General features: G+C 39.6%; 51 protein-coding genes, 2 tRNA genes and 1 pseudogene (2 of these 54 only partly in view). 28 read left to right on the top strand and 26 right to left on the bottom strand.

Annotated elements, in window-relative coordinates:
* The 3 genes in view from msrA to C7S20_RS14885 are tightly spaced (at most 42 nt apart) and all read left to right on the top strand, a layout consistent with a single transcriptional unit that may run on beyond the window.
* On the top strand, nt 1-523 hold the 3' portion of the coding sequence (gene msrA, locus C7S20_RS14895; RefSeq protein WP_107013220.1) for a peptide-methionine (S)-S-oxide reductase MsrA. It extends 38 nt beyond the left edge of the window; 523 of the gene's 561 nt are visible here — the last part of the coding sequence; its start codon lies beyond the left edge, outside the window; it ends in the stop codon at nt 521-523.
* Entirely contained in the window at nt 524-1,120 is a 597-nt protein-coding gene (gene folE, locus C7S20_RS14890; protein ID WP_107013219.1) for a GTP cyclohydrolase I FolE, read from the top strand.
* A gap of 42 nt (nt 1,121-1,162) precedes the next feature.
* Nucleotides 1,163-1,468, top strand: coding sequence for a hypothetical protein (locus C7S20_RS14885; protein ID WP_107013218.1), 306 nt, complete (start codon nt 1,163-1,165; stop codon nt 1,466-1,468).
* A gap of 138 nt (nt 1,469-1,606) precedes the next feature.
* Here the strand turns inward: C7S20_RS14885 and C7S20_RS14880 are convergent.
* The 8 genes and pseudogenes from C7S20_RS14880 to C7S20_RS14845 all read right to left on the bottom strand — a co-directional run bounded on the left by C7S20_RS14880 (nt 1,607) and on the right by C7S20_RS14845 (nt 8,838).
* A pseudogene (locus C7S20_RS14880) lies at nt 1,607-3,800 on the bottom strand (TonB-dependent receptor).
* Nucleotides 3,801-3,836: 36 nt separating this feature from the next.
* A complete protein-coding gene (locus C7S20_RS14875) occupies nt 3,837-4,160 on the bottom strand; it encodes a hypothetical protein (RefSeq protein ID WP_107013217.1) in 324 nt (107 codons plus the stop codon).
* Nucleotides 4,157-4,462: a DUF6787 family protein gene (locus C7S20_RS14870; protein ID WP_107013216.1), complete on the bottom strand. Its 306-nt coding sequence runs from the start codon at nt 4,460-4,462 to the stop codon at nt 4,157-4,159. Before C7S20_RS14870 ends, C7S20_RS14875 begins: the two co-directional genes overlap by 4 nt.
* Before the next feature lie 28 nt (nt 4,463-4,490).
* A complete protein-coding gene (locus tag C7S20_RS14865; protein ID WP_107013215.1) occupies nt 4,491-4,919 on the bottom strand; it encodes a DUF6146 family protein in 429 nt (142 codons plus the stop codon).
* A 37-nt stretch (nt 4,920-4,956) separates the two neighbouring features.
* Entirely contained in the window at nt 4,957-5,553 is a 597-nt protein-coding gene (locus C7S20_RS14860) for a DUF937 domain-containing protein (RefSeq protein ID WP_107013214.1), read from the bottom strand.
* Nucleotides 5,554-5,661: 108 nt separating this feature from the next.
* Nucleotides 5,662-6,624 carry a D-2-hydroxyacid dehydrogenase gene (locus C7S20_RS14855; RefSeq protein WP_107013213.1) on the bottom strand — a complete coding sequence of 321 codons (963 nt, stop codon included), beginning with the start codon at nt 6,622-6,624 and terminating at the stop codon, nt 5,662-5,664.
* Between the two features lie 12 nt (nt 6,625-6,636).
* Entirely contained in the window at nt 6,637-7,701 is a 1,065-nt protein-coding gene (serC, locus tag C7S20_RS14850; RefSeq protein WP_107013212.1) for a 3-phosphoserine/phosphohydroxythreonine transaminase, read from the bottom strand.
* Between the two features lie 78 nt (nt 7,702-7,779).
* A complete protein-coding gene (locus tag C7S20_RS14845) occupies nt 7,780-8,838 on the bottom strand; it encodes an acyl-CoA reductase (RefSeq protein WP_107013211.1) in 1,059 nt (352 codons plus the stop codon).
* Between the two features lie 138 nt (nt 8,839-8,976).
* Here C7S20_RS14845 and C7S20_RS14840 point away from each other — a divergent pair, with 138 nt between their 5' ends.
* Nucleotides 8,977-9,330, top strand: coding sequence for a 4Fe-4S dicluster domain-containing protein (locus C7S20_RS14840; RefSeq protein WP_107013210.1), 354 nt, complete (start codon nt 8,977-8,979; stop codon nt 9,328-9,330).
* A gap of 132 nt (nt 9,331-9,462) precedes the next feature.
* Here C7S20_RS14840 and C7S20_RS14835 read toward each other — a convergent pair whose 3' ends face one another.
* Entirely contained in the window at nt 9,463-10,737 is a 1,275-nt protein-coding gene (locus C7S20_RS14835) for a carboxypeptidase-like regulatory domain-containing protein (protein ID WP_107013209.1), read from the bottom strand.
* A gap of 158 nt (nt 10,738-10,895) precedes the next feature.
* Here C7S20_RS14835 and C7S20_RS14830 point away from each other — a divergent pair, with 158 nt between their 5' ends.
* A complete protein-coding gene (locus C7S20_RS14830; protein ID WP_107013208.1) occupies nt 10,896-12,176 on the top strand; it encodes a serine hydrolase domain-containing protein in 1,281 nt (426 codons plus the stop codon).
* Nucleotides 12,177-12,234: 58 nt separating this feature from the next.
* Here the strand turns inward: C7S20_RS14830 and C7S20_RS14825 are convergent, their stop codons facing one another.
* The 3 genes from C7S20_RS14825 to C7S20_RS14815 form a co-directional block, all read right to left on the bottom strand.
* Nucleotides 12,235-13,425, bottom strand: coding sequence for an MFS transporter (locus C7S20_RS14825; RefSeq protein WP_107013207.1), 1,191 nt, complete (start codon nt 13,423-13,425; stop codon nt 12,235-12,237).
* Nucleotides 13,426-13,708: 283 nt separating this feature from the next.
* The gene (locus tag C7S20_RS14820) at nt 13,709-14,173 is read right to left on the bottom strand and encodes a doxx family protein (protein ID WP_193510771.1); all 465 of its coding nucleotides are present in this window, start codon (nt 14,171-14,173) and stop codon (nt 13,709-13,711) included.
* Nucleotides 14,174-14,191: 18 nt separating this feature from the next.
* Nucleotides 14,192-15,709 (bottom strand): vanadium-dependent haloperoxidase, encoded by a 1,518-nt coding sequence (locus C7S20_RS14815; protein ID WP_107013206.1) that lies wholly within the window; start codon nt 15,707-15,709, stop codon nt 14,192-14,194.
* A 108-nt stretch (nt 15,710-15,817) separates the two neighbouring features.
* On the opposite strand from C7S20_RS14815, the gene C7S20_RS14810 reads away from it, so the two are divergent.
* Nucleotides 15,818-16,498: a LytR/AlgR family response regulator transcription factor gene (locus C7S20_RS14810; protein ID WP_107013205.1), complete on the top strand. Its 681-nt coding sequence runs from the start codon at nt 15,818-15,820 to the stop codon at nt 16,496-16,498.
* Here the strand turns inward: C7S20_RS14810 and C7S20_RS14805 are convergent.
* From C7S20_RS14805 to ric, 3 genes are all read right to left on the bottom strand, one after another.
* Nucleotides 16,473-19,106, bottom strand: coding sequence for an ATP-binding protein (locus C7S20_RS14805; RefSeq protein WP_159039946.1), 2,634 nt, complete (start codon nt 19,104-19,106; stop codon nt 16,473-16,475). The genes C7S20_RS14810 and C7S20_RS14805 overlap by 26 nt on opposite strands.
* A gap of 159 nt (nt 19,107-19,265) precedes the next feature.
* Nucleotides 19,266-21,518 (bottom strand): nitric-oxide reductase large subunit, encoded by a 2,253-nt coding sequence (locus tag C7S20_RS14800; RefSeq protein ID WP_107013203.1) that lies wholly within the window; start codon nt 21,516-21,518, stop codon nt 19,266-19,268.
* A 75-nt stretch (nt 21,519-21,593) separates the two neighbouring features.
* Nucleotides 21,594-22,313 carry an iron-sulfur cluster repair di-iron protein gene (gene ric / locus C7S20_RS14795; RefSeq protein ID WP_107013202.1) on the bottom strand — a complete coding sequence of 240 codons (720 nt, stop codon included), beginning with the start codon at nt 22,311-22,313 and terminating at the stop codon, nt 21,594-21,596.
* A 428-nt stretch (nt 22,314-22,741) separates the two neighbouring features.
* On the opposite strand from ric, the gene pnuC reads away from it, so the two are divergent.
* Nucleotides 22,742-23,347, top strand: a complete 606-nt coding sequence (gene pnuC / locus C7S20_RS14790; protein ID WP_107013201.1) for a nicotinamide riboside transporter PnuC — start codon at nt 22,742-22,744, stop codon at nt 23,345-23,347.
* Nucleotides 23,328-24,332 carry an acyl-CoA dehydrogenase family protein gene (locus tag C7S20_RS14785; protein ID WP_107013200.1) on the top strand — a complete coding sequence of 335 codons (1,005 nt, stop codon included), beginning with the start codon at nt 23,328-23,330 and terminating at the stop codon, nt 24,330-24,332. Before pnuC ends, C7S20_RS14785 begins: the two co-directional genes overlap by 20 nt.
* Before the next feature lie 154 nt (nt 24,333-24,486).
* Here C7S20_RS14785 and C7S20_RS14780 read toward each other — a convergent pair.
* From C7S20_RS14780 to C7S20_RS14770, 3 genes are all read right to left on the bottom strand, one after another.
* Nucleotides 24,487-24,561, bottom strand: a tRNA-Pro gene (locus C7S20_RS14780).
* 393 nt (nt 24,562-24,954) lie between these two features.
* Nucleotides 24,955-25,038: transfer RNA gene (locus tag C7S20_RS14775), tRNA-Ser, on the bottom strand.
* 143 nt (nt 25,039-25,181) lie between these two features.
* Nucleotides 25,182-26,438, bottom strand: a complete 1,257-nt coding sequence (locus tag C7S20_RS14770; protein WP_107013199.1) for an NAD(P)/FAD-dependent oxidoreductase — start codon at nt 26,436-26,438, stop codon at nt 25,182-25,184.
* Between the two features lie 319 nt (nt 26,439-26,757).
* Here C7S20_RS14770 and flxA point away from each other — a divergent pair, with 319 nt between their 5' ends.
* The 17 genes from flxA (at nt 26,758) to flxY (ending at nt 43,951) form a co-directional block, all read left to right on the top strand.
* Nucleotides 26,758-28,290, top strand: coding sequence for a flexirubin biosynthesis tyrosine ammonia-lyase FlxA (gene flxA / locus C7S20_RS14765; protein WP_107013198.1), 1,533 nt, complete (start codon nt 26,758-26,760; stop codon nt 28,288-28,290).
* A gap of 1 nt (nt 28,291) precedes the next feature.
* A complete protein-coding gene (flxB, locus tag C7S20_RS14760; protein ID WP_107013197.1) occupies nt 28,292-29,020 on the top strand; it encodes a flexirubin biosynthesis SDR family reductase FlxB in 729 nt (242 codons plus the stop codon).
* 4 nt (nt 29,021-29,024) lie between these two features.
* Complete coding sequence (locus C7S20_RS14755; protein ID WP_107013196.1) at nt 29,025-29,903, top strand: LpxL/LpxP family acyltransferase; 879 nt, start codon at nt 29,025-29,027, stop codon at nt 29,901-29,903.
* A 1-nt stretch (nt 29,904) separates the two neighbouring features.
* Nucleotides 29,905-30,354, top strand: coding sequence for a hotdog family protein (locus C7S20_RS14750; RefSeq protein ID WP_107013195.1), 450 nt, complete (start codon nt 29,905-29,907; stop codon nt 30,352-30,354).
* Entirely contained in the window at nt 30,351-30,758 is a 408-nt protein-coding gene (locus C7S20_RS14745) for an acyl-CoA thioesterase (RefSeq protein WP_107013194.1), read from the top strand. Before C7S20_RS14750 ends, C7S20_RS14745 begins: the two co-directional genes overlap by 4 nt.
* The gene (locus tag C7S20_RS14740; protein WP_107013193.1) at nt 30,759-31,901 is read left to right on the top strand and encodes a beta-ketoacyl synthase N-terminal-like domain-containing protein; all 1,143 of its coding nucleotides are present in this window, start codon (nt 30,759-30,761) and stop codon (nt 31,899-31,901) included.
* The gene (locus C7S20_RS14735; RefSeq protein WP_193510770.1) at nt 31,898-32,500 is read left to right on the top strand and encodes a 3-oxoacyl-ACP synthase; all 603 of its coding nucleotides are present in this window, start codon (nt 31,898-31,900) and stop codon (nt 32,498-32,500) included. The genes C7S20_RS14740 and C7S20_RS14735 overlap by 4 nt, the downstream gene beginning before the upstream one ends.
* On the top strand, nt 32,493-32,750 hold the full coding sequence (locus tag C7S20_RS14730; RefSeq protein ID WP_107013192.1) for a phosphopantetheine-binding protein: 258 nt from the start codon (nt 32,493-32,495) through the stop codon (nt 32,748-32,750). Before C7S20_RS14735 ends, C7S20_RS14730 begins: the two co-directional genes overlap by 8 nt.
* A gap of 3 nt (nt 32,751-32,753) precedes the next feature.
* On the top strand, nt 32,754-33,938 hold the full coding sequence (locus C7S20_RS14725) for a beta-ketoacyl-[acyl-carrier-protein] synthase family protein (protein ID WP_107013191.1): 1,185 nt from the start codon (nt 32,754-32,756) through the stop codon (nt 33,936-33,938).
* The gene (locus C7S20_RS14720; protein ID WP_107013190.1) at nt 33,931-34,992 is read left to right on the top strand and encodes a beta-ketoacyl synthase chain length factor; all 1,062 of its coding nucleotides are present in this window, start codon (nt 33,931-33,933) and stop codon (nt 34,990-34,992) included. The genes C7S20_RS14725 and C7S20_RS14720 overlap by 8 nt, the downstream gene beginning before the upstream one ends.
* Nucleotides 34,982-35,752 (top strand): polysaccharide deacetylase family protein, encoded by a 771-nt coding sequence (locus C7S20_RS14715; protein WP_227009019.1) that lies wholly within the window; start codon nt 34,982-34,984, stop codon nt 35,750-35,752. Before C7S20_RS14720 ends, C7S20_RS14715 begins: the two co-directional genes overlap by 11 nt.
* Complete coding sequence (gene lolA2, locus C7S20_RS14710) at nt 35,739-36,359, top strand: flexirubin biosynthesis/transport protein LolA2 (RefSeq protein WP_107013189.1); 621 nt, start codon at nt 35,739-35,741, stop codon at nt 36,357-36,359. The genes C7S20_RS14715 and lolA2 overlap by 14 nt, the downstream gene beginning before the upstream one ends.
* Nucleotides 36,360-36,386: 27 nt before the next feature.
* Nucleotides 36,387-36,752, top strand: a complete 366-nt coding sequence (locus C7S20_RS14705; protein WP_107013188.1) for an ApeI family dehydratase — start codon at nt 36,387-36,389, stop codon at nt 36,750-36,752.
* A gap of 72 nt (nt 36,753-36,824) precedes the next feature.
* Nucleotides 36,825-38,021: a DUF2062 domain-containing protein gene (locus C7S20_RS14700; RefSeq protein ID WP_107013187.1), complete on the top strand. Its 1,197-nt coding sequence runs from the start codon at nt 36,825-36,827 to the stop codon at nt 38,019-38,021.
* Nucleotides 38,021-41,005, top strand: coding sequence for an MMPL family transporter (locus tag C7S20_RS14695; protein WP_107013186.1), 2,985 nt, complete (start codon nt 38,021-38,023; stop codon nt 41,003-41,005). Before C7S20_RS14700 ends, C7S20_RS14695 begins: the two co-directional genes overlap by 1 nt.
* Nucleotide 41,006: 1 nt before the next feature.
* The gene (locus C7S20_RS14690) at nt 41,007-42,671 is read left to right on the top strand and encodes a C45 family peptidase (RefSeq protein ID WP_107013185.1); all 1,665 of its coding nucleotides are present in this window, start codon (nt 41,007-41,009) and stop codon (nt 42,669-42,671) included.
* A complete protein-coding gene (gene flxY / locus C7S20_RS14685) occupies nt 42,668-43,951 on the top strand; it encodes a flexirubin biosynthesis putative acyl-CoA ligase FlxY (protein WP_107013184.1) in 1,284 nt (427 codons plus the stop codon). Before C7S20_RS14690 ends, flxY begins: the two co-directional genes overlap by 4 nt.
* Here flxY and C7S20_RS14680 read toward each other — a convergent pair.
* The 6 genes from C7S20_RS14680 to tsaD are packed head-to-tail and all read right to left on the bottom strand — an operon-like array spanning nt 43,948 to nt 49,140.
* Nucleotides 43,948-45,132, bottom strand: a complete 1,185-nt coding sequence (locus C7S20_RS14680; RefSeq protein WP_107013183.1) for a class I SAM-dependent methyltransferase — start codon at nt 45,130-45,132, stop codon at nt 43,948-43,950. The genes flxY and C7S20_RS14680 overlap by 4 nt on opposite strands.
* 2 nt (nt 45,133-45,134) lie before the next feature.
* On the bottom strand, nt 45,135-46,175 hold the full coding sequence (locus tag C7S20_RS14675) for an AI-2E family transporter (RefSeq protein WP_193510819.1): 1,041 nt from the start codon (nt 46,173-46,175) through the stop codon (nt 45,135-45,137).
* Nucleotides 46,176-46,235: 60 nt separating this feature from the next.
* Nucleotides 46,236-46,760, bottom strand: coding sequence for a TrmH family RNA methyltransferase (locus C7S20_RS14670; RefSeq protein WP_107013181.1), 525 nt, complete (start codon nt 46,758-46,760; stop codon nt 46,236-46,238).
* Nucleotides 46,757-47,401, bottom strand: coding sequence for a DUF4159 domain-containing protein (locus C7S20_RS14665; RefSeq protein WP_107013180.1), 645 nt, complete (start codon nt 47,399-47,401; stop codon nt 46,757-46,759). Before C7S20_RS14665 ends, C7S20_RS14670 begins: the two co-directional genes overlap by 4 nt.
* A 4-nt stretch (nt 47,402-47,405) precedes the next feature.
* Nucleotides 47,406-48,116: a 16S rRNA (uracil(1498)-N(3))-methyltransferase gene (locus C7S20_RS14660; RefSeq protein WP_107013179.1), complete on the bottom strand. Its 711-nt coding sequence runs from the start codon at nt 48,114-48,116 to the stop codon at nt 47,406-47,408.
* Between the two features lies 1 nt (nt 48,117).
* Nucleotides 48,118-49,140 carry a tRNA (adenosine(37)-N6)-threonylcarbamoyltransferase complex transferase subunit TsaD gene (gene tsaD, locus C7S20_RS14655; protein ID WP_107013178.1) on the bottom strand — a complete coding sequence of 341 codons (1,023 nt, stop codon included), beginning with the start codon at nt 49,138-49,140 and terminating at the stop codon, nt 48,118-48,120.
* Nucleotides 49,141-49,245: 105 nt separating this feature from the next.
* Here tsaD and C7S20_RS14650 point away from each other — a divergent pair, with 105 nt between their 5' ends.
* The 3 genes from C7S20_RS14650 (at nt 49,246) to C7S20_RS14640 (ending at nt 55,082) form a co-directional block, all read left to right on the top strand.
* The gene (locus C7S20_RS14650) at nt 49,246-53,640 is read left to right on the top strand and encodes a translocation/assembly module TamB domain-containing protein (RefSeq protein WP_107013177.1); all 4,395 of its coding nucleotides are present in this window, start codon (nt 49,246-49,248) and stop codon (nt 53,638-53,640) included.
* Nucleotides 53,641-53,727: 87 nt separating this feature from the next.
* On the top strand, nt 53,728-54,714 hold the full coding sequence (gene pfkA, locus C7S20_RS14645; RefSeq protein WP_107013176.1) for a 6-phosphofructokinase: 987 nt from the start codon (nt 53,728-53,730) through the stop codon (nt 54,712-54,714).
* Nucleotides 54,714-55,082 carry a methylglyoxal synthase gene (locus tag C7S20_RS14640; RefSeq protein WP_107013175.1) on the top strand — a complete coding sequence of 123 codons (369 nt, stop codon included), beginning with the start codon at nt 54,714-54,716 and terminating at the stop codon, nt 55,080-55,082. Before pfkA ends, C7S20_RS14640 begins: the two co-directional genes overlap by 1 nt.
* On the opposite strand, the gene C7S20_RS14635 is transcribed toward C7S20_RS14640, so the two are convergent.
* Together C7S20_RS14635 and C7S20_RS14630 are read right to left on the bottom strand one after the other, a co-directional pair.
* Nucleotides 55,083-55,466: a RidA family protein gene (locus tag C7S20_RS14635; RefSeq protein ID WP_107013174.1), complete on the bottom strand. Its 384-nt coding sequence runs from the start codon at nt 55,464-55,466 to the stop codon at nt 55,083-55,085. It lies immediately after the preceding gene.
* 33 nt (nt 55,467-55,499) lie between these two features.
* On the bottom strand, nt 55,500-57,671 hold the 3' portion of the coding sequence (locus tag C7S20_RS14630) for a putative LPS assembly protein LptD (protein ID WP_107013173.1). The gene runs 513 nt beyond the window's last position; 2,172 of the gene's 2,685 nt are visible here — the last part of the coding sequence; its start codon lies off the right edge, out of view; the stop codon is at nt 55,500-55,502.

The raw sequence follows: 57,671 nt of genomic DNA, 5'->3' as shown, positions 1-57,671 counted from the left end.
GCTGGCGGGGGGATGTTTCTGGTGTACCGAGGCTGTTTTCCAGAGGTTGGATGGGGTTGAAAAGGTCACCTCCGGATTTACCGGCGGTACGATAAAAAATCCGGCTTATCGCGAGATCATTACCGGGAGAACGGGACATGCCGAGGCTATAGAAATTATATATAATCCTTCAATCATAAATTACCGGGATTTATTGTTGATTTTCTTTTCAACCCACGATCCCACAAGCCTTAACCGGCAGCAGAATGATGTTGGTACTCAGTACCGGAGTGCCATATTTTATCATTCAGAAGAACAAAAAACAATAGCAGAAGAAGTCATTCAGCAGCTTGCAAAAGAAAAGGTTTATGATAAGCCCATTGTAACAGAGGTTACTCCGGCCAAAGAATTCTATAAAGCTGAAGAAGAGCACCAGGATTTTTATAATCAGCATCGCCAGCAACCTTATTGTCAGTATATCATCGATCCGAAAATCGAGAAGCTGAACAAATTTTTTTCAGATAAACTAAAACAGAAACTATAAATGGCTTACAAATATTTTGAACAGTATCACGACGAAACCACCGAAACGCTCAAAAAAGGCTATCAGGATATTATTGGTGCTATTGGTGAAAACCCGGATAGAGAGGGAATAGTTAAAACTCCCGATCGCGCCGCTAAAGCCATGCAGTTTCTAACACAGGGTTATGAAATGGATGCCGAAAAGATCCTGAAGAAAGCTGTTTTTAATGAAACCTATGACGAAATGGTTGTGGTTAAGGATATCGAACTTTATTCGTTATGTGAACACCATATGCTTCCTTTCTTCGGAAAAGCTCATATTGCCTATATCCCTAACGGAAAAATTATTGGTCTTAGCAAACTGCCAAGAATTGTTGATGTTTTTGCAAGAAGACTACAGGTGCAGGAGCGACTAACTCATAATATCCTGGAGTGCCTTAATAAAACCCTTCAGCCAAAAGGGGTTGCCGTGGTGATCGAAGCCGTGCATTTATGCATGATGATGCGCGGGGTACAAAAGCAAAATAGCGCCACGACAACTTCAGGTTTTCGCGGACAGTTTCAGAAAATTGAAACCAGAAATGAATTCCTGAAACTTATCAGTTCAGACCTCAAATAGTATTATGGCACTTTCTTTGCTCTATTCAGAGAAAACCAATAGATGAGAAAATTGTTTAGAAATAAAATTTTAGTAAAAAGCCTGGTTTTTGACCTCATAGGTATGTCAACCGTCGCGATTCCTGTAATCGGACCTTTTCTGGATCTTTTCTGGGCTCCCTACGCAGCCAGCAAAATGAGGGAAATGTATCCTGGCAGAAATGGTAAAATAGCTTCTGTGCTTGTATTTATTGAAGAAATTTTACCCTGGACAGATGTTATACCTTCTTTTACCCTGATGTTTTTATACACTTACGTCTGGAAAAAACAGCCACTAAAACCTCAGGTGATCGAAGTGGAATCATATTAGTGAAAAAGGAAAAGAAGGAAAGCTGCCTAAGATCAACTTTTCGTCAGGCTTAATTTATTTTAAAAGGAATTAAGCTTCTAAAAAGATCCTGAAAAAGACTCAGGTTGACGAAAAACAGATCTTAGGCAGCTTTTTTATTTATAGGTTCCAGGTTGCTGAAAATTTGATGTTTCTTCCTATGTTCGGAATTCCATCTGTCTTTAATCGTGATAAATGAGAAATATAGCTGCGGTCGAGTAAGTTATTTCCACTAATGCCCAGGCTCAGATCGCTTTTCCCAAGACTTATATCAGCGCCAAGGCCTGCACCGAGTAATGTATATCCTCCAGTTGGAGTTTCAAAATCACTGGTTTCTTCCTTATCAAATACATTTTTTAAGCTGATAAAAGCGAATTTGTTCCTCAGGAAATTTCCTTTTTCCTGTTCTATCCTGAAACTGGTGTTTATTGCATCTGCCGGGATTAGAGGCAGATAATTCCCATTGTCCTGTTTTCCGGTAACGGTTTCAAAGCTGCTTTCCAGGTGAAGCCAGTCGAGAGGATGGGGATGGAGGTGAAAACCAAATTCTCCGCCATACAAGCGCGCATCGCTTTGAACATATTCAAAAACAACATTTCCTTGCCGGGTTTCGCCGGTAGGAGAAATATAAATATAATCTTTAACCGAATTATTGAAAGCATTAGCGAACAGCTCAAAATGCTGTGAACGCCACTCTAAAGCCAGGTCACTTTGAAAATTCTGTTCATTATTAAGGTCAGGATTTCCAATTTCGAAACGGTTGGCGCCCTCATGTACTCCGTTTGAGGTTAATTCAGCAAGATTTGGAGCCCGGAAGCCGGTTGCAAAATTTAGTCTTGCGGTAAAAGAATCCCCAATATCATATTTTGCTCCCAGAGCAGCATTGATGCTTCGGAAAGAACGGTCAACCTCAAAAAGATCGGCATCGGCAGATCGGGAAGTTTTGATATTGCGATTGTCGAACCGGATGCCGCCCTGAAAATCCCAGTTTTCAAGTTCATAATGAGAGGTTGTAAAAACTCCAATATCCATGGTTCTCGCATCGGGAATGAGGATTTCTTCTCCAAAATTCGAATTTTCCTGGATCATCCCCTGGACTCCGGCAATAGTTTGAAAACTGCCAATTTCTGGTAGGTTATATTTTAAGTTATAATTGAACGTATTCAACTGCATTTCAAGGGCAGGAGTAGTGCTGTCTTCAAATTCCCGCCTATTGTTCCTCTGGTAACCTATTTTCGCGTCCAGGCTGGAATTCTTAAAATATAACTTATTATCCAGGCTCAGAATATGATTTTGAACATTCTGATATGGAAGGATCATACCTTTATCGGTATTTTGGATCCCGATCTCTTCTGGAATTCCAATTTCAGAATTGTTAAAATTATATCGAAAATCTCCTTTATACTTACCCGACTGGTAACCTATCCCTGTTTTCAGATCCTTTTCATTAAAGCGGGTATTGGTAACTCTGTAGCCGTCGCCGGTTTGATAATCGCTGTGGGCGGCATAACTACCGCGGGCAAGAAATTTAAACTGATCGCCAGAGGTTTTAGCCATGGCGCTGGCCTGATAGCCAATCGTGTTGCTGAAATAATCGGCTGAAGCTTCGGCATGTGTGGTATTTGCTGCTGCATATGATTCCGGATTTAAATACAGCACGCCTCCAATAGCATCGCTTCCGTAAAGTAGGGAAGCTGGGCCTTTGATCACCTCCACGCTTCCTATTCCTTTAGAACTAATGCCGAGCCCGTGTTCATCACCAAATTGTTGATTTTCGAGTCGTACTCCCTGGGTGTAGACCAGAACACGGTTGGCACTAAGGCCGCGAATTACCGGCTTTCCTATTCCAACTCCTGTGGTGATGCTTTCGACTCCCGGCATTTGCGTAATTCCTTCTGAAAGAGTTACTGCTCCTTTTTTTTTCAAGTTCTGAAACACTTTCTCTTTCCACTTTCATAACATTTTCGCTTTGAAGCTGGTGAAAAGGCGTTGAAACGATCACTTCTTCCATTTCTACGGCCGAATTCTGTAGCTTAATTTCTAAAGGTTGAGAAACCGGAAGGTCTATATTTTTTGTGATACTGGTATAGCCAATGGAAGAAATTACAAGGTTATAAGTGCCTGTTGGCAGATTTTTAATGATAAAATTTCCATCAAAATCGGTTACCGCTCCTTTTTCAAGCGCTGGAAAATAGACATTCGCATTAAATACCGGTTCTCCGGTGGCGGCGTCTTTTATGACCCCTGAAAGTTGATTTTGGGAATATATAAAAGGGCCTACTGCCAAAAGCAGTAAGAATAATTTAAATTTCATCTTATTATTTTAAATGATTAATGATGTGGATACTTCTCAGGAAAATAAGAAGGCCGGTGGTGCACGCAGAGAAGCCTGCTGCAGTTTTAGATCATTTAAAAAAAAGTAAAAGGTGGAATAGACTTTTTCCTGAGCTGTGGCAAGAAATGGCTCGAAATTTATGAAATCCAGTTCCAGTGCCGGATTACTATGAAATTTATATAATTCGCAATTGATATTTTTTTTGTGGTAATGACTGTCGGCATAATGAATGCAAGGCTTGTGGTCATGACCTTCAAAAATATGGATAAAGTTTACTACCGGTGGAAATAGCAGAATCAGGGCAGTAAAAACAAAAAATATGTGCTTCAGGATTTTCAAATATCCAGCAGTTTAAAAATACCCATTCTAGCCAGCATCTTTTTTTCGAAATTCCAGAAAAAACTGAATTGCCCGAAAATCCATCCGAAGAACAATAACAAAACCTGATAAATCGGCAGGATAATCAGGATCCTAATGGGCCAGTAAATCAGCCAGTGATGATCCTGTGGATTAATACCAATAAGATTTGTTAATGGGCTCGCGAGTTTAGCCGCAGAAGAACCGGTGATGGCAAAAACCAGAAAAATGACAAATAATTGCCAGTTGGATTTGACACCCCAACGTTTCTTTAGTTTTTTCATGTCACAAAGATAACTATTCGGTTAAAAATCAGAGCCTCGTCGGGACACTAAAATGCTGGTTATATTGCAAGGCCAGATATACAAAATAGTTGTACAACAAATAATTTACTTCATATCCATAATCAATATTGGGATCATAGTTGATCTCGTTTACATAAAGATTGGGATTATAAAGATTGGGCTGATGCACGCGCTGGTTATAATCGTTAACAAGAAAAGCATTTTTATTTTCCAGGTAACTCTGGGAATAATAACCTCGTGGATGCGCATAAGAATTGATAAAAAGATCAAAACCGGGTTCAATGATAATGATCTCATATTCCAGGCTGTCATTGGCAATTCTTACCGTATCATTCTCTGCACCGGAAATTCTTTTTGAAGGAAAATTTTTCCCGCCAACCGAGCCGCAACTATAGACAAGCAATGCCAGCAGAAGGATATATAATATATTTTTCATTTGATTTTTTTTAATTAAGATCAAATATTATTCCTAACTACCGGCCGCCGGTATATCCTCCCAAAATACTTTGTTCATCCTCATCATCTTCACGATCCAGGGCAATCTTTTCTGCACTATCGATCAAATGTGGCGAATCTTCGTTTTTTATAAGTGTCATAATGAATTCCCTATCGAATTTTGTACTGATGCCAGCCAGGGAATGGACCAGTTCGCAATGATCTTCACGTTTCAGCGATTTATTTTCAGTAATTTCGGTAAGGATGCTGAAAATTGCGCCACAGGAAATTTTCAGCACCTTTTCGTAAGCAGATTGAGAAATACCGATCACCTTCGAAAAGCTGCTTATTTTGTCCTGCTGATTGGCCGTTAAAAGCAAATTCATCACCTTTTCACCCTGATGGCAGAGATCTTCAGTTTCAATAAAATCTATAAAACCCTGAAATTCTTTTCTGGCCTCCTGAAAATGGCTTTTTCCGCTGGCACATTGTTCTAAATGAATACCAAGCAAGGTGGGTAGAGCCAGTAAAAAGGCACGGTTTACTTCATTTTCTGAAATTCCTGTTTGTTCAGCGGTCCTTTCCAGTAGGCGGTGACCACTATGAGTTCTAAAAATATCAAGAATATTTGCCATAATCCTCAGCTTTTAATACTGGAAAGTTACCAAGAATACTATTTAAAACCATTACGGATTGCATAAAAAAGCCGGAAATTTTTCCGGCTTAAATTTTTAACAATTGTTTCAGGCTTTTTCCTTTTTCAGAATGGAAATGATCTGCTCGGCCAGTTCAACCCCAATACGTTCCTGGGCTTCTTTGGTTGCCGCTCCTATATGCGGACTTAATGACACATTCTCATTCATCAGAAGTTTTATAGCCGGGGAAGGCTCATTTTCATAAGTGTCCAGCGCAGCAAAAGAAACTTTTCCGGTTTCAATGGCTTCCAGCAAAGCTTCTTCATCTAAAACACCACCGCGCGCAGCGTTGATGATAGCCACCCCGTCTTTCATTTTTTCGATTTCCTTTTTGCCGATGATTGGTTTTTCCTGAGCCGGTACATGCAGGGTAATAAAATCGGAATGTTTTATAAGCTGAGCTACGGGTTCAGTCTTAATAGGAATTTTAATGCTTTGATGGTTATAGAATTCCAGTTCAATTTCAGCTTCGCCAACTACATTATCACTGGCGATAACTTTCATGCCAATACCAAGGGCAATTTTAGCGACTTCGCGCCCAATCCTTCCAAAACCAATAATCCCCAAAGTTTTCCCACGTAATTCAACACCGCCGGCATAAGATTTCTTAAGTTCCTTAAATTTTGAATCTCCTTCTAAAGGCATATTACGGTTAGAATGATAAAGAGAACGAACGCCACCGAAAAGATGAGCAAAAACGAGTTCGGCCACCGAACTTGAAGATGCGGCCGGAGTATTGATAACCTTTATGCCTTTCTTACGGGCATAATCTACATCGATATTGTCCATTCCAACACCGCCACGGCCAATGATCTTGAGGGAAGGGCAGTTATCAATTATATCTTTTCGAACTTTGGTGCCACTTCTAACTAACAGGACATTAACCTCATTCTTGTTGATATAATCTTTTAGTTGTTCCTGGGCGACTTTTTTAACAGTAACTTCAAAGCCTTTATTTTCGAGCATGTCTATACCACTTTGCGATATTCCATCGTTCGCGAGTACTTTCATAAATTCAGATGTTTAAGCTTTATTTTCGAGTTCCTGCATCAAATCAACAACCACCTGAACGCTTTCAACAGGCATGGCGTTATACATAGATGCGCGGTAACCGCCAACACTTCGGTGACCGTTTAGGCCATTTACTCCTGCATCTTTCCACATTTTATCAAAGATCTCCTTATGACCTTCATCCACCAGGTTGAAAGTAGCATTCATAGGGGAGCGGTCCTCTTTTCTGGCAAAGCCTTTAAAAAGCGGATTTCGATCAATTTCATTGTAAATTAGATCGGCTTTTTGTTCATTTCTCTCCTCCATGGCTTTAATTCCGCCGTTAGCTTTTATCCATCGTAAGGTCAGTAGAGAAACATAAACCGCATAAACGGCAGGCGTGTTGAACATACTGTCTTTTCCAATATGTACCTGATAATCCATCATTGAAGGAATTTCCCGGCTCACTTTGCCCAGAATTTCTTCTTTGAGCACCACAAGGGTTGTTCCTGCCGGGCCCATATTTTTTTGTGCTCCCGCATAGATCAGGTCAAATTTGGAAAAATCCAGTTCCCTTGAGAAAATGTCACTGCTCATATCACAAATAAGTGGTTTCGCAGTAGATGGGAATTTCTTGATTTGAGTACCGAAAATCGTGTTATTACTGGTACAGTGAAAATAATCGGCATCTTCGGGAATAGTAAATGACTTTGGAATATAATTGAAATTCTCATCTTTTGAAGACGCCACTTCCACGACTTCACCAAATAGTTTCGCTTCTTTGATCGCTTTTGAAGACCAGGTTCCGGTATTGAGATATGCTGCTTTCTTTTCCAGAAGATTATACGCTACCATTAAGAACTGTGTGCTGGCGCCACCTTGAAGAAACAATGCTTTGTAGCCTTTATCTTTTAGACCCAAAAGCTCCAGCGCCAGAGACCGGGCCTCTTCCATAACTGCTACGAAAGCCGGGCTGCGGTGCGAAATTTCTAATATTGATAAACCTGAATTATTGTAATCGAGAATAGCTTGTGAGGCTTCCTGAAATACTTCCTGTGGAAGAATACAGGGGCCTGCACTGAAATTATGTTTTTTCATAAAATCCTGAGTTGATTTAGTAACACAAAGATGCTAAAAATGGGAGGAAAAGCTGTTATTAAAATGATAATTATGGCTTCAGAGCTTTAACAAAAACTCAATGGTATCTACATTATCGGCATAATCCCAAAGCTCAGGTTTCTGAGTTTTTCCGAAGCCGATCTCCTTTTCGCCGGGATTTTTTTTCACCACACATTGTAGCTTTTCTTCATTTTCTGAAAGATTTTTCCGGAGTTCTTCCTCATCTTTATAAAATTCATAAAAAAGTGTGGCAATAGGTGAACCGAAACTTTCGTCTTCCTTAAGCATCAAAAATCCATTTTCCAAAATCTTATATTCACTCATTAGGTAAACCGCCTTGTTATAATCGTAGTTATTGGCGTATTTATCCCGATGAATAATGGGATTCCACTCATAAATGGCTTCAAAGAAATCTTTAAAATCATAGTCCTGGGGGACATATAGTTTGGATACATTCCTGCAGCCTAGGCCGTAATACCGAAAAATATCATCGCCGAGCCTAGCGAGTTCGTCTTTACTTTCCTTTCCGGTCAATACAGCGACAGAATTACGGTTCTTACGAATGATACTGGGTTTGTCGCGGAAATAATATTCGAAATAACGGGCGGTATTATTACTTCCTGTCGCGATCACGGCATCAAAATTATTTAAACGTTCTTCAGTGAACTGGATCTGTTCTTCGTATCGATTGTCTAATTGCATCAAAAAATCAGCTATAAGCGGAAGCAGTTGTTTGTCATTTCCCGAAAGTTTTACCTGAACTTTATGCCCGGATACCAGAACGCTAATAAAATCATGAAATCCCACCAGGGGAATATTTCCTGCCATTACAATACCTACGGTTTTACCGCCTTTATTGCTGAAATCATAGCGGTTAAGCCATTTATCAAGGTTTTCAGGAGAAAGTGCCTCGCTCCATTGCTGAAGGGAAAAGATCACATTTTCACGGGTAAACCAGCCGTTATAATGGACCGCCTGGTCTATTTTATGATCCATTTCATTAAAAAACCGCTCATTTCCGGGAATATTTTCAGCTTTTTCAGATTCTTTTATTCCAAACTGCCCCAGAAATTTACCAAGTACGATAAGATGGGATTTATGTTCAGCAATTGTCATGTTCATATTTGGTTATGAAAGTAGTGCACTTTAAATTTGTGCAGCGAAATTAAAATTTCCGAGGATTAAAACCATAAAATTTACAAAAAGTAGTGTGGGTTTTACTGCCAGGAATTAAATTTATTAAAAAAGAAAGCTATGGCAATTGTTATAACCGATGAGTGTATAAACTGTGGCGCGTGCGAACCGGAATGCCCGAACACCGCTATTTATGAAGGAGCAGATGACTGGAGGTATGCTGACGGTACTGATCTTGAAGGGAATGTTGTTCTTCCTAACGGAAAGGAAGCTAATGCCGAAGAGGCGCAGGAACCTGTAAGTGATGAAATTTATTATATCGTTCCCGATAAATGTACCGAATGTAAAGGTTTTCATGAAGAACCTCAATGTGCCGCTGTATGTCCAGTAGACTGCTGTGTGCCTGATGAAGATCACGTGGAAACCGAAGAAGAACTCCTGGCCAAGCAGCGTTTCATGCACAATCAGGATTAAATCTGGAATATTAAAAGAAAAAAGCTGTTAGAAAAGAGTCGGTTAAATCGTCATTTTTAAGTCTGACGAAATTAGACCTTTTCAAACAGCTTTTTTTAACTAGATCGACAAAAACCTTTAAATTTCCTGCGATTACTGCCTATCTATTTTTCTCTTGATCTTATCTATAGCATTCTGTATAGATTTTTCCGGCTCAATTATATTATTGCTTCCCCAGAATTCGGTATCTGAAAAACCGGAGACATCATCTACCATTACGATATTAGGATGAATGAGATCATTTCGTTTTTTCCAGTCGTCACCACTGTATTTCTCCCAGTTGGTAACCACCATTTCGCTATTGATTTTATACCTGGAATTAAATATTTTCTTTTTCCAGTTCACCACATACTCCATTTGAGCGCGCCCATAGGCATAATGCCATTTACCGTTATTTTGAGCATAATCTACCTCGTAATTAAGTTCAATAGGATAAACTTTGGAACCTCCTGGTTTCTTTTTTACAAACATTGCTGCTGCGGCATCCCGGTCATCAACATTTAAGCTGTAAATTGCCTTTACAAGGGTAGAAGTTTCGGCGTCTATAAAGAGTTTGCCATAATACCAGGGATCAGAACGATCAAGTTCTGCAAAATCAACAACATAAGTGTAACGATCGTTGATCTTGGTGGGTTCATCCATTTTGAAATTATAACTATCTACCATTTGAGGGCGAAGCACATATTCCGAATACTTCATCATATCAAGATAAAGTGTATTGAATGGGCCGCCACGAAGTTTTAAAGCAATAGTATCTAGTTTATCATAATCTGTGCTTTTTCGCGCCTTATAAAGCGTTACCAAATCTTTTTTGGGCGAATTATATGGTGTTTTATAAATTTTCACCACCGCTTCGGAAAGGCTGACATTACTCCAGCCTTTTTTGATGGTTTCCCGGTAGAAGGAAGTCATAAGACTTTGATCTGACAGATAGTTTTCATCCTTCTTGGATAGCATTTCTTCTACCAGCAACTTAGCATTGGTGGCCTGGTAGAGATTTACTTCGGCAAGTTCTTCTACTGTTTCTGCAAGCCTGATTTCGGTATCTTCAGATTTAAAATAATTGAGCGGAAGGGTTTTACTTTGGAAACCAAGTACCGATATTGTAACTGTCGCCACTGTAAGATCTTTTGGCACTTTGAGCGAGAATTCTCCATCAGAATTGGTGATGGTAGAAATATTACTGTTGTTGAGTGCAAGGTAAGCGGAAGATATTGACCTTCCGTTTCGGTCGTTGACCACCTCTCCTTTATATTCTACATACTCCTTTTGTTCCTGGGCAACGATTGCGAAGGAAAAGAAGAGCATTAGAGCAAGTAAGAAAAGAGGAGTCCAACGCCCTTTAGAAATGATTGCTGACTTTTCCATGATTGAAAGATTTAAGATTCAACTAAACTTATACAATATAATCAATTATATACTTTTATTGATGTGAATGCCTTAATATTTGAATTGAACTATTGTTAAAGTATTAATTATTTAAGATGATTTAAAAATTTTCTTAAATTCAGGTTCAAATTAATCTTATGAAAACTCAGTTACTAGCCTTTACTTTTCTTTTTACTTCTTTATTTCTTTTTGCTCAGAACGTTCAAAATCTAGAATCCGCAAAGCCAGAATCTGTAGGAATGTCTTCTGAAAGGCTCGAAAAGATCGGAAATATGCTTCAGTCGAGTGTGGATGAAGGGAAAATTCCGGGTGCAGTCGCCCTGATCGCGAAAGATGGAAAAATAGTTTTATACAAAGCCTTCGGTTCGGCAAACGCGAATGGGAAAAAACTTGAAAAAGATGCAATTTTCCGGATCGCCTCCCAAACCAAGGCGATTACCGCCACCGCTGTCATGATGTTATGGGAAGAAGGTAAATTTCAGCTGGACGATCCTATTTCAAAATATATCCCCGAATTTAAAAATCCGCAGTTACTTGAAAGTTTTAATGAAGCCGACTCCAGTTTTACCACGAAACCTGCAGGCGAGGAGATCACCATTAGAAATTTGCTTACTCATACCTCGGGAATTGGTTATGGCATGATAGATCCTGATGAGCGTTATCGGAAAATTTTCGCCAAGGCCGGAATTGTTGATGCTTTTACGACCAGGCCTGTTAAATTAAAGGAAAATGAAAAAAAGCTGGCAAAGCTTCCGCTTCATTTTAAACCTGGAGAAAAATGGTATTATTCTGAAGGTCTTGATGTGCTGGGGTATTTTATTGAAGTGATCTCAGGAAAGTCTTTTGACCAGTTTCTGCGGGAAAGGATTTTCGAACCTCTAAACATGAATGACACCTATTTTTATTTGCCGGAATCGAAGGCCGATCGACTGGTAGCGGTTCAGGAAAAGCAAGACGGAAAGTGGAAAAATTTTGGCGCTACTCCTTATTATGATCCTGAATATCCTAAAAAAGGAGCCAGAACTTTCTTTTCAGGAGGTGCAGGTTTATCGAGTACCGCTCTTGATTATGCGAAATTTCTTCAAATGTATCTGAATAATGGTACTTACAACGGTCATCGTTTACTAAGCCCGTTGACCGTAAAAATGATCCTGACCAATCAAACTGCAGATCTTTTTGGAGGTCCTGAAAATTATTACGGACTTGCTTTCGGGCTGGTTAGTGAAAAGGGTAAAGCTAAAGGGGGCCTGGGAAGTGAAGGTACTTTTGACTGGGGTGGTTATTTTAATACCCAGTATTTTGCCGATCCGGTTACCGATGTGATAGGGATTTTAATGAAACAAACTCAGGGGCCTGTTGATGATCAGACGGGTTGGAAATTCAGGCAAATGGTCTTCAGCAGTATTACTGAGGAATAAGCAAAAAAAGTATCCGGATTTTTACAATTCAGGCTTAATATTATTGCACTTAAGCGAATCAATTCTGGTTTTTTTGCGGATTCCTTTTTGGTACCTGGGTATAGACAATTAAACTTCCCAGGGCGGCCATGACCGCACCAATGATGAAGGGCGCTATGTATCCAAATCGAATGGTATAGCCGGAAACAAAAGCTCCCAAAGAAATACCTAAACCAAAAGCCATCGTTACTACGGCGAGTCGGGAGCCGGTTTGTCCTTTTTCGGCGAGATCTCCGGCCAGGGCCAATGCGGGAGAAAACACCATGGCAGCACTGATGCCCTGTAAAGCCCTGAAAAGAATGAGATGCCATGGTTGGGTTGCCAGTCCCTGGAAAAAAGTAAAGGGAATCAGGCAGAGTAGGCCAATAAAAATAAAGATTCTCCTTCCATATTTGTCACTTGCTTTCCCTATCAAAGGTTGAAATATGGCCAGAGCTCCTATCATCGCGCTAAATTCCAGGGAAAACATGAAAGCTCCCTGGGTTAGTCTTTGATTTGTTTCAGTTTCAATAGGAGACAAAATGGAAAAACCAAAACTCATAACAAAAGTTGCCAGGCCTAAAGCAAAAATCGGGTCAAGCCAGTGGCTTTTATCTTTCGAAAGAATCCTGAAAATAATAGGTTCATTTGATTTCTCTGTATTTTGATCATGAACAAAAAGTGCTACCAGCAGCATACTAATTACTGCCCCAAGTGAAGCAATGATAAAAGTTGTATTAAAACCATCAGTTTTTCCGAAGAAAGGAAGCTTATAAGGTCCGTTTTCTAAAAGTAATCCGCTCAGTAAAGGTCCGGCACCAAAACCAACCAGCCGTAGAGTATTATAGATACCCATATTATTACCTCTATTTTCCTCCACGCTAACTTCACTTACCAGGGCGACGCTGGAAGTAATAGTAAGAGCGGCAGCAAGGCCCTGGGCGCTCCTTACCAGAATGATGCTTAAGTAGGTATCGGCATAGGTATAAGATGCGTTGGCGATGGAAAATAGGAGGAGACCACCCACGGCAAAGAGTTTTCGCTTCCCGGCTTTATCAGATAATCGGCCTACTAAAGGTTGTGCGAAACTGCTAATCAAGCCAAAAAGCCCCAGGACAAGTCCGGTGATAAAAGAAACAGAAAGTCCAAAATTTTCACCGCCAACACCATTGCTGGCAATGTACAAAGGGAGTACTACAATCAAAAAAGAATTGCCCATGGCATCGGCCATTCGGGCAATTCCTAGAATTACTACAGATCTATTGATAACAATTTTATTTTGGTTCGGCCAAAATTAAGGCTAAAATTCGGCCCAGAATCTGAACATCTTTAAAAGAAATGTTATCAAAAGCCTAAAAGTGATCGCAGGCGGGTGGTTTTAGCTATTCCTTTGAAATAATGAAGTCAGACGGAATCAAAGATCAGTTAAAAAGCAGATTTATCTTTTTTTTAAAAGGAGGTTTTATAGAGAAAGAAATAAACCTCAAAAGCCGAAGTCATTGAGGTTTAAATTTTCAAATTTCCGTTTCAGGTTCTAAACTTTTATAAGCGAAAGAAGAAGGGGAGACTTCTGGAGTTTTTGAATCTGAATAAGAGCTTACCAGAACACTTATTATTATAATATTCTTTATGATGTACTGTCCCACCAGGGAAGGAATAAAAGCTCCATTGGTAAATATTTCATCAGAAAAGAATATAAACGGAGTAAAAGTGAGCACCATGTGCAAAAGAGCTATACTTATTGCAAAACGCCTGTAAATAGTCAGGATAAGCATGATTCCGATAGCAGTTTCCCAAATGGCCAGCAAAATAATTGCAATATTAAGCGGGATTATTCCCATGGTTAGTTCTTCAATTGTATTCTTGGCCAGGGCCTCTGCAGGACTTAGATGAGGAAAGAATTTTAATACCCCGAACCAGAGATAAACTACCCCAACTGATATTAGCAAAAGGTTCTTTTTTTGAAATTTAATTCCCATAATCGCTAGATTTTTTCTTTATTCGCTTCTCATCTCATCTTTAGAGGCCGCAGGTTTCTCGCCAATAAGCTCAAGAAATCTCTGATAATTATAACGCGCGATATTTCTTCCCAGTTTTAATCCTTCCACATTATCAGATTGAATATGATATCCGCCCATTACTCTCGAAATTCCGGCCATTTCTCCTGCTTTGGTAAAAGTCGGGAATTCAAGTATAACAGGATCGCTCACATTATTGGGTTCCGTTAGTTCACCGGGGATTCTTTTTACTTTGGCTCCAAATTTATCGCTTCCCGTAAATAGTCTTAGAGCTTCAGCACAGCCACCACTTATGGTGCTATGTCCGGAAACATAACTGGGGAAAGATGGGCATAAAAAGGAAGCAGGTGAATATGGCCTCCAGTCCTGGCCTTTCATTTTTATCATGCCTTTATCCGGGCCACCCCAGGCTTTAATGGTTTTATCTTTAAAATAGGCATGTACCAGTGCAAACGGACGAGCAAAATCGTAATACATTTTTGCATCCCAGCAGGCTATGAAACCGTCAAAGGCTACAGATTCGACATAAAAGTACATTTTCACATCATCATCCAGCGTATTCTGGTCGCGGGTTGACACATCTAAAGAAAATACCAGCCAGTGTCCGGCCTGTTGTGCTGAAAGAGGCCCATCCCTCATAAATTCAACAAGTGCTTTATGTTCAGGAGTTAAATTTGCCTGTAGATCAACCACTTCCTGTACTTCCTTTTCAAGTTCTTTTGAACCAATTTCTGGTGGTGGTCCTGGCCGAAACTGATCGGCTTTTTTTAATAAAAGTGGTTCAACCTTTTGCCAGTAAGGAGTAAGGCAACCGGGGTTGTATTTTTCCCCTTTTTCATTGATGAAATATTTAGGCTGCCATCTTTTAAGGTCGATATTATTATCAATATCATTTACCGGCATATACCCGGTATAATCGGAATAAGGAGTTCCATCTGAACCTTCTACTTCTCCAAATTGATTGGAACCATCATGCATCCTTCTCTCCAGGACAGTCTTTGCGGCCAGGTTTCCTATACCCACCGGAGTAGTGGGATCAAGAGACATATCATCAGGATCGAGACCTAATTCCAGCATTTTATCACGAAACATTTTTGTATCGAAAGGATAATACTCTTTTAATGTTCTGAAGGCCGCGTAACTTATGGCAATCTCTTTATTTTTAAGATTTCTCTCTGCTTCAGGAAGCCTTTCAACACCTTTTAGGTATAGCGGACTCGCTTTGTCATCAAACCGCGTCCAGGCATCGAACATTGAAGTGAAAGTAAGTCCGATGTATCTTGAAGTGATTGTAGGTCTGGGGGTATTTATATCAGTATCATGAGCGGTTCCCAAAAGTGTAAGGTAGGCCCATTGATGCGCGACATTGTCTTTTCCTCGTGGTTCATTTTCTGTAATCGGATCTTTTTTCTTAAAAATTCCTGCAGTATCATTCGCACTGCAGGGGAAAATTAGAAGAGTAATTAAAATAGAAGATAATAGTAATTTAATTTTCATAAGTAATTTAGTTTATCTCAATACTAATGATTTATTAGGCTTGAAAATGAAATTTTATATGAAATAGGTATATTAGTTGATGAAAGTATTCTTTTATTTGATGAGCCTATGAAATGCCTGATAGTCGATGACGATCCCTTAATTTGTGACTTATTGGAACACTTCTGCAGTAAAATTGATGATATCGATAATGTAATTACCGCTACTTCTGGTTTTGAAGCGATAAACCTGATAAACAGCTCGGTTTTCGATTTGATTTTCCTGGATTTTGACTTACCCGATATTACCGGAAAAGATATCCTGAACACCATCGAAAAGAACATTGCAGTGATCATGGTGACATCTAACAGAGATTTCGCTTCAGATTCTTATAATTATGATCAGGTAGTAGATTTTCTGGTCAAACCACTAAATTTTTCAAGGTTCTTTCAGGGTTTTAAAAAAGCTCAGAATTATCTTTCCAAAAATCAGCAGCAGGAAACCAGGCTTTTTGTGAAAGAAGGAAATAAGCTGGTGAAAATCAGGATGAATGAGGTGAAATATTTTAAATCTGAAGGAAATTATATTTCCATTGTTCTAGACGACAGGAAAATTTTAACCTTAATGACCCTGAAAGATCTGGAACCGAAGCTTCCGGAATATTTTCAGAAGGTACATCGCTCCTATATTGTCAATTTAAATAAAATCGATTTTATAGACAGCAAAGCCATAGAGATCGGGAAAGATCATGTGCCGGTAAGTCACAGCTTCGAAAAAGACCTTCTTAAAAAGATCGATCTCTTAAATTAAATCGCCGTTCATTTCGGAAACAACACTGGCAATAAGCAAAATTTTGCCGGATAAATTCCAGTTTCTCTTCATCAAGCTCAGAGACCTCCTCGGGGATGGTTTCTTTTAAACGGGAAAGCTTCAAATTATTAAGATTGGCCACAAGTTTATGAAGTATGGCTTTCCAATCCTTCTGATTTTTGCTTTCAGCAGCATCATTTATACGTTTTAGGTAAGTTCCAAATTCTTCGTGCAGAAGTTTTAGAACCTTTGATACTTTCTCAGGATCATGATCATAATTATTATAGATATTTGAAAGATCGGGCGCCTGAAATTCATTTTTTCCAAGTACATAATAAACAAGATCCTGCACGTGAAAAATGTCATAAGGCTTTTGGAAATAAAGTGAGGTGATCTTTTCAACTTCCTTAGCTTCCAGAGCTGAAAGCACAATTATAGGAGCCTTCAGTTTTTGGAAAGAAATCCATTCCTTTAAAATATCTGTAAGGTTTACATCTTCCAGCATAAGATCACTGATCACAAGATCTACCTGGCCATTTTCCAGAATTTCCCTTGCGCTTTCAATTTTATCGACTTTTTTAATAAGAAGTTTATCATCGTCCAGTATATACTTCATCATTTCAGCCGATGAAAGATCATCCTCAATATACAGCAGATTATAGGTTTTTTTGAATTTGGGAAGGATATAGCGCGAGGAACTGCTTTTAAGTTTCTTTTTTACGTTTACCTTTTCAACAGGAATATTAATAGTGAATTCTGAACCTTTTCCTTTTGCCGAAATCGCTTTTAAAGAACCTCCAAAAAGTTCTGTAAGCTGTTTTACTATAGAAAGACCCAAACCATAACCGCCAAACCTCCCGTCCATTTCTTCTTTTTCCCTGAAAAACCGGTCATTGATCCGCGAAAGATTTTCTTCTAATATGCCTATTCCCGTATCGCTGATTTTTATTTCCAAACGCGCATTTTTACCGCTTTTTACTTCAGCTGAAAGACTGATTTCTCCTTCTCTTGTATATTTTACGGCATTAACAACGAGATTTGTGATTATCTGTGAAAGCCGAAGGGGATCGGTTAGATATTTATTTTCTTCCAGCTTTTTATCGATCACCAAAGAAAAAGACAATCCTTTTTGCAGTGCCTCAAATTGGTAGGTAGAATGAATATCTTTAAGTAATCTCGCGATATTTACAGGTTTATAAGCAATTTGTAATTTGCCTTCCACCAGTTTTTGATGATCGAGTACGTCATAAACCAGACCTGCGAGATTTTTAGCGCTTTTTTCAAGGGAAGCAATAATATTTCGTTGAGCTTCAGACGTAGACTGTTTATGCAGGATTTGTGTGAGCCCTAAAATTGAATTCAAGGGAGTTCTAAGTTCATGGCTCATATTCTGTAAAAATTCATCGCGTTGCCTTTTTGCCTGCTTTTCTTTTTTAAGTGCGGTATTCAGCTCTTTAACATTATTGTTGATCCTCTTTTTCATTTTTAGAAAAGAATTGGCCAAAACCCCAATTTCGTCCTTTCTATTCACAGGAAGCATAATTTCACTTCCCGGATCGCTCTCATAATTACTGATGGCTTTTGTGATCTGGTTGATCTTTTTTGAAAAAAAGTTGGTAAATAACCAGGATATAAGAATTGAAATAATACAAACCAAAAGCAGGGTCCTCAAACTATACAGCTGCACTGCACGCTCACTTGCCAAAAGAATATTCTGTTTAATGGAGGTAACGAGGTATATTTTTCTTTTCCCCCTGAAATATTCCAGTTCTTTCAGATAGGTGAGATAAGATTGTGAGCCATTCCTTACCAGCTCAAAATGATGATCCTGGTTCAGAACAATATTATAATCTGAAAAAAAATTATGATCGGTATGTTTTTGCAAAGCGAATTGCTCTTCCCGGTTTGGAGAATACAGGTATTGTCCGTTCTTATCGACTAAATAGAATTGGGACGATTGCCTGGAAATTTGTTTGAATTTGGCATATAACCGGCTCATATCAACATTGATCACCAGTACACCCATGACTTTTCCATTATTATTGAAGATGGGACTGGCCGCTCGGAGGGTGGGCGTTGGCGGATCGCTGATCACTCCATATTCCTCGTTCAAATTAATGGGCGAAAAGTAAAATTCTCCCGGAGCTATATGCAGGGTTTCCAGGAAATATTCCCTGTCGCCTTTCTCCTGCAGTGTATCTGCTTTAGAAACTTTATCATTCAGTTTTTCGTAGCGAATGATTTCTTTTCCATTATTCTCGATCCCGATATATCGAATTTGGAAATAGTCTTCTTTATTTTCGAGTGTTATTCGGAAAAGATTTTCAACATCGCCGCTGTTTTCTTCGGAAGGATTGTTGATATAATTTTTCAGCGAAGGACTTTCGGCAATTACAGCCACATCATTAGAAACCTCTTTTAATAAGGAGTAAAATGATTGTTCGGCCATTTCTGAAGAATGCTTCAGATTTTCTTTCGAATAATCAATAATAACCGCTGAAGCTTTCTGAAAAACGATAAAACCCGATACTAGGATAGAAAAAATGATCAGCGCCGTAAAGAACAGGGCAAAACGCGTTACAATGGAATGGCGGAATTTCAACTTCAATAGAAAATTTACTGAACGAAGATAACTTTTATTAAACAGGTAAACAATACTGCATTTTTTGCCCAATTTAGAAGAAGGAAATTATTTTCAAAAAAAGCAAAAACGAAAAAACCGCTGTTTTCAGGCAGCGGTTTCTTTTAACTGGAGGTTTTGAAAATGTTATTTTCCTACAACATCTTTGCGGTCTTTACTGTAATTCAGCGTAAATACAAACCAGATAAAGGCCACTAAACCTATAGCGAAAATGGTGTCACCAATGACGCGAAGCCATTTCAGGGTATTGATACCCGGCTGTTGCATGAATTCCGCAGAACGAGCGTACCACATTCCCTCGTTCACACTGGCTACAGTTTGCAGCAAACCAATAGGTAAAACGCTTAATAAGACCATCAATAATAAACCAATATTAATCGACCAGAATGAAAAAGCGATCAATTTATTGTTCCATATCTTCAATCGGTAGAGGCTTCTAAGAACAAACAACATCAGGCCAATACCAAGCATTCCGTATACTCCAAACAAAGCTGTATGAGCATGTACTGCCGTTGTATTTAATCCCTGTAGATAATAAAGCGCTATGGGAGGATTGATCAAAAATCCGAAGATCCCTGCACCCAGAAAATTCCAGAAGGCCACTGATATTAAACAATAAATTGGCCATTTGTAATCTTTTATCCAACGGGTCGCCTTACTTAGCTGGTAATTTTCATAAACCTCATAACCTATCAATACAAGCGGAACAACTTCCAAAGCACTAAAAGTAGCGCCAATAGCCATTATAGCTGTAGGTGTGCCACTAAAATACAAGTGATGGAAAGTTCCTAATATTCCGCCTGAAAGAAAGATAATGGTTGCCAGGAGGACGCTTAAAGTCGCTGTTTTGGTCCTTAACAAGCCAAGTCTTACGAACAGGAATGCAGAGACCACGGTAGCGAAGACTTCAAAGAATCCTTCCACCCAAAGGTGCACTACCCACCATCTCCAGTATTCAGCGATAGCGAGGTTCGTCTGGCGTCCCCACATGAGTCCTGCAGCATAAAAAAGAGCGATTGCCGCTGATGAAACCAGGAACATGATCAAAAGGTTCTTTTCACTGGTCTTCTTTTTAATTACCGGGATCAAAGGTCTGACCATTAAAGCCAGCCACACAAAAAGTCCGATTAATAAAAATATCTGCCAAAAACGTCCAAGATCTACATATTCATACCCCTGATGACCAAACCAGAAGTTTTCAACAAGACCAAGTTTTTGCATCACACCCATCCATTGCCCGGCCATTGAACCAAGAACAATAATGAGAAGGCAGATAAAAAGGAAATTAACTCCAAATTTCTGGTATTTGGGATCTTTTCCTGAAACCGCCGGGGCAATATATAATCCGGTAGCAAGCCAGGCTGTTGCGATCCAAAGGATACCCAGTTGCAAATGCCATGTCCTGGAAAGCGAATAAGGAAGAAAATCTGCCAGTTTGAAGCCGTAAAATCCTTCCCCTTCAACTCCATAATGGGCCGTGATGACTCCAAAGCTTACCTGCACAAGAATGAGCAGGCTAACTACCCAAAGGTATTTTTTCACTGCCTTCATGGAAGGAGTGATGGTTTGTTGCATCAGCGGATCTTCCACAGGTCTTTCGGGATGGTCTTCTTCCTTCATTTTTGCATGGTAGAAGATCATTAAACCTATTCCGAAGAGCAAAAGAATAATGCTGAAACCAGTCCAGATCAGCAAATCGCCGGTAGCTCTATTTCCAACAAGCTTTTCTGAAGGCCAATTATGCGTATAACTTATATCTGAACCGGGCCTTTCAGTAACCGCAGCCCAGGCCGTCCAGAAAAAGAATCCGCTCATTTGCTTCATCCTGTTTTCATCCTTAATAGAATTTTTAGGAATGGCGTAGGCATCCCGCAACTCATCCAGCTCGGGATTTTCCATAAATAAACCTTTGTAATAAGAGGAAAGATAGGCTGCAGCTTCGGCCCTTACAGGATCGATAGTTATGACGCCGGTTTCCTCATTATAGGTGTTTTTACGCATTTTTTCCTGGAGCCTGCGTTCCAGGGCAGCCTGTTTTTCACTGCTTAGATCTTTATAAGAGGTATTTTGCTCATCTTCAGCCCATTTATTTAAGATAAACAAGGCTTCACGATGAAGCCAGTCTGCAGTCCAGTCGGGTGCAGTATAAGCACCATGGCCCCAAATGGAGCCAACTTCCTGGCCACCCATGCTTTGCCAGACATTCTGTCCATCTTTGATATCCTGACCTTCAAAAACGATTGATCCGTTAGTGGTTACAATTTTGGAGGGCAGGGGAGGTGCTTTCTGGTAAATTTCAAATCCGAAATAACCTAATACGGCAAATGAGACTCCTACGATTACAATAAAGCTTGTCCAGAGTTTTCTTTCTTTAGACATTTATTTAATTTTTGGGTTAAGGAATAGGATACGATAATCCAATTGTTGATTATCATTAAATATACAAACTCCTTGTTATTTCAACTTTTGTTCTATTTTCAGGGCTTTTGGGAAGAGGATGTTATTTTCCAGGTGTATATGCTGATGCAGATCCTGTTCGAATTCATCCAGCTTCGCGTAGAAAGCGCGATAGGTATTGCAGGCATGTTCTGGAGGAGTATAATTATTGCTCAAAATGGCAATTCTTTTCATTATTTCCCCGGCTTCTTCATGTTCAGCTTCCATCATTTTGATAGGATTATCAACTGAGCCAAAAGGCGCAACCGGAGCCGGAGTATTTTCGCGTTCAGCCTTTACAAGTTTTTTAATGAAAGGAAAAAGTACCAGTTCTTCTTTTTTCATATGAGCACTTAATTCGGTAGCTACCTGAGAAAATAAATTTTGTATCTCGATAAGCTCTTCGTTATGTCCTCCATGTACTTTGGCTACTTTTGCGGCATATTGGAACAAAAGCGGAATGCTTTCTTCCACATAGGCATGGTGGAAATTAATAATATGGTCACTAAGAAAATCTAATTCCCAGCTGTTGAAATTTATATTTCTTGACGCATTTTCTTCTGTAGCTAAAAGATCTTTTTCCAATAACTCGGGGTCAACGCCGGCTTTTTCGCATGCTCTTGACAAGGTTATTCCACCCCCGCAGCAAAAATCTATACCGTATTTTTTAAAAACATGAGCGGTTTTAATGTTCTGGGTCACATAACTGGCAACAGTTTTCTCTCTTGAAATTTCCATGATTAAGGTTTTTTAAATTTTAATTTTCCAAAATTCAAAAAAGGAATTCAGAGATAATATGACCTTTATCATAAAAAAGGATAAAAATGTCCGAAATTGTAAATTTTATGGGTTTTGCTTGGAATAATAAAACGTCACCGAGCCAGGAAAGGATAACAAATTACCCTTTTTGAAAAAAATGAATTTGTGGATTATGTATGGGAAACCAGAAATAAAAGTATAGTTTATCCTAAACATGAATATTCCTGAATTTTAAGAAGATATTTGTACTTTTGAAACTACAATGGGGTGCTTGCTTTACGCAGGCTGAGATGATACCCGGAAGCTATGCTTCACACCTGATCCGGATAATACTGGCGTAGGGATTTATTATTGAAGTTTTCTTCAATTTGGTTCATCCCCTCATTTCATTGATTAAAATTTAAACAATGTACGAGGATTTTTTTATGCATTTAACCTGGCTTCAGGCCATAGGAACCATTTTCGGCGTTATTCAGGTTCTGTTGGCGCGCCAAAATAACATTCATAATTACTTATTCGGAATAATTTCCATTCTTATTAGTTTATGGGTGCTCTATCAATCGCGGCTTTATGCAGATATTTTGTTAAATCTGTATTATCTCGCAATGAGCATCTACGGATGGTTTTACTGGAAATTTGGAAAGGAAAAGAAACATACACCTATCTCTTATTCCCATAAAAGAGAACATCTTATTGCGGTTTTAATTGTCACCGGTTGCTTTATATTTATGAGTTACTGGTTAAATGCCCATACAAATTCAGATGTTCCATACTGGGATGCCATAGTGAGTGCTTTTGCCTGGGCCGGAATGTGGCTTATGGCAAGACGAAAAATGGAGAACTGGATTTATTTAAATATCAGCAATATCATTTCAATCCCTTTATTAATTTATAAAGAACTCTATATCTACGCAGGTTTAACGGTCTTTCTGTTTTTTGTAGGTATATCAGGTTATTTGAAATGGAGAAGGTTGTTAAAAAATCAGGAAAATAATGAATACGCAGAAGCTTAGAGAAAAATGTTTCGGAATTGAGGAATTTACCGCTGATATTTTAAACTGGATCCAATCTGAGAATCTATGGAATATCTGGGTGCCTAAAACCTACGGCGGCCTGGAGATGAACCTCAGTGAAGGACTTCAGATGCTCCGCGAAGTTTCTAAAATTGACGGAAGTCTTGGCTGGACGATCACTTTATGCAGCGGAGCCAATTATTTTGTGGGTAATCTGAAGGAGGGAACCATAAAGAAAATCTTTAACAACCCAAAAGCTACCTGTCTTGGAGGCAGTGGAGCTATAAAAGGGACTGCCGAAAAGGTTGGCGAAAAATACCGGATTTCCGGGGATTGGAACTATGCTACCGGCTCACATTATTTAAGCCATTTCACGCTGAATGCCAGTATCATCGAAAATGGCGTTCCTTTGAAAAATGAAGATGGATCAGAGAAGTTTCTTTCTTTTATTCTGCCAAAAGATAAGATAACGATCATATCAGACTGGCGGGCAATGGGACTTAAGGCAACGCTTACAAACTCTTTTAAAGTACATGATGTACTGGTGGGAGAGGAGTATAGCTTTGAGTATGACCGATTCCATCAGCCTCAAGCAATTTTCCAACTACCTTTTAGAGTGTTTGCTGATCTTACTTTATGGGTTAATTATATCGGTATGGCCCATCATTTTCATAAAGAGGCTAAAAATCTGACAAAATGTAACTACCTGGATATGTTAATGCATGAACTGAAAATTGCGGATAAGATGTTGTTTAACTATGCAGAGGAACTTGAAGCTGTTATATCAAAAAAGAAGCCTATAGGAGGTAATAAAATTGAGGAAATCCATAAATCAGCCTCAAATTCTGTTAGAAATCTTTCTGAAGCAATTATTAAAATTTACCCGGCCCTGGGAATGAGAGCCTGTAGTGAGAATCAGGAATTAAACCAGGTTTTCAGGGACTATTTTACCGCCACTCAGCATCATAATTTTGTAAATAGGTAAACTGAATATCTTGAAATAAATAAAAGTCTCCCACTTTCGTTCAGAGCTTGGATTTGGTCGGGGTGGCAGCCCCGAAGCTTCGGGGGACAGCGGCTAATTTCTTTAAATTTCGAATACAAAAAAGCCTCACACTTTTGTGCAAGGCTTACTTTCGTCGGGGTGGCAGGATTCGAACCTGCGGCCTCCTGCTCCCAAAGCAGGCGCGATAACCGGGCTACGCTACACCCCGAGAAAATTGCTGTCGCAATTTTTATTCAATATTCAAAATTTCAGGTTCCAGACAACTAATTAAGTAGCACGGGAACCGGGCGGAGTTCATCTCGAGCTTGTCGAGAGACTACACCCCGAATAAATAGCTGATGCTATTTTATTCAAAATTCAAAATTTCAGGTTCCAAATGCTTAATAAAAGTAGACCGGGAACCGGGCGGAGTTTATCCTGAGCAAAATCTCTGTAAGAGTTTTGTCGAAGGGCTACACCCCGAAATAGCTGAAGCTATTATTCAATATTTTTAGTCCTTTCCGTTCCAAATCACCTAAAAAGCAGCCGGGAAGCGGAGGAAGTTTATCCCGGTTTTTTCAAAAGAAAAAGAGAATAAAAATCCGCAGACTAAAAATCTCAGCGGAGAGACCGGGATTCGAACCCGGGCATCCAATAAAGGATGACAGCTTAGCAGGCTGCTGCATTACCACTCTGCCACCTCTCCAATGTTCAATGAACGTCGCAATGTTTTTTGCGGATGCAAATGTAACTTTTACATCCAAACCTTCCAAACCTTTTATTCTTTTTTCCGCGATTATATTTTTCAATTTTGGAAAGCTAAAAGATAAAATTCTTTACTTCAGAAATTTAAGAAGAAACATTGTTCTTTTTATTTTTTTCAAAATCGATAAAATAGTCCAGATTCCACAACATTTTCTCGGCATTCCTCACAAAAGGATTGGTGGTATCCCAAACATAGCCTGCCAGTACAGAACAAATTTGCTCTTTTATAGATTCGTTTGGATGGTCATAGAAAAAGATGCGTTGCAACCTGCCGGTATACCATTCTTTAACGTAAACCGAAAATACATTCACTCCTTTTTGTATATAATTTTTGTATTGTTCTTCCCAGTTAATACTTTCTCCATTAAGCTCTCTTAAAGCAAGTTTTGCAGCGAGTAGGCTGCTTTCTGTGGCAAAGGCAACGCCGGAAGAAAAAATAGGATCAAGAAATTCAGCGGCATTCCCCGTAAGCGCAAATGCTTTTCCATAGATTGAGGACACATTTCTTGATATATTCTGAAGTTTAACCGGTTTGAAAATTGGTTGATGATCATCAAATCGACCTTTGTAATAATCAGTTTTTTCCAACATTTTTTTAAACTGCACTTCCTCAGGTCCTTCGAAGTTCTCAAACCATTTGTTTGGAGCTACAAAACCGATACTGCTCATGCCATCTGAAAATGGAATATACCAGAACCAGGTTTCGGTATCTAACACCTCAAAAGTTATGAGTTGACCCTCCTTTCCTTTTGGGCGACCTGTTTCCTTAATATGTGTAAATATAGAGGAATGGTCATATATTTCCGGAGGCGCTTCCAATCTGAATTGTTTTGCCAAAACCCTTCCGTTACCACTGGCATCAATGATAAATCTGGAGTGGATTTTGTTGGAAATCCCTTCCTTATTTTTGGTGATAACTTTCCAGAGGTCATCATTTTCCTTTTCCACGGAAATAACTTCGGTCTCAAAAGAAATATCGATGCCTTTTTTCTGAATTTCATCAGCAAGAGTTTTGTCAAAATCGGCTCGGGGAACCTGCCAGGTCCAGTCCCAGCCATCACCATATTTTTTGCTGAAATTAAACTCCGCTGTTTCATTTCCTCTGATAAATCGTGCACCAAACTTTTTCTGGTATCCTTTTTTATCAATTGCGGAAAGAAGTCCGGCTTCCTCGAAATTGTCCATACATCGCGGAATAAGGCTTTCGCCAATGGCAAACCTTGGAAAACTCTGTTTTTCAATTACTTTAACTGAAATTTCTTTGTCATGAAGATAACCTGCTGCCACCATACCTCCCGGGCCGGCGCCAATAATAAGAATATCTGTAATTTGCTGCTTCATCCTTAAACAAACATACAGAAAAATTTATCTTCAGAATTGAAATTTTCACCGGGTTTTATAAATCTAAAAAAGGCTGGTGATGCACCCCAGAGAAATTGATAGGAAACTATTTGAACGATCTTTGAAAAACCTGACTTTTTCTTATAAAAAGGAGAAAAAACCCGGCTTAGCCATGAGACACTTTTTCACTGAAATTGAAATAAATTCATTTTTAGTTTAAGTAGCTCTGAATAATGAATGATTTCCTTTTAAAAATTTTACATTTGTGAGAACGTTAACATTTACCTTAAAATAAATAGCTCTGCTCCAAAGAAGGCTTATGCTCAACTTCAAAAAAGCACTTACTGCTGAAGATTTTTACAGGGTTCTTTTTGAAAATGAACCTGTTGAAATTGATAATTCAACTATTTCAAAGCTGGAAAAAAGTTTTGATTTCTTAAAAGATTTTTCTCAAAATAAGATCATATACGGCGTGAATACCGGTTTTGGGCCCATGGCTCAGTATAAAATTGAAGATAAAGACCGAATTCAGCTTCAGTATAATTTAATTAGGAGTCATGCCACGGGAGCCGGAGGGGTTTTAGATGAAATCTCTGTTAAGGCGTTGATGCTAGCAAGGTTAAACACCCTGTGTCTCGGGAAATCGGGTATCCATACTTCCGTAGCTAAAACTATGGTAGCCTTATTAAATCAAAATATTACCCCTGTGATCTTTGAGCATGGCGGAGTAGGGGCATCGGGGGATCTGGTGCAGCTGGCACAGCTTGCCCTTGTATTGATAGGTGAAGGCGAGGTTTTTTTTGAGGGAAAAAGAGTCTCTACTAAAGATGTTTTTGAAAAATTGAATATCTCTCCAATCGAGGTGAAGATTCGTGAAGGCCTTGCGCTCATTAATGGAACTTCTGCGATGACGGGAATCGGGATCGTAAATCTTATTCATGCTCAACGCCTGCTAAACTGGAGCGTTTTTGCATCTTCTGTGATCAATGAGATCGTTCAGGCTTATGACGATCATCTCTCAGAAGAGTTAAATTCAGCAAAACTGCATTCAGGCCAGCAAATAATTGCCGAAATGATGAGAAATCATCTTTCTGATTCCGGTCTGACCCGTGATCGGAATGAACATTTGTATAATGAAGACGCCGATAAAAATTTCTATTTCGAGGAAAAAGTACAGGAATATTACAGCCTGCGCTGTGTGCCTCAAATTTTAGGACCGGTTTATGACAGCCTTCAGAATTCTTTTAAGATTTTAATTGAAGAGGTTAATTCAGCCAACGACAATCCTATTATCGACGTAGATTCCGAACATGTATATCACGGCGGAAACTTCCACGGCGATTATGTTTCTCTCGAAATGGATAAACTAAGGCTGGTAATGACCAAAACTTCCATGCTTGCTGAAAGACAGTTAAACTATCTTCTGAATTCCCGATTAAACAATATCCTGCCTCCCTTCGTGAACCTTGCAAAACTGGGCCTCAATTTTGGAATGCAGGGCGCACAGTTTACAGCGGTTTCGACCACTGCTGAAAACCAGATGCTTTCAAACTCGATGTATGTGCATAGTATTCCTAATAATAATGATAACCAGGATATCGTGAGTATGGGAACAAATTCTGCCTTAATGACCAAAAAGGTTATTGAAAATGCCTTTGAAGTGCTTGCTGTTGAGATGGCGACTATTGTTCAGGCACTGGAATATCTTGAAATCGACAAAAAATTATCTTCTGTAAGTCTTTTAAAAATGAAGGATTTCCGAAAGATCATTAAGCCTATTAAAGAAGACCGGCCATTGTATAAGGAATTGGATGAATTGAAAGTTTTTTTGAAAAATAACGATGCCTACTAATATGAAATATGCGCTGGTAACCGGTGGTTCTCGTGGAATTGGCAAAGCCGTTGCCATTCAGCTTGCGAAAGACGGATTTAATATTCTGCTCAATTTTCATTCTAATTCAGAAGCCGCTGAAGCTACTGCAAAAATAATTGAAGAAACTGGTGTACAATGCAGCCTGCTTCCTTTTGATGTGAGCGATTTTGATGGCGTTTCTAAGGTCATTGAAAACTGGAAATCTGAAAATCGGGAGGCAAAAATTGAAGTTCTGGTAAATAATGCCGGAATTACCAAAGACGGACTTTTTATCTGGACCAGTCAGGAGGCATGGAATTCAGTGATAAAAACAAATCTCGACGGATTTTATAATGTTACCCAGGCGGTTCTGAAAGATATGCTGCGCAGCCGTTACGGAAGGATCATCAACATGGTTTCGCTTTCCGGTTTAAAAGGAAATCCCGGTCAGGTAAATTATTCGGCTGCTAAAGGAGCGGTAATTGCCGCAACCAAGGCTTTGGCGCAGGAAATCGCGAAGCGTAAGGTTACCGTAAACGCGGTGGCTCCTGGATTTATCAAATCTGATATGACCGAAAATCTTAATGAGGAAGAACTTCAAAAACTGGTTCCCATGAACCGTTTTGGTAATCCTGAAGAAGTGGCGAATCTGGTTTCTTTCCTGGCTTCCGAAAAATCGTCTTACATTACCGGTGAAGTGATCAATATTAACGGAGGATTATATTCCTGAATTTATGGCAGGATGGAAAGGTAAATCTCGCGGAACTCTTTTAGGCTTTAAGATCTACGTTTTTATTATCAAAAAACTGGGCCTGTACGCAGCCTATTTCGTTTTGCTGTTTGTGGCTGCCTATTTTATTATTTTTTCTTTTAATTCTACCAAAAGCACTTACTATCTTTTCAGGAAAAGGCTTAAATACAGCCTGGTATCTTCTATTTTGAATGTCTACTGGAGCTATTTTACTTTTGGAAGGATTCAGCTAGACCGGGTCGCGATTACTTCAGGCCTGCGCGATAAATTTACATTTGAATTTGACGGGGTGGAAAATATAGAAGCGCTGCTGGCACAAAAGAAAGGAGGGATTTTGCTAACCGCCCACATCGGCAACTTTAACCTTGCCAAACATTTTTTTTCTGAAAGACATTCAAATGCAGTGGTAAATCTTGTAGTTACCGATTTTGAGCACCGGCAAATAAAGAGTTATCTGGACTCCATAACCGGTAAATCTGAAGTAAAAATAATTGTTCTTAAGGAAGACCTGAGCCATATTTTTTTAATGAAAGAAGCACTTTCAAATAATGAGTTACTTGTTTTTGCCGCAGACCGTTACCTGAAACATTCCAAAATCTATAAGACTGAATTCCTGGGCGAAAAGGTAAAATTTCCGCAGGGTCCGTTTAAACTGGCGGCCAGGAATGAAATCCCGGTTTTATTCGTTCATTTGATGCGCGAGAAGAATTTTCACTATCATTTTTATGCCAGACCCTATAAACCTTCAAAATTTAGTGCACAGGAAATTTTAAAATCTTATCTTGAAGATCTTGAAAAAATGGTGAGAAAATACCCGCATCAGTGGTATAATTATTACGATTACTGGAACGATTTTAGTTAATATGTCAGAAAATTTACTTCAACATCCTATAACCGATCCCGAAGAGGTCAGGAAACTTATTCCGCAAAAAGATCCTTTTGTTTTTGTGGATACACTTTTTGAATACACTGCCCTTGAAGGCAAGACAGGCTTTACCATCCCCGGGGAAAATGTACTTCTTGATGAGAACAGGCTTTCTGAAAGCGGACTTATTGAACACATGGCACAAAGCATGTCCCTTCATCGCGGATATCGTGGTGTCCTGGCTGGAAAAGACAAGCCGGAAACCGGATTTATCGGTGTGATTAAAACCGTGGAAATTTATAATCTGCCTGAAATTGGCGAAACCCTTACCACTTATGTGGAAATTCTTCATGAGATCATGAATGTGACCTCGGTTTCGGCGCGTACCGAAAATGAAAGGGGAGAAGTCATCGCTACTTCCGAAATGAAAACTGTTAGCGTTGCATGAGCCTGATTACCCGCACAAAACTCAGCGTTCGTTTTCACGAATGCGATCCGCTGCAGATCGTTTGGCATGGGAATTACCTGAAATACTTTGAGGAGGGAAGGGAGGATTTCGGTAAAAAATATGGTATTTCTTACCTTGATGTAAAGGAAAAAGGGTTTTCAACCCCCGTTGTAAAATCGGTTTGCGAGCATAAACTACCTTTAAAATATGGCGATGAATTCGAAGTAGTTTCTAAATTTATCAACTCGAAAGCAGCGAAGATCATTTTTGAATATGAAATTTTTTGCCGGGACCAGCTTATCTGCAAAGGGGAAACCGTTCAGGTATTTACCGATGAAAAAGGCCTCGTACTTATGAATCCAACTTTTTTTAGCTCCTGGAAAGAAAAAATGGGAATCGAATAAATGATTTACAATTACCTTAGAGGCGACTATATTATTTCCCCGCTTGGTTTCGGGACAGAAAATAATCTTGCCGCTGTTCGCAGGAAAAAATCGGCTCTTGATCTTCAATTGGGTTCAAAATTTTTTCCGAAAGGATATTATGCCGGCATCATTTCCGAGGAAAAAACCGATGATATTTTTACTTCTTTAGGTGATCCTAAAGCTTACACGAAGCTGGAAAAGCTGATGCTAATTGCCATAAAAAAAGTGCTGGACCAACACCCGGAGCTGGACCAGACCGGTCTCGGACTTATAATTTCCACAACCAAAGGAAATATTGACCAGGCAGGCGAAGTAAATTTCCCGAAAGAGCGTCTTTTTTTATGGGGATTGGCCAAATTGGTCACTAAATTTTTCAATTTTGAACAGGATGCTATTGTTGTTTCCAACGCCTGTATTTCGGGAGGACTTGCAATTAAAGCCGCCGATGCCTTCATGAAAAAAGGCAAATTTAAAAATGTAATTGTGGTGGGAGGGGACCTTGTTTCAGAATTTGTGCTAGCAGGATTCCAGTCTTTACAGGCAATTAGTTCATTTCCCTGTAGGCCATATTCCAATGATCGTTCCGGAATAAGCCTGGGAGAAGCAGTGGTGGCTGTACTCGTTGGCCCGGACGAAGCTGAAACTGAAAAAGTAGCTTATATAGATGCCTGTACTGCTAATGATGCCAACCATATTTCGGGGCCAAGTCGAACAGGGGAAGGACTTTACCTAAGTATAGATCGACTTTTTCAGCGCAATAAAATTAAAGCAAAACAAATTGATTATTTATCGGCTCACGGTACCGCAACTTTCTATAATGATGAGATGGAATCTATCGCCTTTCAACGTGCAGGACTTCAGAATGTCCCTGTGAATAGCCTAAAAGCATATTTTGGTCATAGCCTGGGATCGTCGGCTTTGCTGGAAAGCATTTTCGCGAAATATTCCTTGCTGAACAACGAGCTTTTTACTTCGCTTAATTATTCTCAACACGGGGTTTCCCAGCCCATGAATATTATCCGGAAACATAAGAAAATAGAAATCAGGACTGTTCTAAAAACCGCCTCGGGTTTTGGAGGCTGTAATATCGCCATGCTTTTTAAGAAAATATCAGGATCATGAAAAAGCATTACATCAGGAGCTGGATTTCTTTGAAAAATGGGGAGGTTTTCCTCAACGGGGATAGTTTTTTTCAAAATACTGAAGAAATTGATCTGAACCATTTTCTGAAATCTCTTTACAGACATTTGAAAATTAATTATACCAAATTCTTCAAAATGGATGCCCTTTCAAAACTGGCATTTCTCGCCACCGAAGTTTTGTTCCTGCATCACCGGCCTGATAAGGAAACTGCGCTGGTGCTCTCCAATTCGGCTTCCAGCCTTCAAACCGATCTTGCTTTTTATGATTCTATGAATGGTTTTCCGTCGCCGTCATTATTTGTATATACGCTTCCAAACATACTTCTTGGAGAAATTAGTATCCGCCACAGTTTGAATTCTGAAAATATGTTTTTTATAAAGGAAAGCTTCGATGCGAATCTTATAACCGGCTATACTTCAGCGCTTTTTGAAGAAAGTAATAATCCCGAGGCGCTTTGCGGCTGGATTGACTTGCACAATGACGAATATGATGTATTTTTGTGCCATATCGCCCAGTCTGGCAGGTATGATTTTAATGAAGAATCTCTAAAGAAATTATATTCAACTTCCCATGAGTGACCTACATACTGAACTCAAAAAAAGTATTATTGAACAGCTAAACCTCGAAGATATGGAGGTTAACGATATTGAGAACGACGAACCGCTCTTTGGTGAGGGACTTGGGCTTGATAGTATTGACGCCCTGGAACTAATTGTGCTTCTTGAAAAAGACTACGGAATTAAACTTACCGATCCCCAGCAGGGAAAGGAAATTTTCAATTCTATCAATACCATGGCGGCTTTTATTGAAGAAAATCGCACAAAATAAAATATGAAAGGCATTGCCGTTACAGCCCTTGGAATAGTTTCTTCAATTGGAAACAATCTGAAAGAAAACCACCAATCGCTGAAAAATGGCAAATCTGGTCTTAGTTTTCCTGAAATTCTTAAAACCCGGCATAACAGCTTACCAGTTGGAGAAATTAAGCTTTCCAATTCGGAGATTGCAAGTTTGCTGAATTTGCCGATAAATCATTCCTATACCCGGGCAGCTTTGTTAGGTACCCTTGCAGTAAAGGAACTTCTAAAGAATTCAGGATATGAAAATTTTCCTGAAGAAACCGCTTTTATTTCGGGCACAAGCGTGGGGGGAATCGATGCGACCGAAAATTTTTATCGCGAATATTCGGCTGATTCTGAAAAAAACCGATTTATACAGGCGCAACATCCCGGTTTCACTACCGAAAAAATTGCCGAATATTTTAATCTTTCCAATTTTGTTACGACCATCAGTACAGCCTGTTCTTCTTCAGCGAATGCAATTATGGCTGGTGCCAGGATGATAGCTTCCCGCAAGGCAAAAAGGGTCATCGTAGGCGGAACCGATTGCCTTACAAGATTTACGCTGAATGGTTTCAATTCCCTCATGATCCATTCCGCGGAAAAAAACAGGCCTTTTGATGAAGATCGAAACGGCCTTAATTTAGGCGAAGCCGCTGCTTATCTTTTGTTGGAATCTGATGAGTTAGCTGAAAGTAGAAGCGTCCTGGGAAGAATCTCGGGCTACGGAAATGCCAACGATGCTTTCCATCAAACAGCTTCTTCTGAAAATGGTGAAGGCGCTTTCAGGGCAATTTCCAAAGCCTTAAAGAAAGCAGAAATATCGATTTCGGAAATCGATTATATCAATGCTCATGGCACCGGAACCAGAAATAATGACCTTTCTGAAAGTATTGCCCTAAAACGAGTTTTTGGAGAAAAGCTTCCGGCATTTAGTTCAACAAAATCTTTTACCGGGCATACTCTAGGAGCTGCGGGAGCTGTCGAAGCTGTTTTTAGTTTACTCGCTATTCAAAACGGGGAATTGTATCCAAACCTGAATTTTTCTAAAAAAATGAGCGAAACCGGATTTGCACCTGTTGCCGTTTTTAGGAACGCAGGAGTTAAAAAGGTTCTTTCCAATTCATTCGGATTTGGAGGTAATTGTACTTCTTTAATTTTTGAAAAAGATGGGTAGACTTTTTATAAATGCGATCGCTGCCATTTCCCCGCAACCTGAAGATGTTTTTGAAGGTGCCTCTATCATTGAGTATCACCAGAATATTTTACCGGCTCTGGACCAGGAGTATAAAGCTTTTATTAAGCCTATGCTTTTAAGAAGAATGTCTAAAGCGGTAAAAATGGGTCTGGTATGTTCAAAAAAAGTACTTGAAGAAGTTAAAATTGAGAAACCCGACGCGATAATCGTTGGCACAGGCCAGGGCTGTATGCAGGAAACCGAAAAATTCCTCGAACAAATTCTCGATAGCAATGAAGAACTTCTTAGCCCAACTTCTTTTATTCAGTCAACCCACAATACCGTCGCCGGTCAAATTGCTCTCAGTTTGAAGTGTTTTGGTTATAATATGACCTTCACTCAAAATTCGGCTTCTTTTGAAAGCGCTCTTGCCGATGCTTTAATACTGGCGGAAGATGAAAACTTTCAGAATTTACTGGTCGGCGGGGTAGAGGAAATCGCTGAAACCTCCACATCTTTTCAATATTATGATCATCAGCTGAAACAGCAGCAAATAAAAAATACAGATCTCTTCAAAGAGAATTCAGAAGGAACAATAACTTCAGAAGCTGCTGCTTTTTTCCTTTTAGGCAATTCGGCGTCTCCAAATACTTATGCTGCAATTAAAGATGTGAAAATTTTCAATTCGGTTGATCCTGAAAAAATCGATCGGAAAATAAAAGATTTCATATTAGAAAATGAGCTTTCCGAAGATGATATTGACCTGGTATTATTGGGAAAAAATGGGGATTCAAGGTACGATGGCTATTATTCAGGCGTAGAAAATCTGTTTTCTGAAAAACTTCAGCTTGCCTATAAACATCTGGCAGGTGATAATCACACAATTTCTTCTTATGGTCTATGGCTGGCTTCAAAGATCCTGAAAACCGGGAAAATCCCTGAAATCCTTAAACTTAATAGCGCAAAATGTAATTCTCCCCGGAATATTTTGCTTTATAATCAATATCTTGGCAGAAATCACGGATTAATTCTCTTACAAAGCATTGACCTATAAATTAATAAACCGCTTTAGTTTCCTGGCAGGCATCGCATTTCTGTTGCTTTTTTTGTTTAAAAACTGGCCTTTCTGGCCTGTAATTCTGGTGATCCTTGCTTACGCACTTTGTATGCTCGTGCTCTCCACGAATGTTCGCTTTAATTTTTTTGTCAAATCTTATAATTCCCGCAAAGATTTCACTGAAAAAAAGGTTGCCCTGAGTTTCGATGACGGGCCAACAACCATAAGTTTAGAACTTCTTGATATTCTTGATAAATTCAATGTAAAAGCAGCTTTTTTCTGTATTGGAAAGGAAATTGAGAAAAATCCCGATATTTTCAGGGAAATTATTAAACGAGGGCATATCGTAGGGAATCATACTTATTCGCATACAAAAAAAATGGGGTTTATCAGCAGTGAAAAGATCTACGAGGAAATTATACATTGTGATAAAGTGGCCAAAAAAATTGGAGGGGTTCAAATGAAGCTCTTCAGGCCGCCTTTCGGAATAATTAATCCGAAAACAAAAAAAGCTCTGCAAAGATCAGGGCATACGGTAATTGGGTGGAGCATCAGGCCATATGACGCGATTACAAAATCAAATGATGTTATCCTGAAAAGGATCACACGAAAAGTTAAATCTGGAGATCTAATCCTTTTACATGATAATATGCCTAAAACGCCAGCAATCTTGGAACAATTATTGGTACTTCTAAAACAACAAAACTTCGGCACCATACGTCCCGATAAATTATTTGAAATTGATGCGTATAATTAAAATTTGCCTTTTCCTCGCCAGTATTTCCATGTTTTCGCAGAATCCTTTATCGGAAAACGCTGAGAGTAATTTTAAGTCGGCTGTCGTTCGAAAAGCGAATAATATTAACAGTTTTTCCGCTGAATTCATCCAGGTGAAGCACATGAAAATGATGGATGAAAATCCACAGAGCAAAGGCAGGGTTTATTATAAATCGCCTAATATGCTGAAATGGGAATATACAGCTCCCTATGATTATCAGGTTCTTTTCAAAGATTCCAAGCTTTATTTACTGGAAAACGGAGAACTTTCAGAAGTTGATCTTTCAGGAAATAAACTCTTCGCCCAGATTGGTGAACTTATTGCCGGAAGCCTTAACGGAAAGATCCTTGAAGCCGACAAGGATTTCAGGATTAATTTCTTTAGGATAAATAATGAGATCAAAGCCCGAATTGTTCCGAATGAATCTCACCTAAGTTCCATGTTTAAGGAAATATGGCTCAATTTTGATGAAAATCAGCTTATAAAATCGGTACGACTTATCGATCCATCCGGGGACTATACTGAGATTTCTATGAAAAATATCGAAATTAATCAACCTATCTCACCCGCTGTTTTTCAAAACTGAAGTATATTGTGGTAAATTCATTTCAGAATGATTTTACAGAACTTTTACGAGCTTAAAGAAACCTCTTTTAAAGAAGGAAAAAACCATACCCGTCTTTCCATTAACAAAGATCACGAAATCTATAAAGGCCATTTTCCGGACCGCCCTGTAACTCCCGGCGTTGTTTTGATGCTTTTGTTCAAGGAAGAAGCTGAACGAATTTCCGGAAAAAAGCTCCAGATGCAACGTGCCAATAATGTAAAATTCATGGCTGTTTGTGATCCCACTACCGATGAAGAACTTATTCTGGAGACAGAAGCGGAAGAAGCTGGTGAATATGTAAAGCTTAAAGGAATAGCTAAGAACAATAGCGGTATTGTTCTTAAAATCAATTCTCTATACAAAATAAAATAAATTCAACCTAGCTTCCTGTGTTACTCTGTAAATAAATAATATTTTTGCAGATAGACTCTTTTAGATAATAGTATGCCGGTATTCCAGTCAAGGTTTGAGAAACTTAATTGCTGCGTTATTGTTCCTACCTATAATAATGCCCAGACCCTTGGCGGATTCCTTGAAGATCTTAAACTGTATACCAGCAATATTATCGTGATCAACGACGGTTCTACCGATGAAACTGCCAGTATTTTAGAAAATAATTCTGAAATTTCCTGTAAAACCCATCCCGAAAATAAAGGAAAAGGCACTGCCCTTAAAACCGGGTTCGCATTTGCAGAAGATCTGGGATACGATTACGCGATCACCATTGATTCTGACGGGCAGCATTATCCTGATGATCTTGATGTTTTTTTAACTGAACTGGAATCCAGGGATGAAAAGGATCCACCATTGCTTTTGGTGGGCGACCGGAATATGGGGAGTGATGGTATTCCGGGAAAAAGCAGTAAGGGCAACCGTTTTTCAAATTTCTGGTTTCTCGTGGTTACCGGTATTGAACTAAATGACACGCAAAGCGGTTATCGCCTTTATCCGGTAAAACTGGTGAATTCTTTAAAGCTTATCACCTGGAAATTCGAATTTGAGATAGAGATCTTAGTGAAAGCGGCCTGGAAAAAAGTGGAAGTTAAGAACATTCCCATCAAAGTTTTCTATCAAAAAGACGATCGAATATCTCATTTCAGGCCATTCTGGGATATTGTACGTATCGTTTTATTGTATATGTGGTTTGTATTGCTGAGTTTTTTCTATGTACATCCCCGCAATAAATATCAGGATTTCAGGAAAAAAGGTTTTCGCAAATTCTGGAAAGAAGATATCATCAAAAGCCAGGAACCACCGCATAAAAAGGCTGCCGCCATTGCTTTGGGAGTATTTGTGGGAATTTCCCCATTCTGGGGCCTGCACACCTTACTAATCTTTGTTCTTGCAGCGATTTTCAGGGTGAATAAGGTCATCGCTTTTCTGTTTTCGAATATCAGTATCCCACCGCTTATTCCTATTATCGTCTATGCAAGTTACCAAGCCGGATCGTTCATCTCGGGAAAAGGCTTTGACTGGGGACTCAAATTACAGCGATTTGAGAACGGGAATGATGTTTTTATGGGAGTTTGGCAGTATATTACCGGAAGTATCGCACTTGCAATTGTGACAGCAATTGGAATGTGGATTGTATTTTATTTTTTATTTTCGGTCTTTAACCAAAAGCAGGTGGTCAAACCTTAATGCATAAAGCCTTTTATAATATTTACAGCTTTCTTAAAAAGCGTCCTTATCTGGGGCTTGTTTTTGTATTAATTTACCTTGGTTTTATTGGTTTTTTCGCGTGGAATATCAGCCTGGAAGAAGATATCACGGCTCTTGTTCCAAGGGGAAAAGAACAAAAGAAACTTCAGAAGATCCTTTCCACTACCAATTTTTCAGATAAGATCATCATCGATATTTCTGCTCAAAATGATCAAATCTCTCCTGATTCCCTGGTTTCGTATGCCGATCATCTTACCAGCAGGATTGAAGATGAGCTTCCAAAATACATTAAGGATATCCGCGGAAAAGTTCCCGATGAAGACCTTAATGCCATATATACTTTTGTGTATGATAACCTCCCTATTTTTCTTGATAACCAGGATTATGAGGAGATGTCGAACCGTATTCAACCCGATAGCATTCGGGATTATCTTTCCCGGGGATACCGCCGTTTAATGGCTCCAACCGGCTTTTTCACAAAGAATTATTTTTTTAAAGATCCGCTTAATTTCACCAATCTCGGACTCGAAAAGCTCAGGGAACTTCAAACCGGTGATGATTTTGGGATCTATAATAATTATCTGATCAGCGAAAACAGAGACCATATTATTTTATTTCTGGACCCTGTTTATCCTTCCTCTGAAACAGGTAAAAACAAGATTCTCGTTAATAAACTTAATCAAATAACAAGTGAGCTGAATTCTGAATTCGAGGGGGTTCATTCTGATTATTTTGGAGGTGTTCTTTATTCCCTTGCTAATGCCGAAAGAATTAAAAAGGATATTATCTGGACCCTTGGTATTGCCTTTATTCTGCTTTTGGCGCTGCTGCTTTTTTTCTATCGGAAAATTTACGTGCCTTTACTTTTATTTCTTCCAAGTATCATTGGAGGCGTTTCGGCGATTGCCTTTTTAAGCATTTTTAAAGGAAGTGTTTCCGCCATATCTCTTGGGATCGGGGCGGTTTTATTAGGGATTAGTATCGATTACGCTTTGCATATTTTAACGCATTTTCGAAATAATACAGATGTCGAAAAGCTTTATAAAGATGTAAGTAGGCCAATCCTGATGAGCAGCCTTACCACCGCAGTGGCTTTTGCCTGTCTTTTATTCGTAAAAAGCGAAGCACTCACCGATTTGGGTATTTTCGCCTCGATAAGCGTACTGTTGTCTTCCTTATTTTCATTAGTACTCATTCCTTTGCTTTATAATCCTGCGGAAGAAAATTTGAAAAAAACTTTCCTGGATAAGATCGCGGCTAAAGATTATTCAAAAATAAAACCTCTTTTTTACGGACTAATAATCCTATTTTTAGGAAGTCTTTTCTTTTTCAGTAACGTAAAATTCAATAACGACCTTTCCAGCCTTAACTATCAGCCAAAGGAAATAAAGCAGCTGGAAGACAGTATCTCTAAAGTAGCCGGCAGATCTGAAAAAACACTTTACCTGGTGGCCTATGGGAATTCGGTAGATGACGCCCTGCAGGAAAATAACGAGCTTTACAAAAAGCTCCAAAATTTTAAAAATGAAGGATTAATTGAAAATTTCAGCAGCATTGGCGGCGTTATTCTCTCTACTAACACGCAAAATCGCAGAATTGAACACTGGAATACTTTCTGGACCGATTCAAAACGGGAAAGGGTTAAAGAAAATGTTTTAAATTTTTCTTCTGAATTTGGTTTTAAACCTAGAAGTTTCGATTGTTTTTATGATGAGATGAAAAAACATTTTTATCCCATCGATCTTGATGATTATCAAAAAGCGGGCTCCCTGTATCTCGATGATTTTATTTCAGAAAAGAATGGTTTTGCCACCGTGGTAAATACGGTAAGCCTTAAAGAAGAAAACGCCGAAAAAATTGAAAACGTTTTTCAAAACTCCAATGGAGTAGTGGCCATTGACCGCAAATTAATGAATCAGAGCTTTTTGGGCCATCTTCGTCAAAATTTCAATGAATTGATCGGATACTCCATAATCGCCGTTTTTCTGATCCTTTTATTGTTCTACGGCAACCTTGAACTCAGTCTTTTAACCTTGCTGCCCATAGCGGTTACCTGGATCTGCGCTCTCGGGATCATGTCGGTTTTAAATATTGAGTTCAATATCCTGAATATCATCATTTCAACCTTTATTTTTGGGCTCGGCCTTGATTACAGTATTTTTATTACCAATTCCTGTTTAAAAGAATATGAAACCGGTGAATTCGATTTAAAAACTTACCAGACATCTATCCTTCTTTCGGTAATTACCACGCTTTTAGGTATGGGAGCGCTCATATTTGCACAACACCCGGCTTTGAGATCCATCTCCATAGTTTCGATAATTGGTGTAATAATGGCGGTTTCTGTGAGTTTTATTCTTCAAAGAAGAATTTTTCGCGCCTTTCTTCTTGACAGGGCTAAAAAAGGAAAAGCTCCCATTTATTTGGCGAATATCCCGTATTATTTCAGAAAAGATATTTCAGAAACTGAAAAGCTATACCGCAAAAAATCCGTCCTCGATAATTATCATTATAAATCGGTGGAAGCCGGTGCGCGGAAGCATTTCAGACAGAACAGGGAGCTTTTTGTGCGCATCAGCCGGTATATCGAAGATGGTCAAAGCATAGGGATCATCAATTCCGGCCAGGGTGAATTAGCCTTGTTTCTGCACTATAAATTTCCGAATAGCAAGATCACCGGACTCGAAATTGAGGAGGAAAAAAGGCAAATAGCGGCAAATACACCAGCATCCTATATTTCTGATATTGAATTTACTGATGAGATTGAAAAACTTGAAGGTTTTGAGGTGTATATTGTAAATGCCGATTATGAAAATAAATCTGCTTTACGGGAACTGATCGGCAGGAATGCTAAAAAGGTCATTTTCGCCGACACCGAATTTCCATCGCGCTGGCTGCTTGATCTCAACTTTGAAATTATCTATCGTCAAAACAATATTCTCGTTTTTCAAAAAGCCGATTAGAATGAAAATCCGCTTATTAGCTGTTTTTTTTATTGTTCTTTTAAGTTCCTGCGGAGTAAAACGATCCCTGGAGCAGCGGCCCGATATTTCCGGAATTAAAAAGATTGATACCAATCGCGTAAAACACAACGATACCTGGTATAGCCTTGGAAAAAACAATTTACTTCAAAATTCTCACGGTATTTGGGAGCTTTATATAGAAGGAAATCCGCTGGAAATGGGAGTAGCCAACGGCAATCTTACCCGCGAACTCATCCATCACCAGGAAGAGGCTTTTATGAATAAACTCGCGGAAGTAGTACCCTCCGAGTCTTATCGGGGATTTCTTAAAAAAGTGGTTTCCTGGTTTAACCGTAAGATGTATCTCTATGTCCCCGAAGAGTACAAAGAAGAAATTTATGGCGTTTCCCGCTACGGCCTTCATAAATACGATGATTTTGCGCCCGGTTATATCAGGATGCTTTATTTTCACGGCGCGCACGATATCGGGCACGCCTTGCAGGATCTAATGCTGGTGGGTTGTACTTCTTTTGCTGCCTGGAACGACAGAACCGCAGATGGAGAATTACTTATAGGAAGGAATTTCGATTTTTATGCCGGGGATGACTTCGGAAAACAAAAAATTGCGGCTTTCTATAATCCCGATAAAGGCTATAATTTCATGACCTATACCTGGGGTGGAATGATTGGAGCGGTAAGCGGGATGAACGAAAAAGGAATAACCGTGACCATCAATGCCGGAAAATCAAAAATTCCCCTGATGGCAAAAACTCCTGTTACCCTGGTTTCAAGAGAAATCCTTCAGTATGCTTCAAATATTGATGAAGCCATCCAAATAGCCAGGAATAGAGAAGTCTTTGTTTCCGAATCGATCATGGTGGGCAGCGGTGATGAACGAAAAGCTGTTCTTATTGAAGTTTCCCCGAAAAATTTTGGGGTTTATAAAGTGGAAAATAACGATAAACTGGTGTGCAGTAATCATTTCCAAAGCGACGCCTATAAAGATGATCGGCGCAATAAAAAGGCGATTTTAGAAAGTCATTCTAAATACCGGTTTGACAGAATGAATGAATTACTGGATGAAAACGATAAACTTACTCCCGGGAAAGCAGTCGCCATACTTAGAGACCGTAAAGGTTTGCATGATAAAACTATTGGCCTGGGGAACGAAAAGGCTATAAATCAGCTACTCGCGCATCACGGCATCGTTTTTAAACCTGAGGAACGAAAGGTTTGGGTTTCTGCCAATCCATATCAAATGGGCGAATTTGTCGCCTATGACCTTGATGATGTATTTCAGAAATTTGAAAAAGGAAATGTTTCAAAAAGTGTAGCCGATAATACTGCGCTTATCCCGGCAAGTGATTTTCTGAAGACAAAAAAGTACAGGGATTATGAGCAATATCGCAAATTAGAGTCTCAGGTTATACAAGATCTAAATTCCGGGAAAACACCTTCAGAAAAGACGGGTGCAGAACTTGTTCGATTAAATCCCCAGTTCTGGGAAGCCTATTTTCTTGCCGGAAATATCAATTATAAGCACGGCGATTATAAAAAAGCCGTAATTAATTTCAAACTCGCTTCAAAAAAAGAAGTGACTACCTTGCCGGATAAGCGAATGCTGGAAAAAATGATCAGGAAAAGCTATCGAAAACTGAAAAAATGAAGGATTTATATTTTCGAGATAAAAAGGAAATTGAGGAAGAACAGTTTGCGCTTCTACGAAAACAGCTGCTTTATATCGCTGAGCACTCACCATTTTATCAGCTAATTTTTAGGGAAAGGGGAGTGGATATTTCAAAAATTGAATCTTTTGATGATCTCAGAACTATTCCTATTACCACGAAAGAAGACCTTCAACGGTTTAATGAGGACTTCATTGCGGTTCCAAAAGCCGAAATTATTGACCTGGTAACCACTTCGGGCACGCTGGGAAGCCCTGTAAGTTTTGCTTTGAACGATGCCGACCTTGACCGTCTCGCGGAAAATGAGCAAAGATCTTTTGAAATAGCGGGCGTAACTTCAAAAGATATCGTACAAATTACCACTACTCTCGATCGTAGATTTATGGCGGGTATGGCGTATTTTATAGGACTTCGCAAAATGGGAGCGGGGATAATTAGAACCGGCAGCGGATTGCCAAAACTCCAGTGGGAAAGTATCCAAAGGTTTCAGCCAACAGTTCTGGTTGCCGTTCCATCATTTTTATTGAAATTAATAGATTATGCTGTAAAGAACAAAATCGATATTCAGAATTCCCCTGTAAAAAAAGCAATTTGCATAGGGGAACCGTTGCGCTCCGGGGATGGAGGATTAAATGCCCTTGGAAAAAAAATAACTGAAAAATGGGAAATTGAGCTGTTTTCTACCTATGCGTCTACCGAAATGGCCACTGCCTTTACAGAATGTGAATTTCACAAGGGAAATCATGTTTTAAGCGATCTTATTTATACTGAAATCGTAGATGAACAGGGCAGGGAAGTAGCTCCCGGCGAAACAGGAGAGCTTGTGGTGACGCCTTTGGGAGTACAAACCATGCCTTTGGTTCGTTTCGCGACAGGTGATATGCTGACTTTCACAAATTCTGCCTGCGAATGTGGGAGAAACACTAAAAAGTTAGGGCCGGTAATTGGAAGAAAACAACAAAAACTTAAGTTGAAAGGAACCAGTATTTATCCGCAGCATATTATTGAAGCGCTCAACAGTTACGGAAAACTGGAAAGTTTTCTCATAGAGGCGAGCCATGATGAACTTTCTAATGACAAATTGAAGATCCTGATCCCTGATACACTACAAAGCGCCGAAATCGAATCGCTAAAAGAGCATTTTAAATCGGAACTTCACGTCACGCCTGATTTTGAGAAAATTCCTCTTGAAGAAATCAATAGCATCCGATTTCCAAAAACAAGCAGGAAACCACAGGTTTTCAAAGATCTTAGAAATTAAATCTTTTTACAGAAGATCACTATTTTCTCCTCATTAAGATTCGTTGTGAAGAAAATATAATCTTCACCGCCTTCTTTAATTTTGAACTTTTTACGGATATCTTCTACAGATTCAGGAAAATTTCGGATTGTAATATTTGCTTTTTTACCCTTCAACTTCTTTTTTAGATCAGAAGCCTTATAGTGTTCAATTTCAGTTATTTGAAATTTTCTGCCCGGGAATTCTAAATTTTCTTCAGAAGTAAATAAATGAGAATTCTGATGGAGCTTTTTAGTTTTGGTTTTACCGGCAACCAGGTCGAACAATCCGCTTTTCATAATTGCTGCATTCGGTTCATAAAGGAAGTTCAGGGGCCGGGATATTTCTGCTTTTTCTCCTGTTTCTTCCAGTTTCCCGGCCAATTCTTCTTTTCGGTTTCTACCAAAATTGATCGCTTTCAGCAAAGGATTTACTTCAGTAAAATTTTTATCCAAAATCCATAACACTTCCCGCACTTCATTATTTACAGCCACCACATGAATTTCCTTTACGCGCTGCAATTCCTGCATTCCTATTCTGAAGTCGAGCATAGGGGAGGTTTTAAGCAAAATAGTATTGGTATGAGCAAAAAGCAACAGAAGATTTGAGGGAATATCGGGAATACAATCTTCCAGTTTAAAAACTTTTCCACCATGTTCGTCCCGCCGGGCAGGATCGGCATAGATAACATCAAAAATTTCATTTTTGACTGCTAAGAATTCCAGAGAATTTTGATTAAGCGTCCTGATATTCCCTGCGTTTAGCACTTCAAAATTATGCGCTGCAATTTCTGAAAGATGTGTATCCAGTTCGCAATAAGTAAAATCTTCAAAATTTTTAGAAAGATAATAAGAGTCTATTCCCAGTCCGCCGGTAAGATCAATTCCCTTTTTCCCGGAAACGAGTGAAGCCTTGTATTGGGCAGTAATTTCAGAAGAAGTCTGCTCAAGATTGAGTTTTGGGGGATAAATAATTTGCCTATTTTGATAAAATTCAGGAAACTTTTTTTCAGCGATCTTCACACCCTGTATTTGCTGGGCCAGTTCCTGAACGGTAACTTCTGTAAAAGGGCTGCCTTTCAGAATAAGAGAAGGAAGGTCATTTTTTCTGTTTTCATAGACAAATTTCGCAATTTCAGGTTTTAAAAGCGCCCTGTTCAGCATAATTAAAGGTTACGGGTTAACCTTTTTACGATCTTGTACTCACTCAGCGATTCTTTGGCGATCACTTTTAAAGCTGTGTAGAAAGGCACGGCCACGACCATTCCTACCACACCAAATAATAGCCCGGCAATAAGGATGATCAGAAAAATCTCAAGGGGATGAGATCTTACACTGGCTCCAAAGATCATTGGTTGTGAAATAAAATTATCGATAAGCTGGCAAATGGAGTAACCAAGCATTACATAAACAACTCGCGGCAGGATTACCGTACTGAAATCGGCTCCCAGAAAACTTGAAATCACGAATAAAGCCATTAAAATTCCGGCGGCCAGGGGCCCCAGATAGGGAACAAGGTTTAAAATTGCGCAAATAAAGGCGATGGCAATAGGATTGTTGATCTCAAATATGGAAAGCAGGATGATATAAAGAATGAATAAGACCAGGATTTGCAAGGTCAGACCTACAAAGTACCTGGAAAGTAAAATTTTGATTTTATTGAATACTCTTTGAAATTTATCTTCCTCTCCGTGATTGGCAAAAACCAGGATGCTATGCAGCATCAGTTTACTATCTTTTAAAAAGAAAAAAGAGATAAAAAGCACAGAAAATATAGCGATCAACGCGGCTCCAAGTATTCCGAAAACATTGTTTAAAAATTTTGGTATCAGGCTCAAATCGAAATTTCGCACGAATTCACTTCTTCTAAAAGCCTGGAGAACATTGATCTCTTCCACACCCAGGTAATTATTTATTTGATCGTTCAGATCATTAATATCACTTTTAAATGCTTCAATATCTATTTGGCCAAGATTACGACTTTGCTCGATTATTATTGGTACGAACAGGAAGATGAGACCAACAAATACCGACAGAAACAGCAAAAGAACGATCACTACAGCGATCTGATTGGGTAGCCGGAGCCGCTGTCTCAAAAATATAACCGCAGGTCTGCCAATTAATGCAATTACGGCAGCAACAGCGATGTAAACAAGTACCGACTGGATTTCATATAGGAATAATAAAAGAAGCACCACACCAATCATGATGCCTGTCGCTCGTAATATTCCGTTGGCAATATCGTGTGCTTTCACAAGGTAAATATATTATTTCTTGGAGAAATTACTCATAGCGCGTGTAATTTCATAGAAAGCAATTCCCACACTCTGCGCGACATTCATGCTGCTGTTATCTCCAAACATCTCAATATGAAAAATTTTATCGCTCAACTTAAGTATTTCTTCGCTAATCCCATTTCTCTCATTCCCAGCAACCAGCAGGATTTTTTCTGAAGCGGAATATTGAAATTGCCTCAAATCTTTACTGTTTGAAGCAATTTCGAGTGAGATCACCGTAAAGCCTTCTTCTTTTTTCTGCTGAATATAATGTACAGTTGATTTTCTGAACTCATAATTAACAGAAGTATAAGTATTTCGTGCCGTCTTTTTTAAACGATTGCTGTTCATATTGGGTTCGGTTTCACAAAAAACGATTTTTTCAATCCCGAAGGCATCGGATAGGCGGAAAAGGCTGCCAATATTGGCTTCACCAATAATATTATCGGCTACGAGAATTAGCGGAAATTTCTGTTTTTCAAAGTCGGTTTCGTTATGAGTTAACTGTGAGCTCAATTTTCAAAAACATATTTGACAATATTTGCACCCATTTTTAAAGCTTTTAACCTCACATCTTCCGGGTCGTGATGCACTTCTTCGCTTTCCCAGCCATCTCCCAGGTCGCTTTCATAAGTAAAAAGCAGCACCAGGCGATCATTTTCAAAAATACCAAACGCCTGTGGTGGCAGTCCGTCATGTTCATGTATCTTTGGCAATCCATTTGGAAAAGGAAATTCAGAAGAAAAAATAGGATGATTCGCAGGTAACTCAACGAGCTCCTTATCGGGAAAAAGTTTTTTGATCTCTTTGCGGATGTACTTATTCATTCCGTAGTTATCATCAATATGAAGAAATCCGCCGCTTAACAGATAAGTTCTTAGATTTTCAACTTCATTATCATCAAAAATCACATTTCCGTGGCCCGTCATATGAACTAATGGATATTGAAAAATATCTGAGCTACCGGGTTCAACGGTTTCCGGTTTTGGATCTATTTGTGTATTTATATGAGAATTGCAGAATTTGATCAGGTTGGGCAGGGAAGTAGGATTGGCATACCAGTCGCCGCCGCCATTGTATTTAAGCAAGGCGATTTCCTGTGCCTTTCCCGGTAGCATGGCACAAAGAAAAATGACCAGAAAAAGTAATTTTTTCATTTTTTTATATTTCCTGATTAAGAAGGGCTACTGTATGGCAGGCCACTATTGCTGCGGTCTCTGTACGAAGGCGGCTGTCTCCCAGACTTACGGGGATCCATCCATTTTTTATTGCGAGTTCAATCTCACCGGAACTAAAATCTCCTTCAGGACCAATTAAAATAACAACATCTTCTCCTTTTTTGATCTTTTGCTGAAGATAGGCCTTTTGAGTTTCTTCGCAGTGGGCAATATACCGGTTTCCGGTGTTGTATTTACTTATAATTTCCTTAAAATTCAGGGGTTCATTGAGCTGCGGCATCCTGAAATGAAGCGATTGTTTTACGGCACTTTGCAACACCCTTTCAAACCGATTAAGTTTCACCACTTTTCTTTCGCTGTGATCGCAAATGACCGGGGTAATTTCCTGAACGCCTATTTCAGTAGACTTTTCAAGAAACCATTCATACCGGTCGTTCATCTTGGTGGGAGCGACCATCAAATGCAGGTGATAAGGCGGTGGCGGTTCTTTTTCAGAAGAAATAATTTTAGCGACACATTGTTTTATATCGGCTTGTATGATCTCAGCTTTAAAGAAATCTCCTCTTCCGTTGGTGATATTAAGAAGATCGCCTTCATTCTTTCGCAAAACTTTTACAATATGCCTGCTTTCATCCCTGGGAAATAAGACCTGGGAATCTTTAGAAGTTATTTCAGGGTTAAAGAAAAGCTGCATTTTAAAACTTATATCGCGATTTGGCAGTAACCGAATAGTCGGCAAAATCCCCGGAAAGATATTTATAATAACCGGCAATTCCGATCATAGCGGCATTATCTGTAGTATATTCAAATTTGGGAATAAAACTTTTCCAGCCTAAATTCTTCTCGGCGTCTTTCATCGCCTGCCTTATCCCGCTGTTGGCGCTTACTCCGCCGCCGATAGCTACCTGTTTTATCCCGGTTTGTTTTACGGCTTTTTTCAGTTTATCCATTAAAATCTCAATAATAGTGTACTGAACAGAAGCACAAATATCCTTCAGGTTTTTTTCAACAAAATCAGGATCTTTTTTAGTTTCTCGTTGAATAAAATAAAGTACCGCGGTTTTAAATCCGCTGAAACTGAAATCCAGTCCTTCTACTTTTGGTTTGGGAAATGGAAAAGCTTTTGGATTACCTTCCTTTGAATACTTATCGATCAACGGACCGCCGGGATAGGGAAGTCCCATAATTTTAGCGCTTTTATCAAAAGCCTCACCCACCGCATCATCGGTGGTTTGGCCTATTATTTCCATGTTGAAATAATCATTGACCTTTACAATTTGAGTATGTCCGCCGCTAATGGTCATGGCCAGGAACGGAAATTCTGGTTTGTCGAAATTTTCCTCTTCGATAAAATGAGCTAGGATATGCGCCTGCATATGATTTACTTCAATAAGAGGGATTTGGAGGCCCATTGAAAGGGATTTCGCGAAAGAGGTGCCTACCAGTAACGAACCCATCAGTCCCGGGCCTCTTGTAAAAGCAATTGCAGAAAGCTCTTTTTTATCGATATTTGCCTTCGCCAAAGCCTGGTGGATCACCGGAACGATGTTCTGCTGGTGGGCTCGCGAGGCAAGTTCAGGAACAACACCACCATATTGCTTGTGAACTTCCTGAGTTGCTACAATATTAGACAGAATTTTTCCGTTGCAAAGTACAGCTGCAGCCGTATCATCGCAGGACGATTCAATTGCCAGAATGTGAATGTTTTGGTTGGTCATCAGAAAAAATGGGCATAGAAATTGTAAATTAGACGCAAAGTTAAAACATAAAAGCATATCAAAAAATTCTGGAAAATACTTATAAGAACAGTCGTCGCACTGCTTTTGTTTTTTATCATTCTGCTGATCGTATTTTCCATACCTGCTGTACAAACTTCAGTTGCCAAAAAACTTACGGATTCCTTACGTGAAAACAATGATGTAAACATTAGTATTGGCAGGGTGAAGCTCGGGTATTCCGGGAATATTCTGCTAAAGGATATTTATGTGGAAGACCATCATGAAGACACCCTTTTTACGGCGCGGGAAATAAAGACCTCCATTCTCAGTATCCGAAATCTTATTAATAATTCTCCCAATCTTGGAAATACCCGTATTGAAGGCCTTAATATGAAAATGCGGCGTTACGAGGGCGAAGACCGCGACAATCTGGGCGTGCTCATTCACAAGCTTAAAAAAGAACCTTCAGGCGAAGCTGCGCCCTTTAAATTAAATGCCAGGAATGTTCAAATTGTTGATAGCCGGTATAGCTATTATGATGAAAATCTTGATAAGGAAGATGTGCTGGTGATCGACAGCCTAAATATTTATGCGAATGAATTGCAGATCAATGATGAGAATATCGATATAGATATAGGAAAACTCAGCGGTTATGAGCATCGCGGACTGGAAATAGAAAATCTTTCCACGCAATTCCATTATGATCCGCAGAGTATGCGCCTGGTTGATATGCAATTAAAAACCCCGGGGTCTTTTGTAGATGCTGATTTGCATTTTAATTATAATTCAGGCGATTTTTCCGATTTTGAAAATCTCGTGCAGGTAAATGCCGATTTCAGAGAGAGTAAGATCTCCAGCAATGACCTGCAGGCATTTTATGATGGTTTTGGAGATGATGAAATGATCACTTTCAAAACTAAACTTTCGGGAACGCTGAATAATTTTCTGCTTGAAAACCTCGAAATGCACGGGATGGATCGCAGTAGTGTCGAGGGCGTATTGCGTGTGAAAGGCTCGTTTTCAAAAGATCCAAAAGACTTTTTATTAGATGGAGATTTCGCCGATCTCAACAGCAATTATTACGATCTCATCAATCTTTTACCGGGGCCTTTAAAGGGAAAATTACCTGAAACTTTAACCGATTTCGGAAATCTGAACCTAAAAGGTAAAACGGTGGTCAGCAATTCTTCTTTAGATGCCGACGTGGTCGTGACCACTCAATTAGGCTCGGCAGATGCTGATTTTATCCTCGAAAATTTCAATAGCGACACCAACGCCCACTATAAAGGAAAACTTATTTTCAAAGATTTCAATATTGGGCGGCTCCTCGATAAGGAAAAATTAGGAAAGACCTCTTTTAATATCGATTTTGACGGTAAAGGATTTGATCGCGAAAATTTAAATACTCAACTGCAGGGCCGAATTGCAAAGATTCGGTTCAATGGATATACCTATTCAGATATTCGCGTGATAGGAACTCTCAAAAATCCGGTTTTTAACGGCCATCTCGTTTCCAGAGACCCAAACCTGGAAATGGAATTCAATGGTTTAGCCGATCTTTCTCAGGATATCAATAATTACGATTTTGAAGCATCCGTACAATATGCTGATTTGAACGCATTAAATTTTGTAAGCCGCGACAGTACAGCTATTTTCAAGGGAGATGTGATCATGAATATGAAAGGGACCAGTATAGACGATGCTTACGGGTCAATTTATTTATTGAACACCTCTTATAAAAATGAAAACAACCTTTATTATTTTGAAGATCTCAGTATTTCTTCAAGTTTTGAAGGCCCGGTTAGAACGATCAAGATCAGTTCGCCTGATGTAATCAACGGGCAGATAACCGGTGTTTTTAAGCTTTCTGAAGTTCCGAACCTCTTTGAAAATTCGCTGGGCAGTATTTATACCAATTATCAGCCGAAGACAACTACGAGGAACCAGTATATGGAGTTTGATTTTGATATTTATAATCAGATTGTAGAGGTTTTTTTCCCCGAAATTCATCTGGCGCCAAATACTTTTCTTAAGGGACGGGTAGAATCGAATGAATCTGAATTCAAATTGACGTTCAAATCACCCAGGATCGATCTCTTTGGAAATATGGCCGAAAATATCAATTTACAGGTCGATAATACCAGTCCGATTTACAATACTTATTTTGAGGCCGACAGTGTGGCGACCGATCTTTATAATTTTTCTGAATTCAGTTTTATTAATGTAACTCAACGGGATACCCTATATATCCGTTCAGAATTCCGCGGTGGAAAGAAAAATAATGATGTTTTCAACCTTAACCTTTTCCATACAATTAATGAAAATGGAAAATCGGTTGTAGGCATTCAGAAATCTGATTTTAAATTTCAGGATAATGTCTGGTACGTAAACGAATCAAATAATAAGAATAACAAGATCGTTTTTGATAACCAGTTTCGCAATTTCACGATCCATTCACTCGTCATGAAACACGAAAATGAAGAAATAAGGCTTAGTGGTACCAAGCGGGATTCTACCTATAAAAATTTCAAAATGGAATTTGACAATGTGGATATCGCCAAGATCACCCCAGATATCGACAGTCTTGCATTTGCCGGAACGCTCAATGGTGATCTGGATATTCTTCAGGAAAATGGCGCCTACTATCCAAATACCCGAATGACCATTGATTCGCTGAATGTCAATGATATTTACCTCGGAAATTTAAAAATGAACGTGGAAGGAAATGAAAATCTTACCAATTACGCGGTAAATGCCGTCCTTCGGAATAAAGATGTGGAAGCTTTAAGCGCGCTAGGTGATATAAATGTAAGCGGAAAGGAACCGAGCATTGATCTTGAGGTGAACCTGAACAGGCTTAATCTGGCTGCCTTTAGTCCTCTTGGTAAAGATGTGCTATCCGATATTCGCGGATTTGCTTCCGGAAGGGCATTTGTCAACGGAAATTACAAGAATCCCAATTTTTCAGGTAGTCTCCAGCTAAATCAGGCGGGCCTGAAAATCCCCTATTTGAATGTAGATCTCAATTTTCAGCAAAATGCAGAGGTAGATCTTACCAAGCAGCAATTCGTTTTTGATGATATTACTCTTATCGATACCAAGTATAAAACGAAAGGAAAACTGAACGGAACTATTTCTCATAAGAATTTTTCAGAGTGGTTTCTGGATCTTAAGCTTTCAACAGACCGTCTTCTTGTTTTGGATACCGATAAAGATGAAGACGCACTCTATTACGGAACCGCCTTTATAGATGGGGAAGCCAGTATCAACGGGCCTACAGACCAGTTGGTGCTCGAGGTAAATGCGCAGACAGAACGAGGAACGGTTTTCAAAATTCCTTTAAATGATACCGAATCGGTAGGAGATAATTCTTTTATCCATTTTTTAACCGAAGAAGAAAAAGCCGCAAAACTGGCGGGAAAAGAGATCGTAATACCCGAGGTGAAGGGACTTGAAATGTTCTTTGATCTTGATATTACCAAAGATGCCGAGGTGGAGGTTGTGATAGACCAAACCAGCGGAAGCACCTTGCGAGGTCGTGGAGCGGGAAGTTTGCTGCTGGAAATCAATACCAACGGCAAATTCAATATGTGGGGAGATTTTATCGTGTATGAAGGAGTTTATAACTTCAAATACGCGGGACTTGTCCAGAAGGTTTTCAAGGTAGAGTCGGGAGGAAGTATCAACTGGGATGGCGACCCGCTGGAGGCGCAGCTCGATGTAAGCGCGGTATATTCGCTGAATGCGAATCCTGCAGTTCTGCTCGAAAATCCCTCGGTTAATAGGAAACTTCCTGTAGACGTGGTTATTAATCTTCAGGGCCAGATCGAGCAGCCCGATATTACTTTTGATATTGATTTTCCAAATGCCAGTTCTACCGTGAAGTCGGAACTTGAGTATAGAATAGATGACCGCGCCAGTAAAGAGCTGCAGGCGCTTTTCCTGTTGACTCAGGGAGTTTTTTATAGTGAATTCGGGTTGCGTGGTACCGCCATCTACGGAACCCTGGCTGAACGGGCTTCGAGCATAGTAAATGACATTTTTTCTGATGAAGACGGAAAGTTCCAGGTGGGAGTAAATTACGTTCAGGGCGATCGCACACCCGACCAACAAACCGTAGATAGATTTGGTCTGACACTTTCCACGCAGATATCAGACAGAGTTCTAATTAACGGACAGGTGGGCGTTCCTATTGGAGGGGTCACCGAATCGGTAATTATTGGTGATTTGGAGATCGATTTTCTTTTGAATGAAGACGGAAGCCTGCGCGCAAAGATCTTTAACCGGGAGAGCGATATCCAGTTTATTGGCGAAGAAATTGGATTTACCCAGGGGATAGGTCTGTCGTATTCTGTTGATTTTAATACTTTTAAAGAGCTTCTACGGAAAATTGCCGATACCCAGATCGAAAAGCCATCTTCCCCGGAAGCGGAAAATAAGGAAGCAGAAAGACCCCTGGTACCTGATTATATTAATTTCCCTTCGGTCAACCAAAATTGATTTTTCGGCTAAATGCCTGTAAAAAGCGGTTGTTCCATCTGGTTTCTTCAAATTTAGTTTGTAGTTTTATTGATCAATTGAATAATTATGAGCAAAAGACTTAGAAAAATAGGTGTGATGACCTCCGGCGGGGATTCACCGGGAATGAACGCTGCGATAAGGGCTGTTGTTAGAGCCTGCGCTTACTACCATATTGACTGCGTGGGTTATTATCGCGGATTCCAGGGAATGATAAATGGCGAGTCTGTGGAACTGAATGCGAGAAGCGTGCGAAATATTATCAACCTCGGAGGCACCATTTTACAATCTGCGAGATCAAAAGAATTTATGACCGAAGAAGGCCGTAGCCGGGCCGCTGAAAATCTTAAAAAAGATGAAGTCGACGCGATGATCCTAATTGGTGGAGATGGTACTTTTCGCGGCGGACTTGCTCTAAGCGAAGAACATGGCATTCAGGTGATGGGCGTTCCCGGCACAATTGATAATGATATTTACGGAACCAATTATACCATTGGCTACGACACGGCGCTCAATACAGTGGTTGAAGCGATTGATAAGATCAGGGATACGGCAAGTTCTCATAACCGTTTGTTTTTTGTGGAAGTGATGGGGCGCGATGCCGGTTTTATTGCTCTTACCAGCGGAATTGGCGCCGGAGCAGAAGAAATTCTTATTCCTGAAGAAAATCTCGGTCTGGAAAGACTTCTTAATTCCCTCGAGCACAGCCGCAGGGCAGGGAAGACCTCTAGTATCGTGGTAGTTTCTGAAGGTGATAAAATTGGAAAAAATGTTTTTGAACTTGCAGATTATGTTCGCGAAAACCTGCCGTATTACGATGCCCGCGTTACCGTTCTGGGACATATCCAAAGGGGAGGCCGTCCTTCCTGTTTTGACAGGGTGCTGGCTAGCCGATTATCGGTGAAAGCAGTGGAACTTTTGCTGGACGGACAGAAAAACCTGATGGTGGGGCTTATCAATAACGATATAGAATCCTGCAGCCTTGAAAAAGCCCTGAAAGGAAAACATACGATCAATAAAGATCTTTTAAGAATTTCTGAAATACTCTCGACCTAATGAAAACTATAGCGATCATAGCCCACGATGGCAAAAAGCCTGAAATGGTCCAGTTTCTGAATGAAAATCAGGAGATTCTTCATTCTAAAAATATCAACATTATTGCAACGGGAACCACGGGAGCCAAAACCGAAGCAGCAGGTTACAAGGTAGAAAAATTACTTTCCGGGCCGCTCGGTGGTGATGCCCAAATAGCTGCTCGAATTGCTGAAGGGCTGGTAGATATGGTGATTTTTTTCCGGGATCCTTTAGACAAGCACCCTCATGAACCGGATATCTTTATGCTTATGAGGCTCTGCGACGTGCATAACGTGCCGCTGGCAACAAATCCCGCCACCGCTAAATTATTGATAAAAGGCCTGGTATAATTAAGGTTTTACAGCGATTGCGCTAATTTCAACATTTACGAATTTGGGAAGGTTCGCGACTTCTACGGTTTCCCGTGCCGGAGCTGTTTCTGCATCAAAATAGCGGCCATAAACTTCATTGATCTTACCAAAATTGTTCATGTCACTGATGAAAATGGAAGTTTTCACGATGTTTTCCATTCCCAGTCCTGCTTCGGTAAGGATCGCTTTTAAATTTTCGAGTACCTGCACGGTTTCTTTTTCAAGATCGGAGGTTTGAAGTTCCCCAGTTTCGGGATGAAGGGCAATTTGTCCTGAAACATACAAGGTGTTTCCGGCAAATATGGCCTGGTTATATGGACCAATGGGAGCCGGAGCTTTTTCGGTTTTAATTATTTTTTTCATGATACTTATTTTTAAATTTTTAATTTCCTGAAATTACAACTGTCTGTCCCTTACACGTCTTTTTTCATATTTAATATCGCTTAGGACACTCGCTTTGATCCTTATTAAGAAATTCCAGGATTTCCGGTTGCTGAAAGGCACCCAGTTAAAACTCATGATCCAACTGTTCAGATCTCGTGCAAATCTTAATTGGGTGAAGGTAAATCCCTGGTTCACCAGGTCATATCCCGAACTGACTCCAATTTGCCATTTCGGACTTAGTTCCACATTTCCCGAAAACATCAGAGAATGGGCAGAGATCTGATCTTGCCGGGCATTATTACTGTAATTCAGGGAATATGCCAGTCGCAGATCCCATGGAATTTTGTAGTGGTACCAATCGCTATTCGGGTTTTTCTCTTTTTTCTCAAAAGGATCTTCCTCCTTATAATTATCAGAAGGATCGGTGCTTTTTCCAAAAAGATCATCAGGTCGACCACCGTTCCTAAAGGTTTCATTGTCCATTTCATCGGTGTCTTTTTGGCCGCCCTCAAAATCCTTACTGGAGAAGGAATAACCAAAATTCACACTTCCATTCGTAAGGCGGAAGAGGCTTCCTCCATTTTCGATATTCAGTTTATTGATCCTCCGGTTATTATTGTTTAAAGCATAGATATCAAGATTTCCTCCAAAATTGATATCCAGCTTTTTATCGATTATGGGAATGGAGCCCCTCAGTGCAATTGGGGACAGTTGCAGGGAATCCCCCGCAAGGTTGTAGCTTGTACTCAGGCTGAAATTGTTCAGTAAGGTTATTTTTTTTGGTTCTGTGGCAGTGCTGTCGTTTGATCGAACCTTGGCTTCAAGAGTGTTACTAAGGCTGAAACCAATGGAACTTGAAAAATTTCTTCCGGGAGCACCATACAAGGTACCCTCGAATCTGGAATAATCTACTAATTCAATTTGATTAGTTGCAGGGTTGGTTCGTTCATAGGTGTCGTAATACTGGTCAAAACCGGGATTAATTCCGTAGCTTATGGAAGGCCGCATCACGTGACGAATCGCTTGAATTTTTTTGTCTTTCCCAAAACTTTTCATCCCGTAGATCGTGGTACCGATACTCGCATTAAAATTGTAGGTACGGTAAGCCTCGAATCCATTAACAGTGTCACGCACTACCCGGTTTTCCACTTCATTGAATGACTGCTGATAGGTTTTGGTAACCCAGGTCTCCTCGTAATTGGCGCCGGTGCTCACGCTTAGGTATTTAAAAAGCTTGAAATTGGTAGAAATAGGAATGGAATGCTGGGCGCCAAACCTTGCATCTCTGAACATTTCAGGTTTAAAAAATAAAGAATCGGTGGTCTGGATCTGGTTTTCGGAACGCAAACTGTATTGTAAATTAATATTCTCAAACAAGCCTTTTTTCGCACCTACTTTTGGAGCAAAAGGATAGATGCGAGACATACTGAGCTGCATGGTAGGAAGGCTCATATTTATGCTTTGCGTTCGGGTATTTTGAGAATGCCTTGCCGCCAGACTTAAATTTATGCCCGGTTCCCCCGGAAAAGTTTTGCTATAGGAAACCGAAGAACTAAGGGTGTTATTTAAGAAGTTACCTGTATTGCTCTGGTTGATCGTTTCCTGGTAATACTGGCTGCTTCCGAGGTTCACCGAAGCTGAAAATCTGGAAGAAGGATTGGCCTTCGCATCCTGATTATGCGACCAGCGGATGTTGTAATTGGACCTTTCAGAAAAATCAGGAAAACCACGCTGGCTGTTGAACTGCTTTTCATACCTGAAGCTGAAATTTCCGCGAAAGCGATACCTTAAAGCATAATTCGAGGTAAATTCCATATTATAAGAACCATTGGTATAATAACTACCCAGTGCCATGAGGTCTACATAATCGCTGATGGCAAAATAGTAACCTCCATTTTGAAGGTTATAACCAAACTGGCTGTCACCAAAAGACGGGATTACAAATCCCGAAGTATGTTCCTCGGTCATGGGAAAATAGCCAAACGGTAAGGCCAGAGGTGTTGGCACATCGGCGATATACATATTGACGAGTCCCGATACGATTTTTTTTCCTGGCACAAATTTGATCTTTCGGGCATAGAAATAATATTCCGGATTATCGATATCTTCAGAAGTGGTAAAACGAACATTTTTCATGAAGTAAACCGAATCGTTTTCGCGTTTGGTAACCTGTCCTTTCACCCG

The sequence above is a fragment of the Christiangramia fulva genome (assembly GCF_003024155.1).
Classification (GTDB): domain Bacteria; phylum Bacteroidota; class Bacteroidia; order Flavobacteriales; family Flavobacteriaceae; genus Christiangramia; species Christiangramia fulva.
This window is presented reverse-complemented; position numbering and strand designations above follow the sequence as displayed.

Bases quoted from the DNA above. Each gene is read 5' to 3' on its own strand.
- C7S20_RS14855 (WP_107013213.1), bottom strand. From the start codon at position 6,624: ATGAAAGTACTCGCGAACGATGGAATATCGCAAAGTGGTATAGACATG.
- pfkA (WP_107013176.1), top strand. From the start codon at position 53,728: ATGAGCAAAAGACTTAGAAAAATAGGTGTGATGACCTCCGGCGGGGAT.
- C7S20_RS14725 (WP_107013191.1), top strand. From the start codon at position 32,754: ATGAAAGGCATTGCCGTTACAGCCCTTGGAATAGTTTCTTCAATTGGA.
- flxY (WP_107013184.1), top strand. From the start codon at position 42,668: ATGAAGGATTTATATTTTCGAGATAAAAAGGAAATTGAGGAAGAACAG.
- C7S20_RS14820 (WP_193510771.1), bottom strand. From the start codon at position 14,173: ATGGGAATTAAATTTCAAAAAAAGAACCTTTTGCTAATATCAGTTGGG.
- C7S20_RS14720 (WP_107013190.1), top strand. From the start codon at position 33,931: ATGGGTAGACTTTTTATAAATGCGATCGCTGCCATTTCCCCGCAACCT.
- C7S20_RS14885 (WP_107013218.1), top strand. From the start codon at position 1,163: ATGAGAAAATTGTTTAGAAATAAAATTTTAGTAAAAAGCCTGGTTTTT.
- C7S20_RS14870 (WP_107013216.1), bottom strand. From the start codon at position 4,462: ATGAAAAAACTAAAGAAACGTTGGGGTGTCAAATCCAACTGGCAATTA.
- lolA2 (WP_107013189.1), top strand. From the start codon at position 35,739: ATGCGTATAATTAAAATTTGCCTTTTCCTCGCCAGTATTTCCATGTTT.
- C7S20_RS14815 (WP_107013206.1), bottom strand. From the start codon at position 15,709: ATGAAAATTAAATTACTATTATCTTCTATTTTAATTACTCTTCTAATT.
- C7S20_RS14675 (WP_193510819.1), bottom strand. From the start codon at position 46,175: ATGATTGGTGTGGTGCTTCTTTTATTATTCCTATATGAAATCCAGTCG.
- C7S20_RS14640 (WP_107013175.1), top strand. From the start codon at position 54,714: ATGAAAACTATAGCGATCATAGCCCACGATGGCAAAAAGCCTGAAATG.
- flxA (WP_107013198.1), top strand. From the start codon at position 26,758: ATGCTCAACTTCAAAAAAGCACTTACTGCTGAAGATTTTTACAGGGTT.
- folE (WP_107013219.1), top strand. From the start codon at position 524: ATGGCTTACAAATATTTTGAACAGTATCACGACGAAACCACCGAAACG.
- C7S20_RS14740 (WP_107013193.1), top strand. From the start codon at position 30,759: ATGATTTACAATTACCTTAGAGGCGACTATATTATTTCCCCGCTTGGT.
- tsaD (WP_107013178.1), bottom strand. From the start codon at position 49,140: ATGACCAACCAAAACATTCACATTCTGGCAATTGAATCGTCCTGCGAT.
- C7S20_RS14860 (WP_107013214.1), bottom strand. From the start codon at position 5,553: ATGGCAAATATTCTTGATATTTTTAGAACTCATAGTGGTCACCGCCTA.
- C7S20_RS14845 (WP_107013211.1), bottom strand. From the start codon at position 8,838: ATGACAATTGCTGAACATAAATCCCATCTTATCGTACTTGGTAAATTT.
- C7S20_RS14665 (WP_107013180.1), bottom strand. From the start codon at position 47,401: ATGAAAAAATTACTTTTTCTGGTCATTTTTCTTTGTGCCATGCTACCG.
- C7S20_RS14695 (WP_107013186.1), top strand. From the start codon at position 38,021: ATGCATAAAGCCTTTTATAATATTTACAGCTTTCTTAAAAAGCGTCCT.
- C7S20_RS14730 (WP_107013192.1), top strand. From the start codon at position 32,493: ATGAGTGACCTACATACTGAACTCAAAAAAAGTATTATTGAACAGCTA.
- ric (WP_107013202.1), bottom strand. From the start codon at position 22,313: ATGGAAATTTCAAGAGAGAAAACTGTTGCCAGTTATGTGACCCAGAAC.
- C7S20_RS14825 (WP_107013207.1), bottom strand. From the start codon at position 13,425: ATGGCCGATGCCATGGGCAATTCTTTTTTGATTGTAGTACTCCCTTTG.
- C7S20_RS14800 (WP_107013203.1), bottom strand. From the start codon at position 21,518: ATGTCTAAAGAAAGAAAACTCTGGACAAGCTTTATTGTAATCGTAGGA.
- C7S20_RS14755 (WP_107013196.1), top strand. From the start codon at position 29,025: ATGGCAGGATGGAAAGGTAAATCTCGCGGAACTCTTTTAGGCTTTAAG.
- C7S20_RS14770 (WP_107013199.1), bottom strand. From the start codon at position 26,438: ATGAAGCAGCAAATTACAGATATTCTTATTATTGGCGCCGGCCCGGGA.
- C7S20_RS14810 (WP_107013205.1), top strand. From the start codon at position 15,818: ATGAAATGCCTGATAGTCGATGACGATCCCTTAATTTGTGACTTATTG.
- C7S20_RS14700 (WP_107013187.1), top strand. From the start codon at position 36,825: ATGCCGGTATTCCAGTCAAGGTTTGAGAAACTTAATTGCTGCGTTATT.
- C7S20_RS14705 (WP_107013188.1), top strand. From the start codon at position 36,387: ATGATTTTACAGAACTTTTACGAGCTTAAAGAAACCTCTTTTAAAGAA.
- C7S20_RS14735 (WP_193510770.1), top strand. From the start codon at position 31,898: ATGAAAAAGCATTACATCAGGAGCTGGATTTCTTTGAAAAATGGGGAG.
- serC (WP_107013212.1), bottom strand. From the start codon at position 7,701: ATGAAAAAACATAATTTCAGTGCAGGCCCCTGTATTCTTCCACAGGAA.
- C7S20_RS14635 (WP_107013174.1), bottom strand. From the start codon at position 55,466: ATGAAAAAAATAATTAAAACCGAAAAAGCTCCGGCTCCCATTGGTCCA.
- C7S20_RS14865 (WP_107013215.1), bottom strand. From the start codon at position 4,919: ATGAAAAATATATTATATATCCTTCTGCTGGCATTGCTTGTCTATAGT.
- C7S20_RS14745 (WP_107013194.1), top strand. From the start codon at position 30,351: ATGAGCCTGATTACCCGCACAAAACTCAGCGTTCGTTTTCACGAATGC.
- pnuC (WP_107013201.1), top strand. From the start codon at position 22,742: ATGTACGAGGATTTTTTTATGCATTTAACCTGGCTTCAGGCCATAGGA.
- C7S20_RS14680 (WP_107013183.1), bottom strand. From the start codon at position 45,132: ATGCTGAACAGGGCGCTTTTAAAACCTGAAATTGCGAAATTTGTCTAT.
- C7S20_RS14690 (WP_107013185.1), top strand. From the start codon at position 41,007: ATGAAAATCCGCTTATTAGCTGTTTTTTTTATTGTTCTTTTAAGTTCC.
- C7S20_RS14750 (WP_107013195.1), top strand. From the start codon at position 29,905: ATGTCAGAAAATTTACTTCAACATCCTATAACCGATCCCGAAGAGGTC.
- flxB (WP_107013197.1), top strand. From the start codon at position 28,292: ATGAAATATGCGCTGGTAACCGGTGGTTCTCGTGGAATTGGCAAAGCC.
- C7S20_RS14785 (WP_107013200.1), top strand. From the start codon at position 23,328: ATGAATACGCAGAAGCTTAGAGAAAAATGTTTCGGAATTGAGGAATTT.
- C7S20_RS14830 (WP_107013208.1), top strand. From the start codon at position 10,896: ATGAAAACTCAGTTACTAGCCTTTACTTTTCTTTTTACTTCTTTATTT.
- C7S20_RS14660 (WP_107013179.1), bottom strand. From the start codon at position 48,116: ATGCAGCTTTTCTTTAACCCTGAAATAACTTCTAAAGATTCCCAGGTC.
- C7S20_RS14835 (WP_107013209.1), bottom strand. From the start codon at position 10,737: ATGGAAAAGTCAGCAATCATTTCTAAAGGGCGTTGGACTCCTCTTTTC.
- C7S20_RS14840 (WP_107013210.1), top strand. From the start codon at position 8,977: ATGGCAATTGTTATAACCGATGAGTGTATAAACTGTGGCGCGTGCGAA.